The sequence below is a fragment of the Parapedobacter lycopersici genome, assembly GCF_024643285.1.
Taxonomy (GTDB): domain Bacteria; phylum Bacteroidota; class Bacteroidia; order Sphingobacteriales; family Sphingobacteriaceae; genus Parapedobacter; species Parapedobacter lycopersici.
This window is the reverse complement of sequence record NZ_JAMSLW010000006.1, coordinates 288,358-346,028: the sequence shown is the minus strand read 5'-3', so window position 1 is coordinate 346,028 and position 57,671 is coordinate 288,358. Positions and strand designations below refer to the sequence as shown.

Below are 57,671 nucleotides of genomic sequence, written 5' to 3'. Positions count from 1 at the left end.
AACTGGTCGGCCAAAACAAATCCGGATTTATACTGGAAACGCTTGACGAACAGAAAATAAAATCAGTTGTTAACCTTTCTTCGGCAAAAATGGCCACATTGGAGGACATTACCATTTACGGTGACGATGAAGAACTAAAACTGATTGATATCCTCGAACGCATCAAGGAACGTGGTGATGTCCCATCCGCCAAGGCAGACAGCAACACACTGCGCGAATTTTTCAGGGAAGTAGCGCCGGACCATGACGAGCAGCGGGTGTATACTTCCGATATTAAGAAAATCATCAACTGGTACCTTATCATCAGGGAACTACCGCTTTTCCATGAGGAAGCCGTTTCCGATGACAGCAGCCCCGAGCAGGCCGCCGAATAATAAAACCACGTCATTGCGAACTATCCGTTCGCAATGACGTTTCTTCCAATCATTAAAACGCCATCTCGCTAAAACAAGAAAATAATGGCCGCCACAATGGCCAGTCCGATGACGACCATCAGCCAAAATAGCCTACTTTCATTTGAGGTATCCGCCCCTTTATAATGATAATCTCTCTTTGGAAGCTTCATAGTTACAATACAATTAGGTTCTGATAATGTTTGGATGCTAAAGATAGGCTTTTTTCACAACCTCATGTCTTTTTCTTTCCTCCGGCATCAAATACCATCACTCATGGTGATACGGTTCTCCTTTGAGAATAGTGAAGGCCCGATACAGCTGTTCAGTAAAAAAAAGCCGCACCATCTGGTGTGAAAAAGTCATTTTTGACAGTGAAATCCGCTCGTTGGCCCGTCGGTAAACCGCTTCATCGAATCCATAAGGTCCGCCCACCAAAAATACCACGTGCTGCACACTGCCTACCATGAGTTTATTAAGGTACGCCGCGAAATCTGCCGAACGGAATTCGCGGCCTCGTTCATCCAGCAGCACAACGTGGTCTGCAGGGGAAACCTGTTTTAAGAGCAGGCCGCCTTCGGCTGATTTCTGCTGATCGGTACTCAGGTGTTTACTGTTTTTGAGATCGGGAATAAGCACCTCATTGAAGTTGACATAGTGCTTTAGCCTTAGCCGGAATTTCTCCATACCTTCACGGAGGTACGGCTCATCTGTCTTTCCAATGCAAATCAGCGTTACTTTCATCATACAAATCAACGGAAAATTATCGCCGCAGAAAAGGGGATATGCATTTTGGCACTTGTTTTGCGCGTTTCCGGTCGTTTATTTTCACAAATCTTCTAAACGCACTACCTATGAAAAAATTATTATCCTTAACCGGGCTCGGCCTTTGTCTGTCTTTTGCCGCCGTTGCGCAGGAAAGCGTACAGGATACCACGTGGCGCATCTCCGGAGAGAACACGCTGCTATTGAACCAAAGCTCGTTTTCCAACTGGGCTGCGGGCGGTATTAACTCCTTCGCCGCTAATTTGATTTTCAACTATGACTTTAACTACAAAAAGGGATTGTGGAGCTGGGATAATAAAGCCATTGCCGCGTATGGACTAACACGGCAGAAGGCGACTGGCTGGCGCAAAAACGACGACCGTATTGTGCTCAACAGTTTACTTGGCTATCAGGCCTCGGAGCACTGGCTGTATACCTTTTACATGAATTTCAATACGCAGTTTGCCGATGGATTTCAGTACGACGACAACGGTAACAGCACATTAATTTCCACCGCTTTCGCACCAGCTTACCTGAGTTTCGGTCCGGGTTTTGCCTATAAGAAATCGGACAACTTCCGATTTAACCTCTCACCTGCTGCTGCCCGGTTTATCTTTGTGACAAACGACGAGCTTTCCAACCAGGGTGCCTTTGGTGTTGATCCGGGAGCTACTTCCCGATTCGAATTCGGTGCCTCATTTGATGCCTACTACAAGGCTGAGCTGATGGAAAACATCAGCGTGGAAAATATCCTCAAACTGTATTCGAATTACCTCGAAGATCCGCAGAATGTCGATGTGGATTATACGCTTAATCTTTTCATGAAGGTAAACGACTACATTACGGTTAATGCCGGTGCGCAGTTGATCTATGATGACAACACGCTGATTCCAAGGCAGGAAAACGGAGTCATTGTACCTGATTCCGAACGTCCTACGTTACAGATCCGGCAGGTATTGGGCGCCGGTATTACCTATAAGTTTTAACCGCAGGTCCGTCCAACTAAAAAGGGGAGGCAGCGTATACGCTGCCTCCCCTTTTTAGTTGCGCCCACGCTATTCCGGATCCGGAATAGCGTGGGCGCAACTAAAAAGGGGAGGCAGCGTATACGCTGCCTCCCCTTTTTAGTTGCGCCAACGCTATTCCGGATCCGGAATAGATATGCCGTTAAAATCATAAACGACCCGGCCCTCACGTATGGTCAGCTGACACTCCAGTTTTTGGTTTCCCTTAACCTTGTAATCTTCACGGTCCCAAAAACCAAAGTCGCCTTCACGGATACTCAACAGTGTTACGTCGGCTACCGCTCCTTTGGAAAGGTGTCCGAGTTCCTCGTGGTTAATCACCTGTGCCGGTTTCCAGGTAGCACCCTCAATAACGGAGGGAAGATCCATACCCAGCGTCAAAAAGGTGGACATAACATTGAGAATGTTTTTCATCGCACCATTGAAACTGTGGTAGTTCATGTCGGTCCCCATGGTATTGGGATAAAACCCATGTTTCATCGCCTGCATAGCATAGTTGATGTCAAAACTTGCACCGCCGAAGCCTACGTCGAAAATAATACCCCGCTGTTGCGCTTTGGAAGCAAAAGATTTCACATTGCCTTCTTGATCCACCACAGCTTCCCTGCCACCCGGACTTACGGGCGAACCAACGGCCGCATTTCCGCCAAAGACGTGCGTATAAATATCGCCGGGACGGAATTTTTCCAGCAGCAGCTCTTCCAGTGAAAGTGCCGGCCGTGCTGAGCCAAAATCGACCATCACAGGCAGTCCACCTGCCAGTTCACCTGCTTCAATGGCCCCGTCAATCGGAATCCAGTCGCGGCGGATGTAATGCGCCACCTTAAACCCAACGATATTATCCTTGTGCTTCAGTGCCATATCGGCAGCTAACTTCGCGTTCATGTCCGCTGTATCCTGCTCATTCCCGCTGAAGCCATTACCTACAATATTCAGAAAAGCAAATACCCGCGTTGTCGATTCATCGATGATTTCCCGTTTAAAATCCGGGAAAGTACGCCAGCCCGAACTGCCGGCATCCACGGCCGTGGTCACTCCGCTGCGGAGGGTCAGCACATCCGGTGCGGGGTCCCCCCGTCCCGCATTCGGGAAGAAGTGGCCATGCATATCAATCAGACCGGGCGTTACGTACATGCCCCGGGCATCTATTACCTTACTGTCCGGAGCCGGTTCAATCTGCTTGGCTACGTTTTCGATCTTGCCGTCCCTGATAGCCACATCCATCACTTCATTGATGTTATTCTTCGGATCGATAACGTGTCCTCCCTTGATCAGTATACTGGATGGTTGGTTGCGGCGCTGCCCTAGCGTGAGTCCGGGTAGCAGCAGCAATACCAGCCCGAGCATTAAAAGTGTTCTTTGCATGAATTTAGTGTATTTAGCGTTAATTGGATATGTGTTTTGCATTAATCGGATCTACCAAGCCATTCAAATTGTAAACGATATGGCCACCCCGGAGTGTCATTTCAGTAAACAGCCGCTGTTTGCCCGCAATTTTCCCGTCCCTGGCCCAAAAACCAAAGTCTCCTTCCACAAGCCGGAACAGCGCAATATCCGCTACTGCGCCTACCGACAGGCTTCCAAGTTCGCTGCGGTTGATTTCCTGTGCCGGATTCCAGGTACTGGCAGCAATTACCGCCTCCAATGGCATGCCCATAGCCATAAAAAGCGACATGATGTTCGGCATGTCTTTCATGGCATTGTTCATGCTTTCAACATGGATGTCCGTACTGATGGAATTTGGGTAAAACCCACTCGCAATAGCCGGTGTACCCTGGGCGAACAGAAAACTCGCCCCGCCGAAGCCCACGTCGAATACCACTCCCCTTTTCTGCGCCTCCAATACGTATGGTTTCACCTTATTGGTGGTCACATCCACAATGGATTCCCGTCCGTCCGGACTGGCGCTGCTGTTTCCACCAAAACAGTGGGTATATATGTCGCCGGGGCGGAATTTTTCCAAAAACAGGGTCTCCAATGGCAAATATGGCTTTGCTGACCCGAAATCTACCATAATCGGAATATCCGCCAGCCTTCCCGCCGCGAGTGCCCGGTCAGTTGGTGTCCAGTCATGTCCGCTGAAATGCGCCAGCTTAATACCCACAATCAGGTCGTCATACGCCCGGGCCACCTTGGCTGTCGAGTCAGGGTCCATGTCGGCGATATTTTGTTCGTACCGGCTTCCGCGCATCCCTTCACCTACAATATTAAGCATCGCCAGCACCCGCGTCTGTGAGCGTTCGATGGTCTGCTCCCTGAACAAAGGAAACGTCCGCCAGCCTGAGCCGCCCGCATCTACCACAGTGGTTACCCCCGAGCGGAAAGTGAAGCCGTCCGGCGGAAGTCCTCTCGGCCCATTCATCTGCCGCTCCCCGTCGTGCCCCCAGAAGTTATGGGAATGGATATCCACTAAGCCGGGAACCACATACAGTCCCTTTGCATCGACAACCTGAATAGCAAGGCCCGGGTCGATGTTTTCTGCTACCAGCGCAATCCTCCCCTCCTGATCCGGCGAAAGCGCCTGACCCCACGCAAGTGGCTGCATATCATGTGCAGGCGCAATGGCGATGTCCATAACGGCATTGATCCCGTTTTTCGGATCGATCACATGGCCGCCTTTGATGACAACCTGGTAGGGCTTCACTGAAGCTGATACCTGTGCCCGGACTGCCGATGCCACCCCAGCCAATATGCTAAGCAGTATCGCTAAATACCTAACCATTTATTATTGATTAATACCATGCGCTTTCATAAACTCGTCAAGGTCTTTTTGCAGTTCCGGACTCAACCGCCCATAAATTTCGGCCGATTTATATTTGCCGGTATCAAATTGCTTTTTCGACCATGCATCACGGACACGCTTTGTTTTTACCGAAGTAATAATTTCTTCAACCAGCTGCGGGGGAATGAACAGCAGTCCATCCTGATCGCCCAGCACCACATCACCCGGCATTACCGTTGCACCGCCGATCCGGATCGGCACGTTAACACCTGTAATCATCGAGTTTCTCAATGATTCCGGGTGCGTACCCCGATAATAACCCGGCATACCCGTCTTTTCAATAGCTTCCACAAAAAACAGTCCGCCGTCAATCACAATGCCTGTACCCGTTGTTTTCTGAATATAGTAAGCCAGTTTATCACCCACAAACGTTCCCTCCTCTACCTTTCCATAAAGATCAACCACAGCCACGTCTCCGGATTCCAGCATATCGATGGTTGTCTGATTTCGCAACCGCCCCAATCCCTTAGCTGCCGCGTCCTCTTGGGTCACCTCGTTCAAATCGGCACGTGTGGGCATAAACTGCACAGTAAACGCCCGCCCAACTAACCTTTTCCCCGGCTGAAGCACCTTCCAATCACCCTCAAACTGATTGGGGAATCCCTTATCCCGCAATAACGCATATACCTCCACCACAGCGATTTCCATATTCCGGATGGTATCCAGTATGGCATCCGGCACACGTGGTCGACCATCATTAAGACGGTCAAAGGGGTTGTGGGGGGTATAGTGCGCCATTTCTTCCGGCGACAACTGATAAATCTGGGCGGTTGCCTCGACGGTTGGGGAACCTAAAGCCAATACCAGGCACAGTGTGCCTGGTACGAGCGATTTCACCCATTTCTTTTGTTGTGTATTCATGGGATTTGTATGTAGTAATGGTTAAGCTTTTTGCAGGGCGCTTTCCAGCACCTCCTTCACCCGTTGGGCGACAATGGCAACCTGATCATCGCGGAGCAGTGTCACGCCCACGCTGAGCGAGTTCCCCTGGCCACGGATAATAATCGCCGGCTTTCCGGCTTCCAGCTGTTTACTCACCTCATCGCCGGTGATCTTCACCCGTTTTTCATCCCATGTCAGCTGCAGGCCGGGCATTACGTTTGCCGGTCCCTCAGGTACGGTTGTTTCTCCTTTTACTGTCGGGATGGTTTCCAGCTGATTCTGGATGTAGGTAATCCGGTCGAGCCACAACTGCCATTCTTTCTTATGATCTCTTGCCAGGTAGGATTTCAATGCCGCATACATGCCAAAGATCTCTTCCTTGTTCACCTTCATCGGGCGTCCAATCGGACTTTCATGCGGACTGTTATTCTGTTTTGCAGCCTCTATCAGGTCTTTCCTTCCAAAAAGCAGTCCGGCACTCTGCGGCCCACGTATCATTTTGCCTCCGGAGAACGTCACCAGGTCAAATCCCATTTTCTGGTATTTAAACAGGTTTTCAACGGGCGGAACGTCTGCGGCAGCGTCAACGAAAGATGGGATGTTGTGCCGCTTACAAATGGCAATAAATTCTTCGTGTTTGATCGCGTCTTCACCGCCGTACCACGAAATTGCGCCATTAAAGAACAGTGCCATGACCGTGTTTTCGTTGATGGCCCGTTCCATCTCCTCAGCGTTCTCCACCTCAACAATCTTGGCTCCTGTCATGATCACGGTCTGGTCGAAAGCATAACGATGCTTTTTTTGCATGATGACTTCCCGTTGCGGACCTTCGAGCTGCGGAAGCATTTTTATTTTTTTGCGGTCCATGCCCGTAATACATGCGGCCGTACCCAATACCAGTGCACCCGCTGCTCCGGAGGTAACCATAGCGGCTTCACATTTCAGCATTTCCGCTATCTTCGCCCCCACTTTATCCTGCAGTTCATACATATTGGCAAAATCAGATGCCGTCGAATTAATGGCGGCCATCACCTCGGGTAGCATCAATGAGCCGGACAAAAAGGTCATTGTGGCGCTTGCATTGATGTACGGGGTAACCCCGAGTTCTTCGAACAGGTTTGGTACACCGTCCGCTTCAGCCGGTGCACTGAACGGGTTCATAATGGATTTTGCTTCAACCGTACCTACCAGGGGTAAAAGACTTAAACTTTTAAGAACATCTCTACGTTTCATTATACGAATTATTAATTATGAGTTAGTTAAATAGTTGGTATTCAATTTTAATTCCCCGGCGACCACAGCAGCTTAATCGCATCGTTGCATTACTTGGTCTTTACATCTTATTCTTTATCCCACCAAACGCTCGTAAGCATCAGATCAGGTCCCTGCGCAGCAATAGCAGCCTCGTAATTCTCGGTGTTCAAGGTTTTTTCTTCGACCAAATATACCAAACGCCGAGGAATAACGCCACCTGTTTCATTGCCCGGGTAATTCGTTGGTATCAGTTTCGGATAGTCTGTTCGCCGCCAATTGGCGTAGACTTCCAGGTTATTGGGAAAAACAGTTACCCAGAACTGCGTATGGATCTGTTCCATCTGCTCGTCAAATGTGCCGTTCTCCAGATACGGATTGGCGGCAAGGTAGCCATTTGCGGCCACTAACGCCGCGTCACGGCCCATCCCATTCGGAAACAGTTCCTGTTCCCCGAGCGAACACCGGACCGCATCTTCATAATATTCCCTGGAGCTACCGGTTGTCCATCCCCGCAACGCCGCTTCGGCAAGTAACAGTTTAACTTCCGCACAGCTCTGGAAAATATCCGGTGAAGTCAGGTCCAGAAAAGTATGAATGTTCGGTTCCGAATATTCCCGCAACATATCTGAGTCCCAGTTGGGTATAATCGTCCGGATCGAATTATTATCATACCCACCCGGCAATCCTTTTTGACGCTCCGGTTCGGTACTTTCAGGCAGGTTTGCCACGTTGACATTCCCCTCCCACAGCGTTACCAAAAAAGGCATTCTGGGGTCATCGGTTTCCTTCAAATGGTCAATAAATGTTTTATTCATCTTTAACAGGCCCCTGCCTTCGGCTGCCGGGTTCACCCCTTCCGCTCCACGGATCTGATCCGCACTCCAGTTGACCAACGACCTTGGACTGGCTTCGTGGATCATCCGGGCCAGGTCATCGTTGCTTTGCATCACGCCTCCGGCTATCGCCTTTTTCACCCAGGTTTCCGCCATAGCGGCATCCACCTTTGTTAACCGCATGCCTAAACGAAGCATCATGGAGTAAGCAAACCGCTTCCATTTCACCACATCACCATCATAGACAAAGTCAGCCGGACCATAGGATGGTTTTGACGGATCCAGCGCAACGGCTGCTTCATCCAGTTCCTTCAGCATATCAGCATAAATTTCCGATTGCCTGTCGTATTTCGGTTTATACACGCCGCTGATATACCCCAACCCAGCTTCAAAATACGGCACGTCTCCATACATATCCGTAACCCGGTGCATAATGTATACCTTCATGATCCGGACAATATTATACTGATTGACCATTTCAGGATCATCCTGCAACAGGTGCAGCAACTGTACGGTTTCTTTCATGGTTTCGGGATAAGTAACCCGCCATAAACGACCGTTATAGTTATCACTGAACAGGTACTTGTCGCCCGCCCATTGAACGGCATTAAGCGACGTGTAATATTGCATAAAACATCCGGCCTCTTTGTTGTTGTGCTGCGGTGCACTCACTCCGGCAGCCCGCAATGCCACCGATGAAAACAGGCTGTTAATCACCGGTTCGGTATATGCATTGGGGTTTTTATTCAGTTCCTCGAAATTGCTGTCGCATCCCGCAAGCAGTGCTACGGCCAAAAATGCAATTTTAATTGATATATGTTTCATTTTTCTGAGTTTCATGACTAAATGTTATCTAAAATTTTACAGACGGACAGCCAGGTTAAATCCAAAATTCCGCGTGGGCGGCACGCCGAACATCTCCAGTCCGTACGTACCTCCGGTTGTACCATAGGTGGCTTCCGGGTCTACGTTAGCTACACTGCTATAGAGTAACCACAGGTTACGCGCAACAAAAGAAATGGCAACCGACTGAAACGGGGTTTTCGTGACCAGCGATTGCGGCAGGGAGTACCCAAATACCAGCTGTCGGACCTTCACAAAGCTCGCATCCGCGATAAACTGGTCGGTCAGGGAAAAGGCAATGCCCTGAAAATAATTCTGCGCGGGAATTACCGCACTGTAGGGCTGTCCATCCTGGTCGACCCCGGCAACCGATACACCGCTTTCCCGGACACCATTGGCTACCGTTCGTTTATCAAGTCCGTAATATGTTCCATATGCGTTGGTAGAAACATACATCATGGAGCCAAACTTGCCGTCGAGCAGCACATCGAGGGAAAAGTTTTTATACGTAAGGGTATTGGACAATCCCATTGTCCAGGGCGGGACACCCCGTCCCAACGCTTCAAATTCACCCTGTAGTGGGATCCCGTTGGCACTGTTATACATGATGTTACCCTGTTCATCCCGCCTGGCCCTGAAACCGGAAACCATCCCGTAAGGACTTCCTTCATAATGATTGATCCGGGCATTGTCAGTACGGGCCGCGCCCCCGGTCAGACTGGTCAGGCCATCCGCTATTTTAATCACCGTATTTTGGTTATAAGCCATGTTGTAGCTGACATCCCATCTGAACCCGGCAGTTGACTGTACCGGTGTACCTGTTAACAGCAATTCAATTCCCTGGTTACGCATTTCACCCACATTCAGGCTCACGTTACTATATCCCGACGTGCTTGGCACCGAGGCACGTACGATATCATCCGTAGTGACCTTTCGGTACAGCGTGATATCCGCGCCAAGCCGGTTGTTCAGGGCCCGTACTTCCAGCCCCGCCTCGGTTGTTGTCGACGTGTATGGCCGCAATGCGTTCGGAATGGTATTGCCGCTGATCCGCATCAGGGGCTGTCCCGCCAGGTTTTCCTGTCCGGTAGAATAGGTCAGATCCAGTCCATAGGGGCTTGGCGCGTCCCCGCCGACCTGTGCCCATGATGCCCTGATTTTTCCATAACTCAGCCACGACGGCTTTGCGTCCCAGATATCCGAGAAGATAAAACTCAGTCCCGCGGAGGGATAGAACAGGCTGTTGCTTTCCGGAGATAACGTCGAAAACCAGTCCTGGCGACCCGTCAATGACAGGTAGAGGTAGTCTTTGAACCCGACATCCACCGAGCCGAACAATGAATTGATCGCTGAAGCGCCAAAACCGTCCGAAAACGTCTGACTGCTGCCATTGCTGATAAAATACTGGAACGGCACATTCAGGTTACCGCTTGACAGTCCGCCGAAAGCATTTTGGTTATACATTTTATTACCTCCGGCAATCGCATTGAGGGAGAAATTACCAAACGATTTATCAAACCCGAGGATGCCCTCGATATTGGTTTCATAGGTGGTATTCCGGTCGGTACTGTAATCACCGAAAAGATTTGTTAGCCGCCCCGTGGGACCAATTTCCCAGCCGGCAATATTAAAATAGTCGATTCCTACCCGTGCCCGCGCATAAAGAAATTCAGCAATGTTATAACGGACGTTAAAAGTGCCTATAAACCGGCGGCGCTCGTCTTCATTCTTCACCTTATTTATTGCGAAATAGGGGTTGGTAACAAAAATATAATCATTCCAGGGCACCTCGTATCCCCGCTCATCATATCCCGGATCCAGCGTGCGCACATCAATGCTGGTCGCCATCAATCCCACCGAAGAATTCGGGTTATTGGTAAAATCAGCAATGGAAGTCCGGTTCTTTGCCGTTTCGATATTATACTGGGCGCGCCCTTCGAATAATATCTTGTCCGATAAATTGGCATTCACACTAAGGTTGAACGCATTTCGTTCCATAGCCGACTTTGGCACAATGCCCGCATCATGCATATTTGACACAGAAAAACGGAACTGCGCGATTTCGTTACCCCCGCTCAGTGCCAGGGTATTGGAAAGATTCAGGCCATTGTTGTAAAAATTTCTGGCATTATCCCGCTGGGCTGTATACGGCCGGTTTACCCCATCGAACTGGATCACTGGTGAGCCATCCAACCGGGCACCCCAGGATGTCCGGCCGTTAGCAACAGCATCACCCTGGGTAACCGGCTTTTCCCCGCGGGTTCCGGAGCCGTATTCATACTGCCAATCCGGGATCACCAGCGGACTGGACACCGTGGTTGTTGAATTCAACTCAACGCCAATACCCTTTTGGATATTTCCGGACTTAGTGGTAATCAAAATTACCCCATTTGCCGCACGGGAACCATACAGCGCCGCTGCCGTCCCCCCCTTCAGTACCGAGATCGACTCGATGTCATCGGGGTTGATACTGACCAGCCCATCACCGCCCGTCTCTGCACCCTGATGTGAATTGTTAATCGGCACGCCGTTAACCACATACAGGGGCTGGTTATCGCCGGCGAGCGAGCCGTTTCCGCGGATAATCACCCGGCTGGCCCCGCCCGGTCCGGTGGCGGTACTCGATGCGTTGACCCCGGCAATTTTGCCCGACAGTGCATTGCCCAGGTTGTTTTCCCGTGCTTTCGTAAATCCTTCTCCTCCCACCTCAGTGATGGAATAGGCCAGCACCTTTTTATCCCTGGTTATCCCCAGCGCAGTCACCACCACTTCGCTCAGCGCATTGGCATCCTCCACCAGTTGTACGTCAATGGTACTCCGGCCATTGATGGCAATTTCCTGGGAAACGTAGCCGACGTAGCTGAATATGAGTGTACCGCTGCCGTCAGCGGCTGCCAGCGCATAACGGCCCTCCGCGTCCGTAGTTGTCCCGGTGTTTGTTCCCTCCAGTCGTACGCTGACACCCGCAAGCGGCTCACCATCAGTTCCGGTTACCCGGCCGCCGATATCAACTGCGTTATGAGCGACCACACCAATGAGGCGTGGTCCACTGCGATGTGCATAATTCGGATCGGGACTTCCGGCACTGACCGGCGTAAACGACATAATCATCCAGGCCGTCATCCCGATGGCGGCCAAATTAGGGAGTTGCTGAGGCCAGGCACGTCGCCTCAGCAAGATACAAGCATGTAACTTCATTCTTTTAATTTTACTGGTTAATAAGTAAGTTAGTTCGCAGGCGAAAGCGGTTCGCCTGCATGATGGAAACACGAATGGCATTTGGTATGATTAGCTGCTTTCCGCAGCTGGCGACCATGAACGTTAAGACGGTTAATAATCAGTCTGGGGGTATGCGGGAGGATTGGCCGGGCTAGTCGCCCCTGCCCGGCGGTGGCACGGGTAAAACAAAAAAAAGCGTGCACGGAATGATTCCGTGCACGCTTTCGCAGAAAGAAAATGTCCGGTGTTTATGCCCGTAATGCTTCCGTCAGAATCTCCTTTACCCGTTGAGCGACAATAGCCACCTGATCGGGACGGAGCAGTACAACCCCCACATTCAATGTATCACCACGACCTCCGGCAAGAATGGCAGGCGTTCCGGTTTTCAGCTTTTCGCTAACCTCCTCCGGCGTGATACCTACCCGGTTCTGGTCCCACTGCAACTGCAACCTGGGGTAGGCATTGGCGGGGCCCGGAGCGACGCTGGTTGCTCCCTTTACCGTAGGAATGGTTTCCAGCTGTTCTCGAATGGTTTCAATCCGATCCAGCCAGCTTTGCCATTCTTTTTCATGGTCGCGAGCGAGGTAAGATTTCAATGCAGCATACATCCCGAAAATCTCCTCTTTATTAACCTTCATCGGCCGGCCGATGGGGCTTTCGTAAGGACTGTGATTCAGCTTAGCGGCTTCTATTAAATCCTTTCTGCCGAAGAGGAGACCTGCGCTCTGTGGGCCACGGATCATTTTTCCTCCGGAGAAGGTGATCAGGTCAAAACCGATCTTCTGGAATTTAAAGAGATTATCCACCGGCGGCACATCCGCAGCAGCATCAATAAATGTGGGAATACCGTGTTTCTTTGCTACGGCCACAAATTCCTCATGGGTTATCGTGGTATGGTATTCCGGTGAAGGTGCATTGTTCTTATAAAAAGCCATCACCGTATGTTCATTGATAGCGGCTTCCATCTCCGCTGCTCCCTCCACCTCAACCAGCCTGGCGCCGCAGGTCCGGACAATCTGATCGAACCGGTTGCGGTGCCCTTTTTGGATAATTACCTCCCGTTTCGGTCCGGGTACATCCGGTAGCGCACTAATCAATTCCGGATCACTCCCGGTGATGCATGCCGCGGTACCCAGCAGGATTCCACCTGCCGCTCCCGACGTTACCATCGCGCCCCCGCAGCCCAGCATTTCCGCGATTTTCGCGCCCGCTTTATCCTGCAGCTCGTGCATATTAGCAAAGTCGTGTGAGGTGGAATTAATGGCTTCCATTACCTCAGGCATCATGAGCGATCCTGAAATCACCGTTATGGTACCGCCGGCATTGATGTAGCGCGTAACCCCGAGCTCGTCAAACAGGTCGGCCGACTGGGATGCCGATACATCGGCCTTCGCCGTCTTTTCGTCCTGCAGGTTAACCGGACCGCCGTTATAACTACCGATCAGGGGTAATAGACTCAGTCCTTTGATCACATCTCTGCGTTTCATAATTTATCAGGTTTTATTTATCGGGTTTATATTTCGTATATCGAAAATAAGGCCTGGCGGATAATATCACAAATAAAAGAGCCACCCAAACTGAGAATTCGGATGGCTCTTGTTATTTATATCGAAATTAATACAATTGTTTCAACTTGTCGAGGCCCTCAGAAGTTCTTCCTGAATGCGATTCCCTACAATTTTGTCCTGTCCGTCTTTCAACATAAAAACCGTCAGCTTAATGGTATGGTCACCGTCTCCCATAACTTCAATAGAAGGGGTTCCCATGCGCAGCCGTTCCTGTAACTCCTGTCTTGAAATATTGACCCGGCCAATATCCCACGAGATACTGAGCGACGGTGTATGGTTGGCTATCGGAGGAACGGTAACCGCAGTAGTTACACCATCTACCTTCTTAGCCGCATTTTCGATGACCGTCACCCGATCTTCCCACATTTTCCATTCTTTATCATGGTCCTGCCGAACATACTTGTCCAATGCCGCATACATCCCCAAAATCTCCTCTTTATTAACTTTCATTCCCCGACCGATATTACCTCCACCCGGAGGAGCGCTCAAACGGGCTGCTGCGATCAGCTCCTTTTTTCCCAAAAGTAATCCGGCACTTTGTGGACCTCTTAAGGCCTTCCCCCCGGAAATACATACCAGATCAAATCCCATGTCGTTGTATTTCCAGAGGTTTTCAACCGGCGGGATATCCGCAGCAATATCAATAATCGTTGGTATATTGTGTTTTTTGGCGACTGATAGCCATTCTTCATGCAATATCATACCATGCGGGGCGCTTTCATTTAAAAAATACATCAATGCAGTCTTACTATTTATGGCATTTTCAAGGTCCGCTCTGCGCTCGATTTCCACCGGCTTAATGCCTGTATTCGTTAATGCATGTATATACCCATGGTTGTGGCCCTTCTGGACAATTACCTCGTTTTTATCAAAGTCCTCCACCCGGGGCAACTGGGCTACTTTCTTCCTGTCCATTCCGGTTAAGACACCCGCGGTGCCCAATACCAGGGCAGACCAACACCCAGCGGTCACCATGGCCGCCTCCGAATGGCATATCTCGGCTATTCGCTCTCCAACCCGGTCCTGCACGTCATCATACATCACAAACTCCTGCGAAGAACTGTTAATTGCCTCAATCACTTCATCGTGCATAAGCGAAGCGGTCATTGTCGTATACGTGCCTGCTGCGTTGATAAATGTCCGTAAACCAAGTTCCTTTATTAGATCCCGTTTGGCAATAGTGCCGGCTGCCCCGGCGCTGCCAAGCGCGGTTTTTGGCAAAATACTGCCAGCTGCTCCCCCGATTAAGGGTGCTGCAGAAAGCAATTTGATAATCTCTCTTCGTTTCATCATTTTTTGATTTAATCTGTATTCCTTTAATCCATTACTCCGCGACGTCCCACCATACCCGGGCAGTATAGGAGTTATTCCCTCCCTGCCTTGCCTTTGCATCCAGGAAATTTTCGCCATTTAGTCGTTCTTCATCGTATGGCACAATAAAACGCCTGGGTATTGTGCCTCCTGTTAAGTTTCCGGGGTAGTTCACCGGCACAAGTTCAGGATAACCTGTCCGCCGCCAGTTGGCAAATATTTCCCATTCATCCGTAAACATCGCAGACACCCATCGTTGGGTCTGTATCTGTTCCAGTTGCGCTTCAAACGATCCGTTTTCGTTATACGGATTATATGCAAGATACGCAGCAATTCTTTCATCGGATATTACGCCATAATTACCCCATAGCGCCCACTGTTTCATGCCGGCCCTAACCGCGTCTTCGTATGCCGTTTTAGCGTCGCCCGGATACCAACCTCGGAGGGCAGCCTCTGCAAGGTTAAGATTCATATCACAGTTGGTTAACACCAGCATCGGCGACTCGTACTTTAAGACCGTGTTCGGATTGGGTTCGCTATACGTTACAAAATCATCGGGTACCGTACTGTGTGCGCCATTTAAGAGGCCCTTTTGTAATGCCGCGGTTGTATCGGCAAAATAACCGCCGGTTGGCTGCTCCACCATAACCACGGCAAGAATATTCAATCGTGGGTCTTTTGTTACTTGTAAATGGTTGATGATTTTATGCGCAATTTTACCTCCTTCGCGATTATAAGGATCCTGCTGGTTCGAGTAATTACCGGCCAGTAACTGAAACGCGACCGGGTTTCGGCTGGTAATCTGGGAACCATCCAAGTATTGGACAAATGCAACATCTTCATCGTTTACGATTACGCCACCGGCTATCGCTTTCTGCACCCACAATTTAGCCGCTGCATTGTCCACCTTTGTTAACCGCATGCCCAAACGCAGCATCATGGAATAGGCAAATTTTTTCCATTTGCTTATTTCCCCACCGTATATCAAATCCGCTTGGTCAAAACTTGGTAACGAAAGATCGAAGGCATTGGCGGCCTCGTCCAATTCCTTTAGCATATCCATATAAATAAATGACTGTTCGTCGTATTTCGGCGTGTACAATTTATCCGTTGCCCCTTTGGTCGCCTCAGAATAAGGTATATCACCGAACAAGTCGGTAATCCGGTGATACACCCATACCCGCCATATACGCGCGATGGACAGTTTATTTATTTCTTCCGGATCAGAAAGCTCCCGGATCAATGTCTCAATATCATTCACTGGGCCCGGATAAGCTGCCGAAAAATTATTGAATCCGTTTTCCTCCGTATATTTATCACCTCCCCCGCTTACCACAATGCAATTGGCATACTGCTGCATCCATCCGGACATCACCTGATTGGCGTTACGATAGCCTTCGCCTTTATAATCCAACCCAATAGCTGACAATTGTGCCTGGGTAAAAAGGTATTCCGGGATTAGCTCGGTTGTTTTATTCGGATCTTTATTTAGATTCTCAAATCCTTTATCGCATGACAATAAAAGAAACACTGTCGTAATAAGAACACATTTATATACGACATTTATATTTTTGATCGTTAGTATACTTTTCATCGTATAAAGCATTAATAGTTAAAATTTCACCATCAAATTAACTCCTATCGTTCTGGTCCGGGGCACACCAAATGATTCATAACCCTGGTCATTCGTCACGAGGTTATTTGATTCAGGATCAAACCCATCAGTTTTCGAGTAGAGCGTGAGCAGGTTCCGGGCAACGAGTGAAACCGAAGCGGATGTCAATTTGGAGAGGCCGAGTTTATCAACCGGTAGGTGGTATCCTAAAATTACCTGGCGCAGTTTCACAAAACTGCCGTCATACACAAATAATCTATCGTAATTTTTATCATAGTCATAATAGCTGTCCAATTCCGCTACTGTCCACGTTTTAGTGAAGGGGTTCCCTTCCCTGTCCACACCACTTAATGTCAGGCCGTTTTCCCTTCCCGGCAATGTGCGTTTTTGCAGGCCAAACCGATGCGTATATTGGGAAAACCTGGACCATATTGTATTTCCGAATTTCCCATCGAAAAGAATATTCAGGGAGAAGTTTTTATATGCAAAATCCGTTGTGAACCCCATCGTCAGCGGGGGTACACCGACGCCCAGATCCAGCAGATCCGTCTTCGCTGCATACCCTGACTTCGCATCATAAACGGATTCGCCGTTTTCGTTGACAAGTTTATCGTAACCCCAGATGGTGTTATAAGGTTTTCCGATTTCCCTGTCGTTTAATCCCGGCGCCAATTTGACGATTTCGCTTTTGTTATAAGCCGCATTATAGCTTACGTTCCAATTAAAATTAGCTGTCGAAACAGGTGTAGCTGTTATGAGTAACTCAATGCCTTTGTTGCTTAATTCACCGATATTCAACAACGTGGAAGTCATCCCCGAAGTGCTGCTCACCTGAGTCTCCACAATGTCATCGGTGGTTTTACGGTCATAATAGGTAAAATCCACACCCAGTCTATTGTTTAGCAGCTGAGTTTCAAACCCAACCTCATACGTCGTTGAAACCAAAGGTCGTAAATCGGGGTTTGGGATCAGGCCCAATGTCTGGACCGGCCGGCCGTTATGCCCGCCCTGCAGCAAGCCATATGTTTGGTTAATCCGATAAGGATCGACCGTTGCGCCACCAACCTGTGCCCAGGAACCGCGGAGCTTCAGCAGATTAAAGACGGCGGGTAGTTCCATTGCCTGGGACAAAAGAAAACTTCCTCCGATTGACGGATAAAATATGCTGTTATTCGCTGCACTCAGCGTGGAAAACCAATCCTGTCTGCCGGTTAATGTTAAGTAAGCGATTCCCTTATAATCGAAATCCAGCGAACCGAATACCGAGCTTATGCTGCTTTGATTATCGGTTGGAATTGTATTTAAGATATTTAGATTCGTGTAGCTGTAAAAATATGGAATAATAAAATCCTGTCCCTTAATCCGGGTTTCCACGTAGCTGCTACGCTGTTTATTGGCGCCTAACATCCCGATGATTCCCAATGCGTCATTAAACACCCTTGAATTATAGTTTAATGTCAGCATACCATTTGTCTCGGAAACCGCCGATTCAATCGACTCATAATCGCCCAGCGGCCGGAAGGCAAGATTTGTCGGTGAAATGGCCACGTAATTAAAATTATAATAATCCTGGCCGACAGTCCCTTTAATGTAAAGGTTATCCGTTAGGTCGTATTGAATATTCGCCTGTCCAATGAATCGATTTTTATTATCGTGGTTTATGAATTTATTCAGGGTAAAGTAGACATTCGTTGATTCCGCCCAGGGACCCCACTGGATCTCCTTGCCCTCCTCGTCATAACCGGGTGCAAGATTCCGTATATCCACAGTATTGGCAATTACCTGCGTAACCCAACTTGCATTTACATCCTCATAACCGATTTTCGGTCTATTCTTGGCTTTTTCAATATTATATTGGGCTACTGCCTGAACGGTCAACCGCTTTCCCAGTGTGGAGTTTACATTGAGGTTTCCGGTTTTCCTGTTAAACGATGAATTAGGCTGTATATTAAAAGCATCGGTATTGGACAATGAAAACCGATAATTCAACGATTCATTACCTCCGGTAAAAGCAACCGTATTTGCATAATTTGATCCGGTTCTATAAACCGCCTTCAGGTTATCCTTTACATACACCGGAGCATACGGCCGTTCCACTCCATCAAACTGTACATACGGCTCACCGTCCATTTTAGCACCGAATGAGGTATGTCCTGAATTGAGCGCCTCAGCCTGGGTCATTGGCTTCTTGCCATCTACACCCTGGCCATATTCATATTGAAAATCCGGAAATACATTAATGCTTTCAAAGGTAGATGAAGAGTTAAATTCCACACCTATCCCTTTTCTGGCTACCCCTTTTTTCGTTGTGATAAGAATAACACCGTTCGACGCCCTGGAACCGTAAAGCGCGGATGCCGCTCCACCCTTCAGTACACTGATCGTTTCAATATCGTCCGGGTTAATGCCCGCTATGCCGTCGCCGCGATCCACATTAATTTTGGCGCCGCTCCTGGTTGCGGCTCCCCCGGGAATGGAATTATCTATTGGCATCCCATTAACAATATACAAAGGCATGTTATTGCCATTCAATGAGCCGTTCCCCCGGATGATGATCCTGCTTGACCCTCCTGCACCCGTAGCCATCCCGGTCGCATTTACACCGGCAATCTTTCCGGTCAACGCATTTGCGATATTCATTTCTCGCGCTTGTGTAAACTCTTCTCCCTTTACCTCCGTCACGGAATAAGCAAGGGCCTTCTTCTCCCTGGATATCCCCAGCGCGGTAACCACCACTTCGCTTAATGCATTCGCATCCTCAGCCAGTTGTATGCTGATGATATTCCGGCCGGCAATAGCTGTTTCCTGTGACACATAACCGATGTAACTAAATGCGAGGATACCATCGCCATTTGGAACGGTAAGCACGTATTTCCCGTCTTCTCCCGTGGTCGTCCCGGCTGACGTGCCTTTTAGCTTTACACTGACACCTACCAACGGTTCACCTTTGGAATTCGTTACCTGGCCACGGATGTCGATGGCTTCAGCAGCCGGGGTATACCGGTTTTCCAACCGCCGTTCCGCCCGACGGATCACCACCGTTTTATCGATTACCTTATACGTGAGCGGTAAATTTTTAAAGCATGCATCGAGCGTTGTTTCCAGTGAAGCATCGGTAATATCAATATCGATGCCTCTTCTGGAAAGGTCATAGTCTTTGGAAAGGAATACATAATTCGTCTGCGCTTCGATACTTTCAATGATATCGCCCAATGAGGCATCTTTTTTATGTATACTAATTTGACTGAACCCCTTTGCACTGACCTGTACAAGCGTACAGATCATTAATACCGTGGCCAAATTAACTATCATGATTATTTTTCGAATTTGAGGAGGCTGCACATGCAGCCTCAATAGGATAAAATCATTAAATTTCATACTTTTGATTCTTCTGGTTAATACTGTGTGAATTAGTTCGCCGATTAATTTGCATCCTCGTACCGAGGAGTTTAACTCAGATTATCCCGCAGGAGTGCGTCAACACTTCTGCGGTTTTTTTGAGTAGTACCAAGGGTCATGTTAATCTTTCATACGCCTCTTTTTTATTAGTTAGGGTAAAATGGTTATTGTTTTGCCTGCTATTTTAAACTTCACCTCGGCATAGGTCAAAATATCAAGTACTTTAGACAAGCTCATGTTCCGGTAGACTTTCCCCGTGTATGTTCCCTTCGGTATATTACCTTCGTATACGACGTCTACATCATACCACCGGGATAGCTGCCGCATCACGGCTTCCAGGCTTGCATCTTTAAAATTGAAGTAACCCTCTTTCCAGGCTATACTTTCAGCAGCATCCACGTCAACCACATTCAAATTCCCTTTTGTTAAAATAGATTGCTGATTAGGCCGTAGGATCATGCTGTGATGTGACGCTTCCTCATTAGCGGGATTTACAGAAATGCGGACTGACCCTTCCAGCAGCGTGGTCTTTGTAGATCGTTCGTCTGTGTAAGAACTAACATTAAAATGGGTTCCCAACACCTCAATAACCTGAGTGTCCGTTTCAACAAAAAAAGGAACCAATTTGCCGGCAGCGGTATTTTGTCTGCTGACCTCGAAATAAGCCTCTCCCGTAAGCACGACCCGCCGCTCACTGGCCGTAAACTGGATGGGATACTTGAGTGAAGAGGCCGAGTTCAGCCATACTTTTGTCTGATCGGGTAAAATGATCTGATATTGTCCTCCGCGTGGTGTGACAATACGGTTATACCGCGGCGAGCCATCGGAGGAAAAGGGTGACGCATCCGTGGCATCCATTTCATATACAAGCTGTCCTTCGGCTGTCTTTCTGATGACCATACCGGCAACTTCGGTTATTTCCCCTTTTGCCATCTCATCCAGCGTAACAGTTCTCCCATCTGCCAGCGTAAGCAATGCCTTATTTCCTCCGGGTTGTATATCTCGCACCCCGTGCCCGTCCGTTCCGGCATACAGCTGCCTTTCAGCTGTTGTCGTTTCCTTGCTGAAAAACAGTAACGCACCCAGTGTCAACAGTACGAAAGCTACCGAAGCGATGGCTGCCAAATACGGCAAGCGAAATAAATATGTCCGCTTCGTGTTGCGGGATTTAGTGATTTGCTGCCAGATTTCCGCTTTTGCCAATGCACGCTCCTCCTGACTCAAATTCAATCCGTCTCCCCGCCATTGCACGTACCAGCTCTCCACAAAAGCTTTTTCCTCTTCTGAACAGGTGCCCGCATTGTATTTTTTTAATAGCTTTTTTGCGTCCTTTTCCATAACTTGGTGTTGTTCTTTATAGACAGGTTAACCGATCCCAGGGATTAGAAAATGGCCACAGTAAGCATATATTGAATCGGGAGCACCAGGAACAGTAGTATTCCCAATTTAGCTCTCAGTATCCGCAAGGCATTATTTATCTGCTTTTTAACCGTATGTTCAGATAAATTTAGTTCCGAGGCAATCTCCTTATGACTCAAGTATTTGGTTCTGCTTAGTTCAAAAATCTCCTGCATTTTATCCGGGAGGGCTGCAATCTCTTCATCGATGATAGCCCGGAGTTCCTTCTCACGGACCAAATGGTCTGTCTGGCATTCACCCCGGTTGATAAATGCTTGCAATGATTGCAGGTGCGTACTTGCTACCTGTTTATGTGCAATAATGTTGAATATTCTATTTCGGACGGCAGTATATAAATAGCCAGACAGGTTTCCCCGCGGCACGATCTGCCCACGTTTATCCCAAAGCACGGTGAATATTTCCTGTATGACATCACGGGATTCCTCACTGTCCTTCAGTCTTTTATAAGCATGGACATACAGTGCATCAAAGTACCGATCATAAATTGCCTTAAAAGCAGTTTCATCCTCTAATCGCATCAGATCGAAAAGAAGCCGATCGGGCAAAGCAGCGTACGAAAGCATAAACTAGGTTATTTTAGCTACAGTTAGTACGGGGTATCAGTTCATGAAAAACGGACACCTCGTTTAAGGATATGACAGTTTATGTGGACTAAGGGAGTAGATAAAGGAATAGAAAAAAGAAAAATAATCAAAAGTGTACGCCAAGGTCTTCCAACGGTCATGCCGTTTGTTCCACCTTGGCGTAATGCGTTAGGGCCGTTAGGTTGTTTTCACAGCACTTCCGTTTGCTTTACGTGTTGGTTGCGTGCTCATTGACAAAGCCCGGAATATTGGATGGATCGGGGCCAATGTAATGAAACTGCTCTGCCCACTCCAAGCCATACTTTTTCCCGATCTCCCTGTCGGAAGGTACGCCCCGCGTATACTGTGAGTCCTGGTCCAGCACAAAGTGCTTGATGTAATTCCGGTCGGCTGCATGGTCATCGCTTCCGAGGATGTCCAGTTTTTTCCCGTTTTTCGCAAGCGAGTTCCGCAATGCCGAACCGGCATGGCCACCCGGACCCTGACTGGTAATCACGGCATTACTTTCGACCTTGGTATCAATGAAGTTGCTGATATCCACCACGCGGTTTACCCGTTGTGGCCCCCGGGCGAAATAATACCGTTCCAGCACACTGTGGCGCTCCACAATGTCAAAATGTTCCGGATAATCATAACTTCCGGCCATCCAGCGGGCTGCCTCTACCGCCTTGGCCGTGACGTAATGATCCGGGTTTTCCTCGTAATGTCCCCAGGGGTCATAACAGACAACCGTATCAACCTTCAAAAGCCTGAAAAGAAAGATCAGCCTTCCCTTTATCTCCTGGATATTATATTCATCCATCCGGTGATTGCGATACCCCAGGTTATATACTTTCTTCAATCCCAATGCCTTAGCAGCAGCATTGGTGGAAATTTCATTATTCAGGATCTGTTCGGCAACTGTATTGCCTACACCGGTGGCGTCGTCATTTGACGTCTGGATCATGTAACCCGTGTATCCCTCGCTGATCAGCTTGGCAACAGTGCCTGCCGCAAAGAGTGCAATATCATCGCAATGGGGTTGGATTACCGCCAGCACTTTCCCCTCATGCGGCCTGCCGGCAACCGGACGTTCAATTACCACATCGCCCTGCTGTGTGCTGCCCGGTGATGATCCTGATTTCGCCCCATCCGCCGCAACGGATGCGCCTGTCAATGAACCGTAGACAGTTGGCAGCATCGCGCCGGTAAGCATGCTCTTGCTGATAAATTTTCTTCTTTCCATAATTAAATCAGTCGTTAGGTGTTTTTATATTGGTACGTTATAATTGGTTAGGGGTAAAACCCAAGGAAGGCAAGGTAACCATTATCCGGTTTATTTCCAGTGACGATTGCGATTTTTTAGGGTCACAGACTGCACCCGCCGTCCAAAAACAGCAATGCCTCATTTCATTCGTAACCGGATATTATTGTGGGGATTCCTGCCGCTCGATGATGACAAAAACGTCTTCGTTTTCCTTCTTCATCTTGTATTTTTCGCGGGCCATGCGCTGTAGCGCGTCGGGGTCAGTGTTCAACGCTTCGATCGTTTGGTTCACACGCTCAATCTCAGTAGTGTAAAACGCTTTCTCCGCTTTCAGGCTTTTCAGCTGTGAATAATAGCTGTATTGCGTAGTAATATCGTGGCGGTCAAAAAACAGCATCCATACCGCAAATGCGACCGAGGCGATCACATACTTATTCCGGATAATGGAGAACAGCCGTTCCATACCAACAAATGTAAGGCAAAATTTTAATAAAATAAAAATCCCTACTTTAAAATGTTGCCTTCTCCATAACAACCTGAATAAATGTTTATTAAAATTACAAAACACGAAACAATGTTTTGTTCAATCACTTAATTACCGCACCTTTGAGCAGTATCATAAAGTAAAAAATAATGGAAACCTGTATGAGCTCCTGCAAATAAACAGGAGTTATCCATACATGCTTCACAAACAATTACGCTAATGAAAAAATTATTTTTGATCCTGCTGATTGTGGCAGTAAAATGGAATGTGCAGGCAGACGAAGGCATGTGGTTTTTGATGCATATTGAGCGCCTCAATGAACGGGACATGCAGAAAATGGGACTCCAGCTCACCGCAGAGGAGATCTACAGTATTAATCACTCCAGCCTAAAGGATGCCATTGTCCAGTTTGATGGCGGATGCACCGCCGAAATCGTATCCGGCCAGGGGCTGGTGCTCACCAACCACCATTGCGGCTACGGTGCCATCGCCGAGCTGTCTACGCCGGAAAACGATTACCTGACCAACGGATTCTGGGCGAGCACCCAACAGGACGAACTAAAACCGGAAGAGTTGTCTGTCCGTTTTTTTGTGCGCATGGATGATGTAACCGACCGGATTCTCCGTTTGGTAAACGACGAGATGGATGAAATCGAGCGCGAGCGGGTCATCAACCGCGAAATTGCCAAAATCGAACAGGAAAACAACGAAGGCGGCAAATACACCGTTTCGGTAAGACCTTTTTATAACGGCAACGAATACTATTACTTCGTTTACCAGGATTATCCCGATGTGCGGCTGGTTGGCACCCCGCCGGCCAGCATCGGCAAATTCGGCGGCGACACCGACAACTGGGAATGGCCCCGCCACACCGGTGACTTTTCATTGTTCCGTGTGTATGCCGACGCCGATGGAGACCCCGCGCCCTATTCCCCCGACAATGTGCCGCTGCAACCCGATTATCACCTTACCATCAGTCTAAACGGATTTGATGCAGGTGATTTTGCCATGATCCTAGGCTACCCCGGACGCACCAACCGGTGGATGCCCTCCGGCGGCATCAACCAGAACGTCCACTACGCCTACCCCGCTTGGGTAGAAGCATCCAAAGTAGGCATGGACCAGATGAAAAAACACATGGATGGCAACCAGGAAGTAAAGCTCAATTACGCATCTACCTACTCCCAGGTGGCCAATTACTGGAAAAACCGCCAGGGCATGATCGACGCGCTGACCCAGCACCAAACCGCCGCCACGAAAGCCGCGCAGGAAGCTGACTTCCAGCGGTGGGCCAACAAGCGCAAAAACCGGGCACGTTACGGTAACGTCATCCCGACCATCAATAATTATTACGAGCAGACCAACCTGCAAAGCCGGCACGACAATTACCTCATCGGCCTGCTGCGTTCCAGTACGTTTGCCGCCCTTCCCTACTCACTTGGCAATGCGCTGCTGTATTACAGCCGGCAGAACGAGGCCAAGCGCCGGGAAGTGTATCCCCAGATCGACGGGAACCTCAGCGGAATTTACGACAACCTGTACCTTCCACTGGAAAAGGGCGTACTCGGCGCGCTGGTCAACCTCTATGCGGCGAAAGCCTCGGAAGCCGGTATTCCGGCATACATTGAAACACTGTATGAAGCCAACAACAGCGATCTCCGCGGGTATATAAACACCGCGTTTGACCAAAGCCTGTTCTCCGATAAAGCAAAAATAACCGCCTTTCTGGCGAACCCGGACAGTACCCTGATCCAGCAGGATCCGCTGTTCCAATTGTCCACGGTGCTGCTTAACCGTTACCGGGAAACGACGCCCGAACAGGCTGAAGCTGAAGCCGGCTTCCAGCGGGCTTTCCGTCTTTTCGTTGAAGGCACACGGAAAATGAACCCCCGGAAAAAATATTATCCCGATGCCAACAGTACACTGCGGCTTACCTATGGCAAGATTAACCCATTGCCTCCCGATCCGGCCAATGATGCCAGTGAAAATTACTTTACCACGTTGAAAGGTACCATTGCCAAATACCAGCCCGGTGACGAAGAGTTCGATCTACCCAAGCGGTTAATCGACCTGTATGAGGCAAAAGATTTCGGGCGCTATGCCGATAAAGCCGGCCACCTTCCGGTCAATTTTCTGACAGACAACGACATTACCGGCGGAAATTCAGGATCACCGGTATTGAATGGAAAGGGCGAACTGATCGGTATTGCTTTCGACGGCAATATCGAAGCCATGGCGGGCGACGTCATTTTCGACCCGGAATTACAGCGGACCATCTCCGTGGATATCCGGTATGTGTTGTTCCTTATTGATAAATTTGCCGGTGCCCCTCATTTGGTTGAGGAGATGACAATTGCGGAATAGCAAGTCGCCGTTGCCCATAAAAAAAGAGGCCGCTCAGCAGCGGCCTCTTTTTTTATGGTGGGTTTAGCTATTTAGCAAACTTAAAGCTTTTACCCAGGAATTTTGCATTGCTGCCCAGCTCCTCTTCGATGCGAAGCAGCTGGTTATATTTTGCAATCCGGTCAGAACGGGACGCCGAACCCGTTTTAATCTGTCCGGTGTTCAGCGCCACGGCCAGGTCAGCAATGGTATAATCTTCCGTTTCACCGCTGCGGTGGCTCATGACAGAAGTGTAGCCATTGGTCTGCGCCAGAGAAACCGCGTCGATGGTTTCCGTAAGGGAGCCGATCTGGTTTACCTTCACCAGGATAGAATTAGCCACCCCTTTATCGATGCCTTCCTGTAACCGCTTCACATTGGTTACGAACAGGTCGTCACCCACCAGTTGTACCTTATCGCCAATGGCCTGGGTCAGTGCAGACCATGCCGCCCAGTCATCTTCATCAAGGCCATCCTCAATGGAAATGATCGGGTATTTCTTAGTCCAGTCCACCCAGTAGTTAACCAGTTCCTCGGAGGTAAACTGGCGGCCATCGGATTTCTTGAATATATAGCGCTTTTTCTCGGCGTCATAAAACTCCGAAGCGGCGGCATCCATGGCAATATAAACATCTTCACCAGGCCGGAAACCAGCCACTTCAATGGCTTGCAATACCGTTTCAATCGCTTCTTCGTTCGAGCCGATATTAGGCGCAAATCCACCCTCATCACCTACGTTGGTTGAATAACCTTTTTTCTTCAGCACGGTTTTCAGGTGGTGGAAGATTTCCACTCCCCAGCGCAACGATTCCGAAAACGTCTCGGCACCGATCGGCATCACCATAAATTCCTGAAAATCGATCTTATTATCGGCATGCGCACCTCCGTTGAGGATATTCATCATCGGAATAGGCAATGTATTGGCATTAACTCCGCCAATGTAGCGGTAAACCGGCTGGCGACTTTCCTGCGCAGCCGCTTTGGCCACGGCGAGGGAAACGCCCAAAATGGCGTTAGCACCAATTTTAGCTTTATTAGGTGTGCCGTCAATTTCCAGCATCAGCTTGTCGATCGCATTCTGCTCAAATACGTCGATCCCCTGCAATTCCTTCGCCAAGGCTTCGTTTACATTTCTGACTGCCTTTTGCACCCCCTTACCCAGGTACACATCCGCGCCGTCGCGCAGCTCCACAGCTTCATATTTGCCCGTAGATGCGCCGGACGGTACCGCAGCGCGACCCACAAAGCCATTTTCAGTAGTTACATCTACCTCTACGGTAGGGTTACCGCGCGAATCCAGCACTTGCCGCGCATGAACGTCGATGATCAAACTCATGTACTTTTTCTTTTTATGGTTATGTTATTATGATAGCGCTTATTGTCTTTCCTGCTTTCGGCCCCGTGCGCAACAGGCCCGAAATGTACCTTTCAAACTTACCTAAATTTGCGTTGATATGCAATTACTGCCTCCATCGGAGCCCGGTTATCGCAGCATGTCCACAAATTGATCGAATAAATAACGTGAATCGTGCGGACCGGGCGACGATTCCGGGTGATACTGCACGGAGAACGCCTTTTTACCTTTCACACGGATACCTTCAATGGAATCATCGTTGAGGTTCACGTGTGTGATTTCCACTTTATCCGACTTCTTAATGTCGTCTGCCACTACGCCGAAGCCATGGTTCTGGCTGGTAATTTCACAGCTATCAGCAATGATATTCTTTACCGGGTGGTTTATTCCGCGGTGTCCGTTAAACATCTTCTCCGTACGTACCCCGTTGGCCAGCGCCAGCAGCTGGTGGCCGAGGCAGATGCCGAACATCGGCTTGTTGGACTCCTGTATTTCCTTTACGGTTTGCACAGCATAATCCATCGCGGCCGGGTCGCCCGGACCATTAGATACAAAATAACCGTCGGGTGCCCAGCTTTCCATCTCGGCAAAAGATGTTTTTGCCGGAAAGACCTTCGTGTATACATTGCGGTCGCTGAAATTGCGGAGGATATTCTTTTTAATACCCAGGTCGAGCACAGCCACCCGGAGCGGTGCAGATTCATTGCCGTGGTGATAAGGCTTTTCGGTAGAAACTACCGACGAAAGTTCCAGGCCGGCCATGGAGGGCACCTTGGCCAGTTGCTGTTGCAACGCATCCACATCCAATGTTTCGGATGAAATAATGGCGTTCATTGCCCCCTTGTTGCGAATGTGGCGTACCAACGCACGGGTATCGATATCGGAGATTCCCACCAGATTACCCCGCTCAAAATAATTCTGTATCGAACTGTCTGCCATTTTCCGGCTGTAGTTCATGTTATAATTTTTACACACCAGGCCTGCAATCTGGATGTCGCCCGATTCTGCTTCCTCGTCCCTGATGCCATAATTGCCGATATGGGCATTGGTAGTCACCATGATCTGGCCATAATACGAAGGATCGGTAAAGATTTCCTGGTATCCGGTTGTTCCGGTGTTGAAACAAATCTCGCCTGTGGTTGTGCCGATTTTTCCCGCGGCTTTTCCGTGGTAAACCGTACCGTCTTCCAATACTAAAATTGCCGGCAGTTTGCTGTAGTTGGTCATTCGCTATCTTATATGGTTATAATGTTTTCCTGTGTAAGCCGCTTGCTTCGTGTGAAAATCCAAAAAAAAAGCCCTCGACGGGCCAAAATATGTATTGAAAATGCAGGATGAGCCGGAAAAGTTTCCGGGCTTGGGTGATTCTTTCTTGAAGCAAGGTACTCCGATTTTCACGAGGGACAAAGGTACAGTTTTGTTCCAAAATTTTAAAATATTTTTTTGACGGCGTGTGCCGTTCATTCCGGTCGACCCTAAATCGAATATGAACAAAATGAACGCAACCTACTGTGGATTCCCCGGTTATTTTTGCGGGAACGAATACAACACAACTAAACTTTGAATAAGGGCATCCGAATCTGTGCACCTTATTTGTTTCCCAGCAATTTTTAAACCTATGGCATAGACATGTACGCACACATCCTGTCTTATATTTTTCCCGCCGCACGTATGGCATTTTTGGTTACGCTCCTTTGTTTGGGGGTAGTACGGGAGGGGTATGGGCAACGGGTGTATGCGGATGCGCATTCTGAAGCTAACGGTCTATTAGGGGGGTCCGTTTCCGATGAGGGTAGGGCAGTTGATAATGACTATAATAATTTTTCGACATTGAATGTAGGTGTTGGTTTATTAAATTTAATGTATACCACCCAAAATCTAAATTTTTCAGGAACCACCAATCCAAAACCTCAAAACACATCACCGATTATTCTAAAATTTTCAAGCACTGGGTCGATTGCAAATTTAATCGGCGGAATCAGCATCCAAAGAACAAATAATGGCCTCACTAATACAGTTGGAACTGAATATACTTCGTCAGCGCTATTAACTTTATTGAACGGAAGTGTCGCCAGCGAGGTTATTATTCCTATCCCTGGAGTTTCTACTTCAAGTGATGGGGTCAGACTGCGTATCTCAACCGTATTAGGTCTTGGGCTTCAGGCCCATCTTTATTATGCCTTTTACATTACACCACCGCAGGTCCCCTCGTCACTTACAATTTGTGCGAATGCTCCTGAATCCGTTACAATAACCAACTTTCAAACCGGGTATACCTATCGTTTATATAATCAACAGATTGGAGGTGCTGAAGTTGGTGTTACTACCACTTCCAACATTTTAAACATACCCGGTTCGCTAGCCGCCGGCACTTATTATCTGGAGGCCCGAGAAGGAGATTTATATCCATCGGCAAGAACACCAATTACATTAGCGCGCAATGAGGTATCGAGTGGACTGATTACGGCCAATCAAATACTCTGTTCGAACGTAACTCCCGCGCAATTAACGCCAACGACTCCTGCTAGTGGGAGCGGAACGTTAACTTATCAATGGCAGAGCAGAACTTCTTCCGGAAGCTTCCAAGATATTTCCGGCGCGACGGGTCTAACGTACTCCCCTCCTTCACTTACCGAAACTATGATATACCGCAGGGTAGCCACCTCAACATTGAATGGCATAGCATGTCAGGCAAATAGTAATGATATAACGATTACGGTTTACCCTGTGCCCGGTATCTCGTTGGCGTCTTCCACGATAGAGGCCTGTCAAGGGGATGATGTTAACCTAACTTACATTACTACGATGAATGGTCCCATCTCCTATAGTATAGACTGGAATGCGCAAGCTGAAGGAGCAGGATTTGTAGACATATTCAATGAAACGTATAGCTTTTTGACAACCGAGGATACCATTCCCATAACGGTGCTTCCCGGAATTGCAACAGGTAATTACCAAGGAATACTAACAGTCCGGAATTCAAACGGCTGTACAAGTAACGGACAAATTATTATGATAAACATACTACCCAAACCGCCTGCACCTGAAATTACAGTCCAGTGAAACTAAAACAAAATAATATGAACCTTCAAAACTCAAACATCATGAAAACTATTTCAAAATCTTTAAAAATAGGCACTTCAATAGGCCTGTTTTTCACATGCTTTACACAACCAATTATTGCAGCGGATATTTTCGTCTGCGGAGACGGCGAAGTAACGTTAGGATACGCTCCCACAAGTGAATATAACCTACAAGTTGGAGATGAAGTAATGTGGCAAGAGTGGGATGTAGTAAACGGTGTGAATATTGGAGCTCCGCAAGTATTGACATATGATGGCACGCCTGCCTCTGTCAACCTCACATTACAAGGTCCCAATCTTGATGATGGCAGCCATAATTACATTGTATTTGTCCTCTCAACCGGGGATGAATGTACCGGTGATAATTCCGATCCTGTAGAAATATTCAAACTGCCTGAGCTATCAATATTGCTTGGTACTCCCTCCTTTGCTCAGTATTGCGAAGATGGCTCAGGTCCCGATGGCCAAACGTCTTCCGAAATTGTCGCAACTACCACTCCCGGAATTGCGCTGCCGAGCGAAGTATTATTGGTATACACGTGGACAGCCGATGGCATAACTGACGTCAGCTCAATTGGCAGCTCTACACCGAACAGCACTACCGTAACGGAGTTAACCAATACTTTCACCTTAACTACGAATACAGTTGGTGTGTATACGTTTAATACATCGGTGGCCTATGCAGCCGCAGCAGCTGACGGTACAATTATAAAAGGAGGAGGCTGCTTAACTACATCTACGAATTCGCAAACTGTTGAAGTAACTGCAAAACCTGGTAAACCAGTCATTACTGTAGGTTAAAATAACGTATTTAAATATCGTTAGTGAATATACTTAAAATAGGCATTGTGGGATGGTTGTTTTTGTCGCTGGCACTACGCTGCTTGGCGCAGGAACAGACCGTGCATATTGCTAAAGGTAGTTCTATAACGTTAACCGCCGCTTCCACAGGTGCAATCAGTTACTTATGGTTTTTGAATGATGAGCCGATAAACGGCCACCACGATGCGGTTATCATCGCTTCCCAAGCTGGTGTTTACACGGTAATCGGCTTAGGCCGGAATTGCAACTCCGACCTCTCCGATCCCGTGCAGGTGATTGTGGATCAAACGGGACCTCCGGTTACTGTAGACATGCAGATCCGCAATGTGCCGGACCGGCCGATGGTACTGGTCGACGGGGTGTTTACGCATCAGCTGTTCATTGTAAACAATGGCACGGGTATCGCAACCGACGTACAGGTTACCGCGACGTTTGCGCCAAATGTCCGCTATGAAAATGTGGTGGATATGCACGCGGGTACCGTGGTTTACAACGCGGCAATGCGTGAACTCACCTGGTCGCCCGGAAATATTGCGCCCGGGCAGTCGGAATCGCTGATTATCGGTGTCCGTGCCGAAAGCGAGGGACTGGCCTCACAGCTGGCTGTTGTGGCCAGCAGCGAGGAAGACAGCCGTCCGTCGGACAATCAGTCCATCGGAAGCGTCGAGGTTGTTGCGCTGAAAATACCGAATACCTTTACGCCTAATGGCGACGGGGTAAACGATTATTTTGAGATACGTGGACTGGAGTTGTTCCCTGCTCATCAGCTGATGATATTCAACCGATGGGGGAATGAAATTTACCGTTCAAATAATTATCGGAACGACTGGAATGGTGCGGGCTTAGGTGAAGGCACGTATTACTACGCATTTGAACTGCGGCTCCATACCGGCCACGTGCAAACATTTAAAGGTTTTATTACCCTGATTCGGAATACCAATAACTAAGAACGTTGCCGTTTTCATTTTGTATCGCTTACACGGGCATCCGTGTAGGCGATATTTTTTATCCGAAGATCTCCGCCACGCGGCCTACCTGTCCGTCTTCAAGCCGTACCTTGATGCCCCTCGAATGAAACGCGGCCGATGTGAGGATATCCTTCACCACGCCTTCCGTGTGCCTTCCGGTCCGTTGGTCCTTCTTCAGGATGATCGCTACCTCAAGGCCAGGATAAATATCTTTTCTGTTTTTTCCATCCATATCACTATAGCCTGCAGCCGGCTGTTTTAGTCGCCTGTGTTACGTTAGCTATTCGCTTTTTTCAGCACCGAGTCATGTACCACCACCCGGTTCCAGTATTTGGAATATTTTTCGATTGCAGCCAGGTGGATGGGATGCGTTTCGTACACATTGATTTCATCCATTGAATCGAAGTGAACCAACAGGTTATAGGTAAATGTGTTGTCCACCACATCCCTCGGGTTCGTGGGTGCGGGCCGTCCATAATGCAGGGATTTGATGCCGGGAATTGCTTTCAGCTCCTCAAAGAAATTCGCAAAGTCGCTGATCTCGGTTTCGGATAATCCGTCGTTCAGCCAAAAAAGGACGTAATGTGCAATTTGCTCCTGCGAATCCATTGTCGTATCGTTCGGTTGTGGTGACGCACAGGCCTGTACCAGGGCGCCGGCACTTCCCGCCACCACCATTGAAGCACCAGCTTGCTTAATAAACAGCCTTCTTTTCATAGTCATCAGGTTTTTTTAGTTCCCCGCTATTTTTAGGATATCGTTCCCAAACACAAAAATCATCAACGCCAGCAGAATGAAGAAACCTACCATCTGTGCCTTTTCCAGGAATTTCTCGCTCAGTGGCTTACCCTGGATCATCTCAACCAGCAAAAACAGCACGTGGCCGCCGTCAAGTGCAGGGATAGGCAGGAAATTCATCAGCGCAAGCGCCATGGACAGCACGCCCACCAGACTCCAGAACCGCTCCCAGTTTACTTCCGCACCGAACATGGTAGCAATCCGCACCGGGCCTGATAATGCTTTGTCGGCGCGCAATTCGCCCTTCGCTATTTTTCCAAGCCCTTTGGCATTGTCAATCAGTGTTCCCCATGCCTTGCCCGCTCCGATAGGCAGCGATTCAAAAAACCCGTAATAAACGGTTTCATAAGGAATCGAAGGGTCCCGGTTAACGGAGAAACCGAGCATGCCGGTTTCCGGAATTGTCGCATTTACCGTGGCGCTATCACCATTCCGGTACACGAGCAGGCTAACTTCTTTTCCCACATTGGCATCTATGGCACCACGCACCTGGTCCCAGAACGGCACCGGCTGGTCATTGATCCGCAGGATACTGTCGCCCGCTTCGAGTCCCGCTGCTTCCGCCACACTGCCCTGCTGAACAGCCAGGATGGCCATGGTATGCTCGCGCGCCTGTACAAATTCGTTCCGGTCATAATCGGCAACCGAATTAAGGATATCGCCGGGTACGTGGACATCAATGGTCTCGCCTCCCCGTTCCACCGTCAGTGTGGTGTTACCCATCAATACTTTGGAGCTGATGATATCGGTAAACCGGATGACCGGTTGACCGTCAATTTCCGTAATACGGTCGCCCGCCTGAAGGCCGATCTGCTTTCCGATAATGCCGGGTGTCACCCCGTTTACCAAACGGGTATTATCCACATATGTTTCGCCGTATTTAAAGGTGAGCATCCAGAAAATGAACATGCCCAGCAACACATTGACGATGATACCACCCATCATGACGATCAGCCGCTGCCATGCCGGTTTCGACCGGAATTCCCACGGCTGCGGCTCGCCCTTGAGCTGCTCGGTATCCATCGACTCATCGATCATTCCCGCGATTTTCACATAGCCACCCAGCGGCAGCCAGCCAATACCGTATTCACACCCCTTAAAGTTGAACTTGAATAGCTTAACGCCCCATGCGTCAAAGAACAGGTAGAACTTCTCTACCTTGATACCAAATGCACGGGCCGCTATAAAATGCCCGAACTCATGTAACACTATCAATATGGACAGGCCCAATAAAACCTGCCCGATCATTACCAGTACACCCATTTAATCTTATTTTTCTATATGATATATTTTTCTGCTTTTTGTTACCAGCTCCCGCGCAATAATCCGGCTTTGCTGGTCGGTCGACTCGTAATCGGCCAACGTGGGTTGCTGCATAAATGTCACCGCGGCCAATGTTTCCTCAATCACATCACTCATTGCTAAAAAGCCCGTTTCCCCTTTTAAAAATGCGGCAACCACTACTTCGTTCGCGGCATTCAGAATGCAGGGCATGTTCCCTGCCGTCGCCAGCGCACGGTATGCCAGCTCCAGGTTGCGGAACGTGACCCGGTCGACCGGCTCAAATGTGAGCGTCGAAAAGTCGGTAAAGTCAAACCGCGGAAACGCGTTCTCCACCCGGTCCGGGTACGTCAGCGCATATTGTATCGGCAACTTCATGTCCGGAAGACCGAGCTGCGCCTTGATACTTCCGTCTTTGAACTGCACCAGCGAATGTACGATCGATTGCGGATGCACGACCACATCAATTTGACTCACATCAAGGTTAAACAGCCATTTGGCTTCAATAACCTCCAGCCCTTTATTCATCAACGATGCCGAATCGATGGTGATCTTAGCGCCCATCACCCAGTTCGGGTGCCGCAATGCCTGCTCCGCGGTTACCGCGTTCAGGTCCGCCCGGCGCTTGCCACGGAACGGGCCGCCGGACGCGGTAAGGTAAATTTTATCGACCTGTTGGGCCTGTTCTCCTGCCAGGCACTGGAAAATCGCCGAGTGTTCCGAATCTACCGGCAATATCCGCGCGCCCTTACGGGCGGCCAGATCCATCACCAGCGCACCGGCTACCACCAGTGTTTCTTTATTAGCCAAGGCAATTGTTTTTCCAGCCTCAATAGCGGCAAGGGTAGAACGCAATCCAACTGATCCAACCAGTGCACAGAGCACCGTATCAACCCCCGTGTGCTGAACCACTTCTTCAAGCGCCTCGTTGCCGGCAAGCACGTTAATCGCAGTACCTGCCAGGGCTGTTTGCACCTGCTTATATTTGTCGGGATCGGCAATGACAACCACACTGGGCCGGAATTCCAGCGCCTGCGCAATCAGTAAATCGGCATTTGAGCCTGCCGTCAATGCATAAACCGTAAACCGGTCCGGATGGGCGCGGATAACTTCCAGCGCTTGTGTACCGATACTTCCCGTGGCGCCCAGGACCGCTATACTCTTCTTCTCCAAAATGCCTGCTTCGTAAATGTCTTAAATAATATTTTCCGTCACCTTGGGATCCTCGCCGCCTTGGTAATGCATCATCATATCCCGGTAGGCCATGGCCACTACCACACTGGAAAGCGGACCAACCAAAAAGGAATTGATTACGCTCAAAGCAGTAGATACTATCGGGTATCCACTGTAATTGAAATAAATATATAACAGGTGCAAAATGGCAAAAAATACCAAGATGAGCAATAATTTGGTGATATTTCCCTTCGTAAGCGCAAAACTCAGCTTAACGGCGCGCCAGGGTCCCGCGTGCCGGTCGATGATAAAAAAAGGGTAAAAGGCCACGCGCAGCAGGAAAAGGAAAATCAACACGGCCGCGATTACGCGGGTAATGTCGACCAGCACCGTGATGTCTACACCGGCGTAAACCAATGGGAAACCAAGCAGCGAGATGATGAAATAAAAAACCAGCGCAATAGCGGCGATACAGCACATTGCCGCGAAGAAATATACCAGTTCGCGGGTGGTGGGGATGGTTTCCTGTAAACGGACATGGTCCTTTCCATCAATCAGCTGGAAGATGTACTTAAACAGCGCCAGCTGAATACCGAAATACAAAATCACGAAAAGAAAGGCCATAAATGCACTGAGGAACGGGCTCACCTCATTGAGATAAAAAGCCAGGATACCGGAGGTATTGGACGTCAGAAACAGCAGGAAACAGAGCCCTGCCACGGAAAAATAATGCTGCCGCAGCAAATCCCATGATTTGTTAATGACTTCATTGACGGCAAACGTACTATCTTTTAAAAACTGAATCATTCAGCAGCTGGAAATTATCCTGCAAAGATGAGATAATCTTTTCGGAAATCAATCTTCTTGTATCAATTACACCACAATTGCACCTGTTCAATTACCGTTACAGCGCTACCCGGATATACGTTTCAACGATTTCCCGGTTCACCCCTGCACTTTCCACCTGCTCCAGTCCGCGCTGGGTCAGTGTGTCATTCGATATATTCACATGGAAATCAAACGTATTTCCTTCCCAGTCCCGGCCATCGGAATACTCCAGGTGCTCCGTATACATACTGTCTTTCAACACATAATCACCCCCTCCGGCGGAGAAAAACGCCAGTGAGTCTTTTCCCTTATTGAGGTCGTGATGCAGAAAAGCAAAATGAGTATCGTTGATAATCTTAATGAACGACCTATCCTTTGTATAATCGGTGGTGGTCGTGTCGCCATTTTCAATCGTCTTCGCCGTGATAAGCTTCCAGGTGCCCACAATGGGAAGCTTCGTGGTTTCAGCGGGCGTGCCTTCCATGTTTCCGGTACACGACACTGCCGATATGCCGGCGATTATCATCAATGCGTTCGTAATTTTCATATTTTTTAAGTTTATGATTCGGTCCTGCCTTGTGGCTTTCAGCGTGTGGCGTATCATTTTCATGAACACCGGCGCTGTTGTTGATACCCGGCGCATAAAGATGCCCATAAAAATACCGTTCAACGAATAATGGAATAAAAAAGTTGAATTTCTTTCGCGACGTACAGGTAATACAGGTTTAGGTTAGGTTTAAAAAAAGAATACCTGCCAATGGCAGGTATTCTGTGGAGAATATCGGAGTCGAACCGATGACCTTTTGCATGCCATGCAAACGCTCTAGCCAGCTGAGCTAATCCCCCATTATCTTACTTCGTTCTGTGATTGAACCGGTGACCTCCCCGAATACTTTCCGGACGCACTAACCAGCCAAATCAATCTCCCCTTCAATCGGACTGCAAATATAGTGATTGAAATGAATCCTCCAATTAAAAATTTTAGAAAAAACCCCCGGCAGCATGCGCCACGGCACTATTCATTCATTTTGTCAATGAATTCTCGTCTTTCCGCGATTAATAAGTTGACCATGCGGCGAAAATGCGGTTTAAAATCTTCCGGTTCCGCAATAAAAATATTAACGTCCATGGAAACATTATCCTCGCTTGAGTTCAGGTAAGCCTTGGCAATTTTCGTTGTCCTGTTAATGTAGTTAACCACATTATACACCTGCGCCTTTTCAGACAATGACTCGATTTCCCAAAAACTCGGGTATAAAATCCGGAACGACTCCAGATCATCTTCGTCTACAATAATGTAAAAGGTATTTCCCTCAGCTTTGAATTCAATGTCGCCGTCTGAATCAATTTCCGGCTGATAGCCCTGCTTCTGAAGGTGAGAAACATACATTTTCTGTAGATCTGATCGCGACGACTGCGCATTCACCGCGCCGACCCCAATTAAAAACACGGCACATAAGGCCATAATTACCTGCGTTGTCTTCATTTTGATTGTTTTAGTCGTGAAAATTCTGTTATGGTTGTTAATGTTAATGGTAGCTGTTCCTTTGCAGGCTAATCATACGATGATACTCACCGTGTTTCTGGCCTACATGCTAACGGATACCGCGCATGCAAAAGTAACATGTTAATGACTGACAAAAAATACCTGACATAAGGTATTTTTACTGTTTTTTGATTTTCTGCTGTTTTTCCCTTGTTACGGCACCCGATCCGGCCGGGGTGTTGGCCCAGGCACCTATTTTTTTGTATATTGCAGCACCTTAACGCAACCAACCAACCTATCAATGGAAAAACTCATCTTAGACCAAGCGAGGAAAATATGGACGGAAATTGCCCAGCATAAGACGCCGGGTGAGCTAACATTGGAAATTGAACTCTATAAAAAGCTGCTTCATGTCTTTCAGGTAGGCGACTATTATTACATGGTGTTCAATCCCCCGGAAATGAAAATTGAATACGCCAGCAGCAACGTCATTGATGTCATCGGCTATAAACCGGAAGCGCTTACGCTGGATTTATTAATGGATAAGATCCACCCGGAGGACCTCCCCTATTTTCTTGATTTCGAAGCGACGGTTACCCGGTTCTGGTCGCAGCTGCCCCCTGATAAAGTAACCCGGTACAAAAGCCGTTATGATTACCGGATACGCAGAAGCGACGGCAGCTACATCCGCGTGCTCCAGCAGGTGGTTACCATCCAGACGGATGATGAGGGTGCCGTGCTGCGCACGTTTGTGGTGCATACCGACATCAGCCACCTAAAGAAAGATAACCGGATGGTGCTGTCCTTTATTGGATTGGAGGGTGAACCTTCGTATATTGATGTCGATCCCGTCCGGCGGCTCACGCCTTCCGTAAATATCCTTACCCGCCGCGAAAAACAGATTCTGGAACTGCTGGCCCGGAACCAGACCACCAAACAAATTGCGGATGACCTGCACATCAGCACCACCACTGTCGCTACGCATCGCAAAAACATCTACCGCAAAACCAATACCTCATCGGTCCTCGAACTGGTACAGCTGGCCCTTAATAAGGGGTGGCTTTAAATCGCGCTCCCCTTTGTCGGCCTCATCTGAGTGCTTCCGGAACCGGCTTCTCCAACAGGTACCGATAGTAAAACCGGATACGCTCCATCCGGTCGTGCACCACTTTGGGGCCCGTCCAGCCGTGTCTCCCCCCGGGATAGATCATCAGTTCAAAATGCTTTCCGGCGTTCTGCAGTTCGTCAATCAGCTGAATCGTGTTCTGCATATGCACATTGTCGTCCATATCGCCGTGCATAATGCGTAATACGCCTTTATACTGATCAATGTAGGTCAATACTGAGCCGTTCTTATAGCCTTCGGGGTTATCCTGCGGGGTATCCATGAACCGTTCGGTGTAATGCGTATCGTAGAGCTCCCAGCTGGTCACCGGCGCGCCGGCGATGCCGTAATCAAAGTAATCCGCCCCTTTGGTTAACGCCAGGCAGGTAATGTACCCACCGTAACTGTGTCCGGTAATCAACAGCTTATCTTTGGCCACCCAGGGTTTGCTCTTTAGCCATTTGGCTGCCGTGATGTAATCTTCCATTTCCCATTTACCCAGGTTGCGGTGCATGAGTGCAACGCCCTGCTTCCCGAAATGACCGGACGCCCGGTGATCCACGGCGATCTGGACAATACCCTCGTTGGCCCAGTGCTGGTTGGCGGTTCCTTTCCAGGTGTTTTTTACCGTTCCCGCGTCTGGACCGCCATAGATGCTGAAGATAACCGGATGGGGTTTGGTTTCGTCAAAGTCCGTCGGCCATGTAATGGTAGCCGGCAACGCATAGCCATCCGGCGTAGGGATGGTAATCATTTCAGTCCGGCCATAGCGGTAATCTGAAAAATCATCCGCCCGGCTGTCGGCCAGTTCGCGGATCAGTTTGCCGCGGTTATCAAGCAGGGCAATTTTCGTCGGCGTTTCCACATTGGAATAGGTGGTAATAAAATGTGCGCCGTCGGGTGCCACATGCACTTCATGGGTGTAATTGCCGAATGTCAGCCGCCGCAGACCGCTGCCATCGTAATTAACGCGGTACAGGTCTTCCGTTGTCGAATGTTCTTTCCGGGCAGTAAAGTAGATCACCCGGTTCTGCTCATCCACCAGCTGCAATGCGGATACCTGCCACGGGCCCGCAGTAATCGGATTAACCAACGTACCATCCAGCGTGTACAGGTAATAATGGGCCCAGCCGGTCTTATCGCTTTTTAAGATATAATGTTTGTTGTCTTTGAGGTAGGTAATGCGTTCGGCGTGGCTCAGGTCAATCCAGGCTTCCTGTTTCTCGTCATATATCTCCTTTTTGCTGCCCGATACGGGATCTATCGCATAAAATTTAAGGTTTGTCTGGTCGCGGTTCATCCATTGCACCATCAGTGAGTTGCTGTCGTAGCTCCAGTACGGCTGGCCGAAATACTGGTCGTCGTTCTCGTTGAACGCGGCCCACACGGTTTCCCCGCCCTCCACCGGCACAAACCCGACCCGTACCTTTGGGTTGGGATCACCTGCCTTGGGGTAGCGTGTCTGTTCCACATAACCATGTTGGCCCTTTGAGCCAAAGATCGGGAACATGGGCACCTCGGTATCATCGAAACGCATAAAGGCTAACGATTTGCTGTCTGGCGACCACCAAAAGGCCTTATAATGCGTCGGACGGCCCAGGATCTCTTCATAATATACCCACGATGCCCATCCGTTGTAGATGACGTCCGTGGCATCGCTGGTGTAGCGGATTTCGCGGCCATCCGGCACGCTGATGGCATAAAGGTCATTATTCCGGGTAAATGCCACATACCGGTTGTCCGGCGAGAGCGTGGGATTTTTTTCTTCTTCAGCGGGCGACTGTGTCAGCCTCCGGGGAGCTTGGCCGCCCTCCCGGATATAGATATCCTTATCCTGGATATAGACTTCTGTATCGCTGCTGGGCGGCGGCGTGTAAGTCCGGCGTTGCCCGGTCTTGCTGTCTACCGCATACAGCTGTCGCGCCTGTGTATCGTATTCGATGTAATGCCGGGCATCCGCCCACCCTTCAATGGTGTTGATCGGTTTAGTCAGCGAACGTTTGATGCCCCAGGCCTGGTCCAGGTCGAGCCGTTTGGTTTGGGCGGCTGCCGGGACTGCAAGAAATAAGGATAGGCAAATGCCCAACGAAAACATGTTTTTCATCATTATCGTATTGTTTTTATTGGCTATTCCGCTTCCGGGTGTGCTTCGGCGCCGCACCGGAGTTTTATCCAGTCTGCTTCGACAATCGTTCGGGATTCCGTCGGCGTGGTTTCGGGAATCCTTCGAAGGCCTTCGGAGCGCAACGCATTGCGTGCCGAGCAGCCCCGAAGCGCACTCGAAGCGGAGTCGAAGCCGCCCCGAACAAGGGTCGAAGAAGTCCCGAAGCGGACTCGAACAGCCCTCGAAGAGCAGTCGAACACGCCTCGAAGAACTATCGGACAATTCCCTGTACGCCTGGCCCGTGCCTACACCACCACATTCACAATCCGGCCTTTCACCACGATCACTTTGCGTACGGGTTTTCCGTCCAGATAGCGCTGCACATCCGGATTTGCCAGTACCGCCTGCTCAATTTCCCCCGTTTCCAAACTCAGTGGCAGGGAAAGGTTCATCCGCATCTTTCCGTTTACGGAAATGGGATAGGAAAATTCACTTTCCACCAGGTAATCCGGATTAAATTCCGGATATGCCGCTTCAGACAATGTCCCCGGCGTGTTACCCAGCAACGCCCACAATTCTTCGGTGATGTGGGGTGCGTAAGGCGACAGCACAATGCATAGTTCCTGCAATATCGCCGCCTTATTACATTTCAGGTCAGTCAGTTCGTTTACGCAGATCATGAAAGATGAAACAGACGTATTGAACGAAAACCGCTCGATATCTTCCGCTACCTTTTTGATGATTTTGTGCAGGGCCTTCAACTCGGCCCGGTCCGGCTCCCCGTGGCTGACCGAAAAATTGCCCTCCGCGTCGTGGAACAGCTTCCATAGCTTGCGCAGGAACTTATATACTCCTTCGATGCCGTTGGTGTTCCAGGGCTTGCTCTGCTCCAGCGGGCCCAGGAACATTTCATACATCCGCAGTGTATCGGCACCGTATTGTTCGATAATATCGTCCGGGTTCACCACATTGTATTTGGATTTCGACATCTTCTCTACTTCATGCCCGCAATTATATTTTCCGTTTTCGAGGATAAATTCCGCATTGGCAAAATCCGGCCGGAACTGCCGGAACTTTTCGATATCGAGTACATCGTTGCTTACGATATTGACATCAACGTGCAACGGCACGGTGGTGTACTGTTCTTTCAATCCGTAGGATACAAACGTATTGGTGCCCCTTCCCTCCGTATCGAGCACGCGGTAAACAAAACTGCTCCGCCCCTGGATCATGCCCTGGTTGATGAGTTTTTTAAACGGCTCCTCTTCAGGTACGTACCCGAGGTCTTTTAAGAATTTATTCCAGAAACGGCTGTACAGCAGGTGACCGGTTGCGTGTTCGGAACCACCGATATACAGGTCGACTGCCTGCCAGTAGTTCACCGCTTCGGGTGAAACAAGCGCATTGCTGTTGTGCGCATCCATATACCGGTACCAATACCAGCTTGAGCCGGCCCAGCCCGGCATGGTGCTCAGTTCGTAATCGAACTGTCCCCGGTATTTCCAGTCGCCCGCCCGGCCGAGCGGCGGCTCGCCGCTTTCCGTGGGCAGATATTTGTCAATCTCGGGTAGCACCAGCGGCAGCTCGCTTGCTTCGATCAGTTGCGGAAATCCGTCTTTAAAGTATACCGGCACGGGCTCCCCCCAATACCGCTGCCGACCGAAAATCGCGTCACGCATCCGGTAGTTGATGGTCGCTTCCCCGGCACCCGTGGCTTCCAGTTGTTTGATCAATACGTCAACCGCCTCGTGATAGGTAAGGCCGTTAATGATGTCGGAATTAATATACCGGCCGGCTTTTGTGGGGTCGGCCTGCCCGTCGAGCTGCTGGGCATCCGAAATGGGGATGATCGACAGGCCGAAGTGCATGGAAAACAGGTAGTCGCGCTGGTCGCCCGAAGGTACCGCCATCACGGCTCCCGTACCGTAGCCGGCCAGCACGTAATCGGCAATCCAGATGGGGATCTCTTTTCCAGTTAACGGATGCTCGGCATAGCTTCCGGTGAATGCACCCGAAACGGTCTTCACGTCCGCCATCCGGTCGCGTTCCGATTTCTTGCCTGTATGGGCAATGTAGGCTTCTACCTCAGCCTGCTGTTCTGCGGTCGTCAGCTGCGACACCAGGTCGTGCTCCGGGGCCAGCACCAGGCAATTTACCCCGTAGATGGTATCCACCCGGGTAGTAAATACTTCGATCGCCACGTCCGGCGCAAGCGACGGAACGGCAAACCTGACACTGGCGCCAATGCTTTTCCCGATCCAGTTCCGCTGCATCTCCACCAGCGGCTCCGGCCAGTCGACTGTTTCCAGTCCGGTAAGCAAGCGCTCGGCATAGGCCGTGATGCGCATGCTCCACTGCATCATTTTCTTCTGTTCCACGGGATAGCCCCCCCGTTCGGATACCCCGTTGATCACCTCGTCATTGGCCAGCACGGTACCTAACGCCGCACACCAGTTCACGGTGCTTTCACGCAGGTAGGCCAGGCGGTATTTGAGCAGCTCCCGCTGTTTTTCGGCATCACTGAAACCTGCCCATTCCGCCGCCGTAAATGCGGCGGTATCCTCATCCGATACGGCAAGCACGCCCGAACTCCCCCGGGTTTCAAAATGGGTGATCAGGCTGCGGATGGGTTCTGCCCTGTCCGATGCCTTGTTATACCAGGCGTCAAACAGCTGCATAAAGATCCATTGTGTCCACCGGTAATATTCCGGGTCGCTCGTACGCACCTCACGGCTCCAGTCGAACGAAAGGCCGATGTTATCAAGCTGCTCGCGATACCGGCTGATATTCGCTGCCGTGGTAATGGCGGGGTGCTGCCCGGTCTGGATAGCATACTGTTCGGCTGGCAATCCAAAGGAATCGTACCCCATGGGATGCAGCACGTTGAAGCCCTTGACCCGCTTATACCGGGCAAATATATCCGAGGCAATATATCCCAGGGGATGGCCCACATGCAAGCCTGCCCCTGATGGATAGGGAAACATGTCCAGCACGTAGTATTTTGGTTTCGTGGAAGTATTGCTTGCTTTGAATGTCTGGTTATCGGCCCAAAATTTTTGCCACTTCTGCTCTATTGCCCGGTGATTATAGTCCATTTATGTACAGATTGAATACGAACGGCGAAAATACGATTTTTTTAAGAAACTCCCGACCGGCAGGAAGCTGCCGGTACGGGGGCCAATTACCGGTTTACGGAGCGGGCAAACGACCGTCCTGCCGGATCGGTAACAAAAAAGTGATCTGTGTACATGGTAGCCGTAAATCTGCTATCTTCGCGGGCAAATATGCGGACGAGACTGCTTTACCTTCTTGTTTTACTTGCCTATGTGAACACGGTTTTCTATCAGGGAAACCCTGTCCGTGGGACCAACAGTGCCGGCATTATTGACGGCGCGCCGCTGGTAGAGATCATTTTGGCGGATGTGCTCAACATCATTCCGGACGGCGGCGATACCAAGCCCGATGATGTCCAATACGATGACTACCGCCCATCAACGGCAAAATGCATATCCACACCGCTTCCCAAAAAGAATACAAGCATCGATTTTGCCCCGATTTTAGCATTCTGTAAGCCGCTTACGTATTGGGATTTCGATACCAGGATCTCTTGCCTGTTAGGTTATTACCTCTTCCTGTTCCGGCTGAAGCCGTTCTAATACCATCTTTTCATTCCACACCCGGGGTTGCGTGTCATCCCCGTAGCTATCCGCGTCATGGCGGGGCAGCTCATCATTTCCCATTTTTAAAATCTATTTATTCCCTGAAGGGATAGGTACGTCCAGCTTTTATGCTGGATGCAACATCAGCTATGTTGCAGCGAACATCATTGACAACAATTTACCATAACGAATACGAATAAAGACCATGAATACGACAATCACCTCACGGCGCATAATCATTGCTTCCGGTTTATTTATCACTGCATTTATTGGCTGTAGCGGAAATGCAGAACAGGCAAACGACAACGTGCAGCACCATTCGGCACCTGTGGCCGAAGTTTCGCTGCTTGACACCACGGTATATCACGAGTATGTTGCCAGTATACAGGCAATCAAGAACGTGGAAATCCGCACCCGGCTAAAGGGATTCCTTGAAAAAATATACATTGACGAAGGTGCTGAAGTAGCGGCCGGGCAGCCCCTGTTTAAGCTGAATGACACGGAACACCTGACAGCGGTTGCCCGCGCGGAAGCGGTACTGGAAAATGCCATTGCCGATGGGCAGACCACGATGCTCGAAGTGGAGCGCACGAAACTGCTTGTCGCGAAGAACATTGTATCGGAAACCGACCTCAAAGTAGCCGAAGCGCAGCGCAGCGCTGCCGAATCCAGGATTAAGGAGGCCCGTTCGCTGCTCGATTTTGCAAAAACGGAGCTTACCTATACGACGATACGCGCCCCTTTTTCAGGGCGGATCGACCGCATCCCGCTGAAAGAAGGCAGTTTACTGGATGAAGGCATGTTGCTGACCTCCATCTCTGACCTGGACCAGGTATACGCTTATTTTGACATTTCGGAACAGGAATACCTGGGCATTGTCACCAACGATAGTCTGCGTACCGTTGACTTTACCCTGCCGGTGAGACTGACGCTTGCCAATGGTGCACCCTACCCGCACGAAGGTACTGCGGAATTTGCGGAAAACGAGTTTGAGGAAACCACGGGAACCATATCGCTGCGCGCCTTGTTTCCGAACCCCGGCGGACTGATCAAGCATGCGGCCTCCGGAAAGGTCAGTGTACCGATGCAAAACGGTCAAAACCTGGCCGTCCATCAGAAATCCGTTTTCGAAATACAGGACCGCACCTACGTTTATAAAGTCATGGACGACCATACGGTAGTGATGACGCCATTCCAGGCGGGACAGCGCGTAGGCCATTACTACATGGTGGAAAGCGGTCTGCAGCTGCGTGATAAAATCGTATTTGAAGGGACGCAGAACCTAAGGGACGGAATGACGATCAATCCGGTAATGGTCGGGCCGGGTGAAAACCGGCTTATCGCCGATGGCCGCTAACTAAGATTTCAACGCATTATTCATTAAACCATGTTAGAGACATTCATTAAACGACCGGTGCTGTCGCTGGTCATCTCTTTGCTTATTACCTTACTGGGCGTGCTTGCCCTGTTTACGCTGCCCGTCACCCAGTTTCCGGACATCGTGCCACCGTCGGTCGTGGTAACGGCCAACTACACAGGCGCCAATGCCGAAGTGGGCACCGATGCGGTAGCCATCCCGCTTGAGCGGGCCATCAACGGCGTTGCGGGGATGACTTACATGACCTCCGTTGCAACGAATAACGGCACCATCCTGATACAGGTTTTCTTTAAGGTGGGCACAGACCCCGATATTGCGGCGGTAAACGTGCAGAACCGGGTGACCACGGTGTTGGACGAATTGCCGGAAGAGGTCATCAAAGCCGGTGTAACCACGGAAAAAGAGGTAAACAGCATGCTCATGTACCTCAACATCTACAGCGATGACGCCACCGCCGATGAGCGATTCATTTACAACTTTACCGACATCAACATTCTGAAGGAGCTGAAGCGGATCGAGGGTGTTGGTTTTGCCCAGATTATGGGTGCGCGTGACTACGCGATGCGGGTTTGGCTTAAACCCGACCGGATGGCCGCATATGACGTTTCCAGCGAAGAGGTCATTTCGGCGCTCCGCGCACAGAACATTGAGGCTGCTCCGGGACAGACGGGCATTGGATCGGACCAGCGGGTCAACATGCAGCAGTATGTACTGCGTTATCCGGGTAAATTTTCCGAGCCTGAACAATACCGCAACATCCCCATCCGGGCGAATGCCGACGGGTCGATCCTCCGGGTACGCGACATTGCCGATGTGGAATTCGGGTCGCTCGACTATGAAATGGAATCCAAAACCGACGGCCGTCCTTCGGCGTCGATTATGATGAAGCAGCTGCCGGGGTCTAACGCCCAGGAAGTTATTGAAAACGTGAAACAGCGCATGGGCGAATTGCAGGAATCCACGTTCCCGCCGGGCATGAAATATACGGTCAGTTACGACGTTTCCCGTTTTTTGGACGCATCAATCAGTGAAGTAATCCGTACGCTCGTGGAAGCGTTTCTCCTCGTATTCCTGGTGGTGTTTATCTTCCTGCAGGACTTCCGCTCTACGCTGATACCGGCACTGGCCGTACCGGTGTGCCTGGTTGGCGCCCTCTTTTTCATGCAGCTACTGGGGTTCTCCATCAATTTGCTTACGCTCTTTGCGCTCGTGCTGGCCATCGGAATTGTGGTGGATAATGCGATCGTGGTGGTGGAAGCCGTGCACGTGAAGATGGAGGAGGACCGGCTGCCCCCGCTGGAGGCTACCCTGGCCGCAATGAAGGAAATCGGCGGGGCTGTAGTGGCCATTACACTGGTAATGTCTGCCGTATTCGTTCCTGTGGCCTTTCTTTCCGGACCGGTCGGTGTTTTTTACAGGCAGTTTTCACTGACACTCGCCGCGTCGATCGTTATCTCCGGCATTAACGCCTTAACGCTGACACCTGCACTTTGTGCACTCTTCCTCAAGTCGCCGCACGACAAGCCGGCGTCCAAGGGCTGGCTGGCTTCGTTTTTCAACGGATTTAACAACTGGTACAACCGGATATCCACCCGTTATGCCGGGCTGATCGGAAAAATAGCGGGCCGACGGGTGATTACCCTGGGGCTTCTGGCTGCATTTTTTGTGGCAACCTGGGGAACCAGCAGTGTGCTGCCCTCCGGATTTATACCCACAGAAGATCAGGGCATGATCTACGTGAACGTAACCACGCCGCCGGGCGCAACGGTAGACCGGACCATCGCGGTACTTAACCAGGTCGACTCCATCAGCCGCGGCCACGGGGCGGTAGAGACCGTGTCTACGCTGGCCGGGTACAGCATCATTACGGAAGTGTCCGGGGCATCGTATGGCATGGGCATGATCAACCTGAAAGCCTGGGACGACCGGAAAGAATCTGTTTCGGATGTCATTGCCTGGCTGGAGGAAAATACCGCTCACCTCGCAGATGCCGATATCGAGTATTTTCCGCCACCGACGGTACCCGGATTCGGCAATTCCAGCGGATTTGAACTCCGGCTGCTCGACCGCACCGGCACCGACGACCTCGACCGGACGGCCGATGTGCTGGCTGATTTCATGACCAAGCTCGAAGAATCACCCGAAGTAGGCAATGCCTTTTCCTCCTTTGACCCCCGGTTCCCGCAGTACCTGCTCCAGGTCGACCATGACATGGCCGCCAAGCGGGGCATCAGTGTGGAAAATGCGATGACCACACTCCAGACCCTGATGGGCAGCTTTTATGCAACCAATTTTATCCGTTTCGGCCAGATGTACAAAGTGATGGTACAGGCTGGCCCGGGTGCGCGCGAAAAGCCGGAAGACGTGCTTAAGCTTTACGTAAAGAACAATACCGGGGAAATGGTCCCTTATTCTGCATTCATTACCATGGAGCGTGTTTACGGACCGGAACAGGTAACGCGGTATAACATGTTTACCGCGGCACTCGTCAGCGGTGACGCGGCGGCGGGGTATAGCAGCGGCGAGGTGATTGAAGCGGTGGAGCGCGTGGCTGCGGCAACGCTTCCGCAGGGTTATGGTATTGAATGGTCGGGCATGACGCGTGAGCAGATTCTATCCGGCAACCAGGCCATATACGTCTTCGCGCTTTGCCTGCTTTTTGTGTACCTCATCCTCGCCGGGCAATACGAAAGTTTCCTGCTGCCATTACCGGTTATCCTATCACTGCCGGCAGGCATATTCGGTGCGTTTCTCTTCCTCAAACTGCTGGGACTTGAAAACAACATCTATGCACAGGTAGCGCTGGTGATGCTGATCGGATTATTGGGTAAAAACGCCATTCTGATTATCGAATATGCCCAATTGCGGTACAGGCAGGGCGCGACACGGCTGCAGGCCGCAATCGATGGTGCCGTGGCACGCCTACGCCCTATCTTAATGACATCTTTCGCGTTCATTGCCGGCTTAATCCCGTTAGCTGCCGCTTCCGGAGCGGGTGCCCTGGGCAACCGTTCCATCGGCACCACAGCCGTGGGCGGCATGGTGGTCGGCACCATTGTCGGGGTCATTGTTATCCCCGGACTTTATGTATTATTCACTTCGCGCAGGAACAGGAAAAAGAAAATCAAAACTGGCGCTGCTGGCATGGCAGGCATCATCGGACTGGTATTGGTGACCGGATGTACGGGGCCCAGGGAGTTTTCCGGAATGACGCACCGGACCCTTCCGGAAAGCTACGGAACGGCGACGGATACAACTAACACCGCAACGCTCAGCTGGCGTCGGTTTTTCCACGACGCCCACCTGGTCGGCCTCATCGACACGGCACTTTCCAACAACCCGGATATGGAGCGGACCCTCCATCAGCTGGAAATCGCCCGGGCAAATTTTGCATGGAGGAGGGCCGGGTTACTTCCTTCCGTCGATGCGATGGCGGAAGCCGGGCTACGGAAATACGGGTTTTACACGATGGACGGGATCGGCAACTACGATACGAATTTCTCAGACAACCTGAAGGAGGATGAAAAACTGCCAACGCCGCTGCCTGACTATTTTATCGGGTTACGTGCCTCCTGGGAAATCGACCTGTGGGGAAAGTTAAAAAACAAAAAAGAGGCCGCCTATCAGCAGTTCCTGGCGAGTTATGAGGGGCAGCGGCTGATCAAGACCACACTCATTGAAGATGTTGCCACGGCCTATTATGGCCTGCTGGCGCTGGATAACGAGCTGACGATATTACGCCGGAATATTCGGCTGCAGGAAGACGCGCTGGCGATTGTCGAAACCCAGAAAGAGGCGGGGCGTGCGGATGAGCTGGGTGTCCAGCAGTTCAACGCGATGCTGCATCACTCCAAGGGTATTGAACAAGAGGTGCTGCAACAGATTACGGCGACGGAAAATCAGCTGAACTACCTGCTGGGCCGTTTTGACGGGCGTATTTACCGGGACACCTCGGCCTGGATGACCTCGCCGTTTACCGATTCGGTTCTGGCAGGTATACCGCCGCAGTTGCTGGAACTGCGGCCGGACGTAAGAATGGCCAAACTGGAGCTGCTGGCTTCGGGTGCGGAAATTGATGCGGCTAAAGCAGCTTTTTTGCCTAGTTTGGTGTTATCGCCATACATCGGCCTGCAGGCATTCGACCCGACCAAGCTATGGATGGCCCCTACCTCCGTTACTTATGGGCTATTGGGTGGGATTACCGCTCCGGTATTTAATCAGCGAACAATCCATTCGGCCTATGAAACGGCCAAGGCGACGTATGGTATCGCGTTTCACGACTATGAAAAGACGGTATTGAATGCCTGGAAGGAAGTGCAGACCCATTTAAAGGCACAGCAATACCTGGATCAGCGGCAAATCCACAACACCGGGGAGGTAACCGCCCTGCGGAAAGCCGTGGATGCCGCCAACGAGCTGTTTAAGGCCGGGCGCGCATCTTACCTCGATATCATAACCGCACAGCGCACGGTGCTGGATGCCGAGATTAACCTGGTGAAAACCCGGCACGAAAAGGCGATTACAAAACTCGCGCTCTACAAAACGCTGGGTGGCGGGTGGCAATAAAGACAACCGCTGCAGGGAGCTTGTTACGAAAGGAATTTATGCCCCCAGTAGCGCTGGGTAGCGGGGCATATTTCATTTTGTTGCCGGCTGAATTGGATATTTATCAATCCAAATCATTACTTTCGCATCATAATAACTGATGGCGCATGGAATCGTACGAAGTAAGCACATCCTCCAAAAAGACCAAGTCTGTATACATATCGACGGTCATCAGCATCGCTTTGGTGCTGCTGATGACGGGATTATTGGGTTTGATCCTGGTGCATGCCAAGAACCTCTCCGATTACGTAAAGGAAAACATCGTACTTAATGTCATCATGAATGACGGTGCCAGCGAAGGGGATGTGCTGGCGTATCAGAAGCAGCTGGAGGCAGATCCCTATGTCCTGCGGTCGGAGTACATCAGTAAGGAACTTGCCGCAAAAAACCTATCGGAAGAACTGGGGGAAGACTTTGTCGAGTTTCTGGGCCATAATCCACTGCTCTCATCAATTGATGTTTATCTGAAAGCGCAATATGCAAATACGGACAGCATCCAGCCCTTCATCAAAAAGATTTCAGCCAATAAGATGATTAAAGAGGTGGTTTATCAGGAATCACTCATCGATATGGTCAACAAAAATATCCGTACCATCGGTATCGTAATCCTGGCGTTTACCGCATTGCTGCTGGTTATCGCGGTAGCACTGATTAACAATACAATCCGGCTGGCCATTTATTCACAGCGTTTCCTGATCAAAAGCATGCAGATGGTAGGGGCTACGAAAGGGTTTATCCGGCGGCCGTTCCTCGGCTACGGTATCCTGCACGGGCTGCTGGGTGCGCTGATCGCCATCCTGCTGCTATTGCTTACCCTGCACCTGGGCCAGCGGGAAATTCCCGAGCTGGTTTTCCTGCGTAATTGGTTCGAATTTATCATTATCTTCATCATTGTAGCCGCTTTGGGTATCCTCATTTCAGGGCTGAGCACCTATTTTGCCGTTGGCAAATACCTGCGGCTGAAATCCAATGAATTGTACCGGTAAAACTGATCGTTTACTATGTCAAAACAACAAAAAACAGCAAGTTCCCCAAAAGGGCTTGTATTCGCCAAGCGAAATTACCAGCTGTTCCTTTTGAGCATCGCCGTAGTGGCTGTTGGCTTTATGCTGATGACAGGCACATCGGATATTTACAGCTTTACGAAAATCACATTGGCACCGCTCGTCGTGGTTGCAGGTTTTGCATTGGGCGTGGTAGCCATATTGGCCAAACCAAAAAAATCCGGGGATAGTTAATGTCGCTATTTGAAGTGATCGTGCTGGCCATCATTGAGGGCCTCACGGAGTTTTTGCCGGTATCGTCGACGGGCCATATGATCATCGCCTCGGCGCTGATGGGCGTGGCCCCTACCCCCTTTGTTAAACTATTTACCATTGCTATCCAACTGGGCACCATTCTTTCGGTACTGGTTTTATATTACAAGCGCTTTTTCCGCTCGCTCTCCTTTTATTATAAACTCGTTGTTGCTGCAATTCCGGCATCGATACTGGGATTCCTGCTCAGCGATTTTATCGACGGGCTGCTGGAAAGCCCGCTCACGGTGGGCGTGATGCTGGTACTGGGTGGTGTTGTCCTCCTGTTTGTCGACCGGTGGTTTAACCGTCCGACCGTTGGCGATTCCGATGATATTACCTACGGGCAAGCGTTCAAAATAGGATTATACCAATGCCTGGCGCTTATTCCCGGCACGTCGCGGTCGGCCAGTACCATTGTCGGCGGGATGGCCCAGCAGCTGACCCGCAAGGCTGCCGCAGAGTTTTCTTTTTTCCTGGCCCTGCCCATGATGTTCGGCGCAACGCTGCTGAAGCTCAAGGACCATTTTGACGGCGGCCATCAATTGAGCGGTGCAGAGATCAATCAGCTGGTGATCGGCAATTTTATCGGGTTCGTCGTCGCCATCATCGCGATCAAATCCTTTATCGGCGTGGTCACCAAATATGGGTTCAAAGCATTTGGCTGGTACCGGATCATTGTCGGCGGGGTGATCATCGCCCTGCTGCTGAGCGGCCATAGCCTGCAAATTCTATAATGGAACAAGCCAACAGGCCATTCGATTTTGCCTCGGGAGAGGTACTTCTCGTTGATAAGCCATACCAGTGGACGAGCTTTGACGTGGTACGCAAGGTGGTTAACGCCATTAAGCCCCAGAAGGTCAAGGTAGGGCACGCCGGTACGCTGGACCCGCTGGCCACGGGCCTACTGGTGCTATGCACCGGCAAATTCACAAAACGCATCGCCGAGTTTCAGTCGCAGGAAAAGGAGTACACCGGCACCATTACGCTGGGTGCCACGACGCCGTCGTACGACCTGGAACAGGAGATAGACCAGCGGTTCGACCTGGCGGGTATTACCGAAGACCGGATCCGGCATACGGCGTCAACCTTTGTCGGTGAAATTGAGCAGGTACCCCCGGCCCATTCGGCCATTAAAATAGACGGTGAACGGGTATATGCGAAAGCCCGGCGCGGGGAACAGGTATTGGTAAAACCCCGCTCGGTGTTCATCCGCGAGTTTGAGATCACGGGCATCAACATACCGCAGGTTGATTTCCGCGTGGTGTGCAGCAAAGGCACTTATATCCGGTCGCTGGCATACGATTTTGGCAAAGCCATGGACAACGGTGCACACCTCAGTCAGCTGCGGCGGACCAAAAGCGGCAGCTTCCACGTGGCAGACGCCTGGCAGCTGGAAGACCTGATTGCGCACATCCGGGCAGCGGGACAATAAAAAAACTGTTACTTTTGTACAAACCCTTTCCTGATGAAGATTTACAGAGACCTCGAAGATTTCATCCCACTGGACAACGCGGTGGTAACGATCGGTACATTCGACGGGGTGCACGTGGGGCATCAGAAGATACTGAGCACGTTGAAGGAGTGCGCCAGCCACATCAATGGCGAAACCGTGCTTCTCACCTTTTTCCCGCATCCGCGGATGATTCTTCATCCGGAAGATGATAGCCTCAAGCTGATCAGCGATATTGAGGAAAAAGTGGAATTGCTGGCGAAAGCGGGTATTGACCACCTTATTATCACACCGTTCACCCGTGATTTTTCCAATCAGTCGCCAGAGGAGTACATCCGTGAGGTACTGGTGGGCAAGATCGGCACCAAAAAAATTGTGATCGGGTATGACCACCGCTTCGGCAAGGACCGCTCGGGCACGTTTCAGGACCTGCTGAGCCATGCGGATATTTACGGTTATTCCGTGGAGCAGATTCCCGAACAGGACATCAATGATGTGGCGGTATCTTCTACGAAGATACGCGAGGCACTGATCAAGGGCGATATTAATAGTGCCAACAGTTACCTGGGGTATCCTTTTCAGTTAACAGGTAAAGTGGTGCGGGGAAATCAGCTGGGTCGCAGTATCGGTTATCCGACAGCCAACCTGCAGGTACGGGAACCGCAAAAGCTTATTCCGGCTTACGGCATTTATGCGGTGGAAGCGGCGATAATTGACCCTCGGGAAATCACAACCGGCGTCTATGAACATCACGAACCCAAACGTGTGATCAAAGGAATGGGCTACATCGGTACCCGCCCGACGATAGACGGTGTGGGACGGAGCATTGAAATACACTTATTTGATTTCGACGGCGATATTTACGGCGAGCAGCTCCGGGTGGAGTTCCTCCATTTTATCCGGCACGACCAATGGTTTGAATCCATGGAGGACATGATCAAACAGATGGCAGCAGACGAACGGCGGGTAAAAGAGCTACTGGGTGTATAAGCCGTTACGTTAGCTAACGCCATTTGTGAATGGCTGGTTAAGCTACGCACTGAAATACGCCCGTACGTTTTTCCCCTCTACCCAGTTCATATACGCCCGGTTAACGACCTTATTTCCTCCCGGAGTCGGATAATCACCTGAAAAATACCAGTCGCCTTTATGATCGGGACAGGCAATATGCAGGTTCTCCAGCTTCTGGTAAATCACCTCTACCTCCGCCTTGATACGGGATCCGCGGATCAGAATGGCGATTTCACTGGAAATCTCCTCGTCCGTAAAAGGTGCATAGATGGCCTTTACGTAATTTTCAACTTCGTTTTTCGGTAGGTCAAGCGACGCAACGCATTTGCGGTAAACTTCATCAACCACATTGCCCATGCCTTTCTTATAGAGCAGTGACACGGCGGCCTCAAAAGCCACAAATTCACCCATGCGCGACATATCAATGCCGTAACAATCGGGATAACGGATTTGCGGGGCAGAAGAAACGATGATGATCTTCTTCGGGTTTAACCGGTCGAGGATGGTCAGGATACTCTGCTTAAGTGTGGTACCCCGCACAATGGAATCATCCACCGCCACAATGGTATCCTCATGATCCTTGACAATGCCATATGTGGTATCGTATACGTGCTGCACCATATCGCGCCGGTCCGCATCCTGCGTGATAAACGTCCGCAGTTTGGCGTCTTTAATATTCAGCTTTTCGAACCGGGGGGAAATGCTGAGCATCTCATCCAGTTCTTCGTCTGCAATCTTATCGGTCCGGTTAAGCAGCGTATCTTTCTGCAATTTGCGCACATACTCGCCGATGCCTTCTTCCAGACCATAGAAAGCAACTTCCGCGGTGTTTGGAATATAGGAAAATACCGTATTCTTAATATCGTAATCGATGGCCTTCAGAATCTGCGGACACAGCAGCCGACCTAAGTGCTTGCGTTCCTGATAAATGGCCGCATCGCTCCCCCGTGAGAAATAAATACGCTCAAATGAGCACGACTTTTTCTCGGCCGGCTCCCGGAACTGTTCTTCGGTTATGGTTCCGTCTTTTTTGATGATGAGTGCATAACCCGGCTTAATTTCACTGATTTCCTCAAATTTTACATTGAACGCCGTCTGGATTGCGGGCCTTTCGGACGTAACCACAACCACCTCATCATTGATATAGTAATAGGCGGGCCGGATACCGGCGGGATCGCGCATCACAAATGCATCACCATGGCCGAATATGCCTTCAATGGTATATCCGCCATCCCATGTCTTTGCCGACTTACGCAAAATCCGGGCTACGTCAATGTGTTCGGCAATCAGGGCACTGATGGTCTCGTTGCTGTGGCCCTCGTGCTTGAATTTATCGAACAGTTCCTGGTTTTCGGCGTCCAGGAAGTGGCCGATTTTTTCCAGTACCGTTACCGTATCGGCCTTTTCCTTCGGGTGCTGGCCCAGCTCGTACAGTTGTTCAAGCAGCTCATCCACGTTGGTCATGTTGAAGTTGCCTGCGATGACCAGGTTACGTGACATCCAGTTATTCTGGCGCAAAAACGGATGGCAGCTTTCCACGCTGTTCCGGCCATGTGTGCCGTACCGCAAATGCCCCATCAGCACCTCTCCGGTAAAACTTACGTTATCCTTCAGCCACTGGCTGTCTTCGAAACGGTCGGGATACGTCCGCTGGACGGCAGCAAACTTTTTCTGCACGTATTCAAAGATGTCTGCCACGGCATTGGATGCCATGGACCGGTACCGGCTGATGTAGCGGTTACCGGGCTTCACATCCAGTTTAATGGTCGCAATCCCCGCCCCATCCTGGCCGCGGTTATGCTGTTTTTCCATTAATAAGTACAGTTTGTTGATGCCGTACAGGGTTGTGCCGTATTTTTCCTGATAATATGAGAGGGGTTTTAACAGGCGAATCAGTGCGATACCGCACTCGTGTTTGATAGCTTCACTCATGTTCTGATTTGAGTATGCAAAGATACACAATTTTGTTATTACAGAACAAAAAGCGAAAGCCAAAAAAACGATGGCCGGTGCTTTTGCCGTCCCTGCGCCTGCCGGGCGTACGGTTACACGGCAAAAGCACCGGCCTCAGTGAAGGCTAGGTGCAGGAAACAAGGGCTGTGCAGCCATGGACAGGGCTACAATTTTTCGCCGTGCTGACTGATGTCGAGCCCCACCTCCTCTTCTTCGGGGGTAACCCGGAGCTTGCTGATCAGGTCAGTTACTTTCAGCAGGACAAATGCCATGATAAGCGTGAAAGCGACCGAACCGACCAAGCCGACCACATGCGCCACAAAGAGTCCGGTTTCACCGAAAAACAATCCGTCCGTTGTTACGGCGCCATTAATGGCTTTGGTAGCAAATACCCCGGTAAACAGCATGCCGACCATGCCACCTACCCCATGGCTCGGAAACACGTCAAGTGTATCGTCTACGCGCGAGTGGGTACGCCATTCGACCACAAGCCGGCTGATTACCGCTGCCACTGCACCCATGACCAGCGAGTGGGGCACCGTGACGAACCCTGCTGCCGGGGTTATGGCCACCAATCCCACTACGATGCCGATGCAGGTTCCCATGGCTGTCGGTTTTTTGCCGCGTGCGGCATCAAAGAATATCCAGGCAAGCGCTGCAGCACCCGAAGCGGCCGTGGTGGTAGCCAATGCAGATGCCGCCAGTGCCGTGGCACCGAACGCGGAACCCGCGTTGAACCCGAACCAGCCAAACCACAGCAATCCGGTACCCAACAATACGTAGGTAACCCGCGCAGGCTCATGTCCGCCGTTTCCGTTGCCCTGTTTAAGGTATAAGGCCGAGGCAAGCGCCGTGATACCGGCAGACATGTGGACCACCGTGCCCCCGGCGAAATCAAGGACGCCCATCCGCGCCAGAATACCATCGGGGTGCCACGTGGCATGTGCCAGTGGTGCATAAATGAACACAAAGAATAAACAGATAAAGAGAATATAGGACGTGAAGCGGATCCGTTCGGCAAATGCACCGGTGATCAGCGCCGGTGTAATAATGGCAAATTTCAATTGGTACATCGCAAAGAGCGCAAACGGAATGGTCGGTGCACCGGGCCAGTTCGGGCCGTCCAACACCCCTGTAAACATAAAGTAAGTCGCTGGATTGCCGATTACACCGCCAACGGAGTCGCCGAATACCAGACTAAACCCGAAGACTACCCATATTACGGCTACCACCGCCATGCAGATAAAACTCTGAAGCATCGTCGATATCACGTTTTTCTTTTTCACCATGCCCCCATAAAAGAAGGCCAACC

At 50.1% G+C, this 57,671-nt stretch carries 44 protein-coding genes and 1 tRNA gene (2 of these 45 only partly in view); 15 read left to right on the top strand and 30 right to left on the bottom strand.

The features are described from left to right. A protein-coding gene (locus NEV57_RS14220) for a DUF5606 family protein (protein WP_257658998.1) crosses the window boundary here: on the top strand, nucleotides 1–374 show its 3' portion. 49 nt of this gene lie to the left of the window's left edge; 374 of the gene's 423 nt are visible here — the last part of the coding sequence; its start codon lies beyond the left edge, outside the window; its stop codon occupies nucleotides 372–374. Nucleotides 375–442: 68 nt separating this feature from the next. Here NEV57_RS14220 and NEV57_RS14215 read toward each other — a convergent pair whose 3' ends face one another. Next, nucleotides 443–565: a hypothetical protein gene (locus NEV57_RS14215; RefSeq protein ID WP_257658997.1), complete on the bottom strand. Its 123-nt coding sequence runs from the start codon at nucleotides 563–565 to the stop codon at nucleotides 443–445. 97 nt (nucleotides 566–662) lie between these two features. Continuing rightward, entirely contained in the window at nucleotides 663–1,136 is a 474-nt protein-coding gene (rlmH, locus tag NEV57_RS14210) for a 23S rRNA (pseudouridine(1915)-N(3))-methyltransferase RlmH (RefSeq protein WP_257659015.1), read from the bottom strand. Nucleotides 1,137–1,246: 110 nt separating this feature from the next. On the opposite strand from rlmH, the gene NEV57_RS14205 reads away from it, so the two are divergent. Beyond that, a complete protein-coding gene (locus NEV57_RS14205; protein WP_257658996.1) occupies nucleotides 1,247–2,143 on the top strand; it encodes a DUF3078 domain-containing protein in 897 nt (298 codons plus the stop codon). A 153-nt stretch (nucleotides 2,144–2,296) separates the two neighbouring features. Here the strand turns inward: NEV57_RS14205 and NEV57_RS14200 are convergent, their stop codons facing one another. The 14 genes from NEV57_RS14200 to NEV57_RS14135 all read right to left on the bottom strand — a co-directional run bounded on the left by NEV57_RS14200 (nucleotide 2,297) and on the right by NEV57_RS14135 (nucleotide 23,600). Beyond that, nucleotides 2,297–3,547 (bottom strand): amidohydrolase/deacetylase family metallohydrolase, encoded by a 1,251-nt coding sequence (locus tag NEV57_RS14200; protein ID WP_257658995.1) that lies wholly within the window; start codon nucleotides 3,545–3,547, stop codon nucleotides 2,297–2,299. 19 nt (nucleotides 3,548–3,566) lie between these two features. Further along, nucleotides 3,567–4,904 (bottom strand): amidohydrolase/deacetylase family metallohydrolase, encoded by a 1,338-nt coding sequence (locus NEV57_RS14195; protein WP_257658994.1) that lies wholly within the window; start codon nucleotides 4,902–4,904, stop codon nucleotides 3,567–3,569. 3 nt (nucleotides 4,905–4,907) lie between these two features. Beyond that, nucleotides 4,908–5,825: an RraA family protein gene (locus NEV57_RS14190; protein WP_257658993.1), complete on the bottom strand. Its 918-nt coding sequence runs from the start codon at nucleotides 5,823–5,825 to the stop codon at nucleotides 4,908–4,910. A gap of 21 nt (nucleotides 5,826–5,846) precedes the next feature. Further along, nucleotides 5,847–7,079, bottom strand: a complete 1,233-nt coding sequence (locus NEV57_RS14185) for an aminotransferase class V-fold PLP-dependent enzyme (RefSeq protein ID WP_257658992.1) — start codon at nucleotides 7,077–7,079, stop codon at nucleotides 5,847–5,849. A 107-nt stretch (nucleotides 7,080–7,186) separates the two neighbouring features. Beyond that, entirely contained in the window at nucleotides 7,187–8,758 is a 1,572-nt protein-coding gene (locus NEV57_RS14180) for a SusD/RagB family nutrient-binding outer membrane lipoprotein (RefSeq protein ID WP_257658991.1), read from the bottom strand. Nucleotides 8,759–8,794: 36 nt separating this feature from the next. Beyond that, nucleotides 8,795–11,974 carry a SusC/RagA family TonB-linked outer membrane protein gene (locus NEV57_RS14175; protein ID WP_257658990.1) on the bottom strand — a complete coding sequence of 1,060 codons (3,180 nt, stop codon included), beginning with the start codon at nucleotides 11,972–11,974 and terminating at the stop codon, nucleotides 8,795–8,797. 269 nt (nucleotides 11,975–12,243) lie between these two features. Continuing rightward, a complete protein-coding gene (locus tag NEV57_RS14170) occupies nucleotides 12,244–13,482 on the bottom strand; it encodes an aminotransferase class V-fold PLP-dependent enzyme (protein ID WP_257658989.1) in 1,239 nt (412 codons plus the stop codon). Between the two features lie 141 nt (nucleotides 13,483–13,623). Then, complete coding sequence (locus NEV57_RS14165) at nucleotides 13,624–14,856, bottom strand: selenocysteine synthase (protein ID WP_257658988.1); 1,233 nt, start codon at nucleotides 14,854–14,856, stop codon at nucleotides 13,624–13,626. Nucleotides 14,857–14,887: 31 nt separating this feature from the next. Continuing rightward, nucleotides 14,888–16,468, bottom strand: coding sequence for a SusD/RagB family nutrient-binding outer membrane lipoprotein (locus NEV57_RS14160; RefSeq protein ID WP_257658987.1), 1,581 nt, complete (start codon nucleotides 16,466–16,468; stop codon nucleotides 14,888–14,890). An 18-nt stretch (nucleotides 16,469–16,486) separates the two neighbouring features. Continuing rightward, nucleotides 16,487–19,801, bottom strand: coding sequence for a SusC/RagA family TonB-linked outer membrane protein (locus NEV57_RS14155; RefSeq protein WP_257658986.1), 3,315 nt, complete (start codon nucleotides 19,799–19,801; stop codon nucleotides 16,487–16,489). Nucleotides 19,802–20,038: 237 nt separating this feature from the next. Continuing rightward, entirely contained in the window at nucleotides 20,039–21,226 is a 1,188-nt protein-coding gene (locus NEV57_RS14150; RefSeq protein ID WP_257658985.1) for a FecR family protein, read from the bottom strand. Between the two features lie 44 nt (nucleotides 21,227–21,270). Further along, entirely contained in the window at nucleotides 21,271–21,870 is a 600-nt protein-coding gene (locus tag NEV57_RS14145) for an RNA polymerase sigma-70 factor (RefSeq protein ID WP_257658984.1), read from the bottom strand. 229 nt (nucleotides 21,871–22,099) lie between these two features. Further along, nucleotides 22,100–23,116, bottom strand: coding sequence for a PIG-L deacetylase family protein (locus NEV57_RS14140; protein ID WP_257658983.1), 1,017 nt, complete (start codon nucleotides 23,114–23,116; stop codon nucleotides 22,100–22,102). A gap of 181 nt (nucleotides 23,117–23,297) precedes the next feature. Further along, the gene (locus NEV57_RS14135) at nucleotides 23,298–23,600 is read right to left on the bottom strand and encodes an FtsB family cell division protein (RefSeq protein ID WP_257658982.1); all 303 of its coding nucleotides are present in this window, start codon (nucleotides 23,598–23,600) and stop codon (nucleotides 23,298–23,300) included. Between the two features lie 240 nt (nucleotides 23,601–23,840). Here NEV57_RS14135 and NEV57_RS14130 point away from each other — a divergent pair, with 240 nt between their 5' ends. Beyond that, nucleotides 23,841–25,985 carry a S46 family peptidase gene (locus NEV57_RS14130; protein ID WP_257658981.1) on the top strand — a complete coding sequence of 715 codons (2,145 nt, stop codon included), beginning with the start codon at nucleotides 23,841–23,843 and terminating at the stop codon, nucleotides 25,983–25,985. Nucleotides 25,986–26,052: 67 nt separating this feature from the next. Here NEV57_RS14130 and eno read toward each other — a convergent pair whose 3' ends face one another. After that, complete coding sequence (gene eno, locus NEV57_RS14125) at nucleotides 26,053–27,339, bottom strand: phosphopyruvate hydratase (RefSeq protein WP_257658980.1); 1,287 nt, start codon at nucleotides 27,337–27,339, stop codon at nucleotides 26,053–26,055. A 147-nt stretch (nucleotides 27,340–27,486) separates the two neighbouring features. Beyond that, the gene (gene carA, locus NEV57_RS14120; RefSeq protein WP_257658979.1) at nucleotides 27,487–28,584 is read right to left on the bottom strand and encodes a glutamine-hydrolyzing carbamoyl-phosphate synthase small subunit; all 1,098 of its coding nucleotides are present in this window, start codon (nucleotides 28,582–28,584) and stop codon (nucleotides 27,487–27,489) included. A gap of 402 nt (nucleotides 28,585–28,986) precedes the next feature. Here carA and NEV57_RS14115 point away from each other — a divergent pair, with 402 nt between their 5' ends. The 3 genes from NEV57_RS14115 to NEV57_RS14105 are packed head-to-tail and all read left to right on the top strand — an operon-like array spanning nucleotide 28,987 to nucleotide 32,209. Next, the gene (locus NEV57_RS14115) at nucleotides 28,987–30,420 is read left to right on the top strand and encodes a DUF8696 domain-containing protein (protein WP_257658978.1); all 1,434 of its coding nucleotides are present in this window, start codon (nucleotides 28,987–28,989) and stop codon (nucleotides 30,418–30,420) included. A 41-nt stretch (nucleotides 30,421–30,461) separates the two neighbouring features. After that, a complete protein-coding gene (locus NEV57_RS14110) occupies nucleotides 30,462–31,241 on the top strand; it encodes a hypothetical protein (protein ID WP_257658977.1) in 780 nt (259 codons plus the stop codon). Nucleotides 31,242–31,264: 23 nt separating this feature from the next. Beyond that, nucleotides 31,265–32,209, top strand: a complete 945-nt coding sequence (locus tag NEV57_RS14105) for a T9SS type B sorting domain-containing protein (RefSeq protein WP_257658976.1) — start codon at nucleotides 31,265–31,267, stop codon at nucleotides 32,207–32,209. A gap of 58 nt (nucleotides 32,210–32,267) precedes the next feature. Here the strand turns inward: NEV57_RS14105 and NEV57_RS14100 are convergent, their stop codons facing one another. The 8 genes from NEV57_RS14100 to NEV57_RS14065 all read right to left on the bottom strand — a co-directional run bounded on the left by NEV57_RS14100 (nucleotide 32,268) and on the right by NEV57_RS14065 (nucleotide 37,796). Continuing rightward, nucleotides 32,268–32,462, bottom strand: a complete 195-nt coding sequence (locus tag NEV57_RS14100) for a YwbE family protein (protein WP_257658975.1) — start codon at nucleotides 32,460–32,462, stop codon at nucleotides 32,268–32,270. A 44-nt stretch (nucleotides 32,463–32,506) separates the two neighbouring features. Beyond that, nucleotides 32,507–32,947, bottom strand: coding sequence for a Dabb family protein (locus NEV57_RS14095; protein WP_257658974.1), 441 nt, complete (start codon nucleotides 32,945–32,947; stop codon nucleotides 32,507–32,509). A gap of 15 nt (nucleotides 32,948–32,962) precedes the next feature. After that, entirely contained in the window at nucleotides 32,963–34,291 is a 1,329-nt protein-coding gene (gene rseP, locus NEV57_RS14090) for an RIP metalloprotease RseP (protein WP_257658973.1), read from the bottom strand. A 6-nt stretch (nucleotides 34,292–34,297) separates the two neighbouring features. Next, complete coding sequence (locus NEV57_RS14085; RefSeq protein ID WP_257658972.1) at nucleotides 34,298–35,482, bottom strand: 1-deoxy-D-xylulose-5-phosphate reductoisomerase; 1,185 nt, start codon at nucleotides 35,480–35,482, stop codon at nucleotides 34,298–34,300. Between the two features lie 21 nt (nucleotides 35,483–35,503). Beyond that, nucleotides 35,504–36,289: a beta-carotene 15,15'-monooxygenase gene (locus tag NEV57_RS14080; RefSeq protein ID WP_257658971.1), complete on the bottom strand. Its 786-nt coding sequence runs from the start codon at nucleotides 36,287–36,289 to the stop codon at nucleotides 35,504–35,506. A 97-nt stretch (nucleotides 36,290–36,386) separates the two neighbouring features. After that, nucleotides 36,387–36,857, bottom strand: coding sequence for a DUF4488 domain-containing protein (locus NEV57_RS14075; RefSeq protein WP_257658970.1), 471 nt, complete (start codon nucleotides 36,855–36,857; stop codon nucleotides 36,387–36,389). A 225-nt stretch (nucleotides 36,858–37,082) separates the two neighbouring features. Further along, nucleotides 37,083–37,156, bottom strand: a tRNA-Ala gene (locus NEV57_RS14070). A 169-nt stretch (nucleotides 37,157–37,325) separates the two neighbouring features. Continuing rightward, entirely contained in the window at nucleotides 37,326–37,796 is a 471-nt protein-coding gene (locus tag NEV57_RS14065) for a YbjN domain-containing protein (protein ID WP_257658969.1), read from the bottom strand. A 301-nt stretch (nucleotides 37,797–38,097) separates the two neighbouring features. On the opposite strand from NEV57_RS14065, the gene NEV57_RS14060 reads away from it, so the two are divergent. Beyond that, nucleotides 38,098–38,862 carry a helix-turn-helix transcriptional regulator gene (locus tag NEV57_RS14060; RefSeq protein ID WP_257658968.1) on the top strand — a complete coding sequence of 255 codons (765 nt, stop codon included), beginning with the start codon at nucleotides 38,098–38,100 and terminating at the stop codon, nucleotides 38,860–38,862. A 22-nt stretch (nucleotides 38,863–38,884) separates the two neighbouring features. Here NEV57_RS14060 and NEV57_RS14055 read toward each other — a convergent pair whose 3' ends face one another. Both NEV57_RS14055 and leuS read right to left on the bottom strand, forming a co-directional pair. Next, nucleotides 38,885–41,008 (bottom strand): S9 family peptidase, encoded by a 2,124-nt coding sequence (locus NEV57_RS14055; RefSeq protein WP_257658967.1) that lies wholly within the window; start codon nucleotides 41,006–41,008, stop codon nucleotides 38,885–38,887. A gap of 302 nt (nucleotides 41,009–41,310) precedes the next feature. Then, complete coding sequence (gene leuS / locus NEV57_RS14050; RefSeq protein WP_257658966.1) at nucleotides 41,311–44,100, bottom strand: leucine--tRNA ligase; 2,790 nt, start codon at nucleotides 44,098–44,100, stop codon at nucleotides 41,311–41,313. Between the two features lie 153 nt (nucleotides 44,101–44,253). Between leuS and NEV57_RS14045 the strand changes: the two genes are divergently transcribed. From NEV57_RS14045 to NEV57_RS14010, 8 genes are all read left to right on the top strand, one after another. Next, nucleotides 44,254–44,661, top strand: a complete 408-nt coding sequence (locus NEV57_RS14045; RefSeq protein ID WP_257658965.1) for a hypothetical protein — start codon at nucleotides 44,254–44,256, stop codon at nucleotides 44,659–44,661. Between the two features lie 208 nt (nucleotides 44,662–44,869). Then, nucleotides 44,870–46,021 (top strand): efflux RND transporter periplasmic adaptor subunit, encoded by a 1,152-nt coding sequence (locus tag NEV57_RS14040; RefSeq protein ID WP_257658964.1) that lies wholly within the window; start codon nucleotides 44,870–44,872, stop codon nucleotides 46,019–46,021. Between the two features lie 30 nt (nucleotides 46,022–46,051). Then, nucleotides 46,052–50,608 (top strand): efflux RND transporter permease subunit, encoded by a 4,557-nt coding sequence (locus tag NEV57_RS14035; protein ID WP_257658963.1) that lies wholly within the window; start codon nucleotides 46,052–46,054, stop codon nucleotides 50,606–50,608. A gap of 146 nt (nucleotides 50,609–50,754) precedes the next feature. Then, nucleotides 50,755–51,633, top strand: coding sequence for a cell division protein FtsX (locus tag NEV57_RS14030; protein ID WP_257658962.1), 879 nt, complete (start codon nucleotides 50,755–50,757; stop codon nucleotides 51,631–51,633). Between the two features lie 15 nt (nucleotides 51,634–51,648). Then, complete coding sequence (locus NEV57_RS14025) at nucleotides 51,649–51,885, top strand: DUF3098 domain-containing protein (RefSeq protein WP_257658961.1); 237 nt, start codon at nucleotides 51,649–51,651, stop codon at nucleotides 51,883–51,885. Beyond that, nucleotides 51,885–52,679, top strand: coding sequence for an undecaprenyl-diphosphatase UppP (uppP, locus tag NEV57_RS14020; protein WP_257658960.1), 795 nt, complete (start codon nucleotides 51,885–51,887; stop codon nucleotides 52,677–52,679). Before NEV57_RS14025 ends, uppP begins: the two co-directional genes overlap by 1 nt. After that, nucleotides 52,679–53,377: a tRNA pseudouridine(55) synthase TruB gene (gene truB / locus NEV57_RS14015; RefSeq protein ID WP_257658959.1), complete on the top strand. Its 699-nt coding sequence runs from the start codon at nucleotides 52,679–52,681 to the stop codon at nucleotides 53,375–53,377. The genes uppP and truB overlap by 1 nt, the downstream gene beginning before the upstream one ends. Nucleotides 53,378–53,410: 33 nt before the next feature. Continuing rightward, nucleotides 53,411–54,385 (top strand): bifunctional riboflavin kinase/FAD synthetase, encoded by a 975-nt coding sequence (locus tag NEV57_RS14010; RefSeq protein ID WP_257658958.1) that lies wholly within the window; start codon nucleotides 53,411–53,413, stop codon nucleotides 54,383–54,385. A 42-nt stretch (nucleotides 54,386–54,427) separates the two neighbouring features. On the opposite strand, the gene NEV57_RS14005 is transcribed toward NEV57_RS14010, so the two are convergent. Both NEV57_RS14005 and NEV57_RS14000 read right to left on the bottom strand, forming a co-directional pair. Next, nucleotides 54,428–56,338, bottom strand: coding sequence for an amidophosphoribosyltransferase (locus NEV57_RS14005; RefSeq protein WP_257658957.1), 1,911 nt, complete (start codon nucleotides 56,336–56,338; stop codon nucleotides 54,428–54,430). Nucleotides 56,339–56,523: 185 nt separating this feature from the next. Next, a protein-coding gene (locus tag NEV57_RS14000; protein WP_257658956.1) for an ammonium transporter crosses the window boundary here: on the bottom strand, nucleotides 56,524–57,671 show its 3' portion. 163 nt of this gene lie beyond the right edge of the window; only the last 1,148 of its 1,311 coding nucleotides appear in the window; its start codon lies beyond the right edge, outside the window; the stop codon is at nucleotides 56,524–56,526.

Bases quoted from the DNA above. Each gene is read 5' to 3' on its own strand.
- NEV57_RS14060 (WP_257658968.1), top strand. From the start codon at position 38,098: ATGGAAAAACTCATCTTAGACCAAGCGAGGAAAATATGGACGGAAATT.
- NEV57_RS14160 (WP_257658987.1), bottom strand. From the start codon at position 16,468: ATGAAAAGTATACTAACGATCAAAAATATAAATGTCGTATATAAATGT.
- NEV57_RS14075 (WP_257658970.1), bottom strand. From the start codon at position 36,857: ATGAAAATTACGAACGCATTGATGATAATCGCCGGCATATCGGCAGTG.
- NEV57_RS14155 (WP_257658986.1), bottom strand. From the start codon at position 19,801: ATGATAGTTAATTTGGCCACGGTATTAATGATCTGTACGCTTGTACAG.
- NEV57_RS14180 (WP_257658991.1), bottom strand. From the start codon at position 8,758: ATGAAACATATATCAATTAAAATTGCATTTTTGGCCGTAGCACTGCTT.
- NEV57_RS14025 (WP_257658961.1), top strand. From the start codon at position 51,649: ATGTCAAAACAACAAAAAACAGCAAGTTCCCCAAAAGGGCTTGTATTC.
- rseP (WP_257658973.1), bottom strand. From the start codon at position 34,291: ATGGGTGTACTGGTAATGATCGGGCAGGTTTTATTGGGCCTGTCCATA.
- NEV57_RS14030 (WP_257658962.1), top strand. From the start codon at position 50,755: ATGGAATCGTACGAAGTAAGCACATCCTCCAAAAAGACCAAGTCTGTA.
- NEV57_RS14095 (WP_257658974.1), bottom strand. From the start codon at position 32,947: ATGAAAAGAAGGCTGTTTATTAAGCAAGCTGGTGCTTCAATGGTGGTG.
- NEV57_RS14185 (WP_257658992.1), bottom strand. From the start codon at position 7,079: ATGAAACGTAGAGATGTTCTTAAAAGTTTAAGTCTTTTACCCCTGGTA.
- eno (WP_257658980.1), bottom strand. From the start codon at position 27,339: ATGAGTTTGATCATCGACGTTCATGCGCGGCAAGTGCTGGATTCGCGC.
- rlmH (WP_257659015.1), bottom strand. From the start codon at position 1,136: ATGAAAGTAACGCTGATTTGCATTGGAAAGACAGATGAGCCGTACCTC.
- NEV57_RS14055 (WP_257658967.1), bottom strand. From the start codon at position 41,008: ATGATGAAAAACATGTTTTCGTTGGGCATTTGCCTATCCTTATTTCTT.
- NEV57_RS14115 (WP_257658978.1), top strand. From the start codon at position 28,987: ATGTACGCACACATCCTGTCTTATATTTTTCCCGCCGCACGTATGGCA.
- NEV57_RS14005 (WP_257658957.1), bottom strand. From the start codon at position 56,338: ATGAGTGAAGCTATCAAACACGAGTGCGGTATCGCACTGATTCGCCTG.
- carA (WP_257658979.1), bottom strand. From the start codon at position 28,584: ATGACCAACTACAGCAAACTGCCGGCAATTTTAGTATTGGAAGACGGT.
- NEV57_RS14065 (WP_257658969.1), bottom strand. From the start codon at position 37,796: ATGAAGACAACGCAGGTAATTATGGCCTTATGTGCCGTGTTTTTAATT.
- NEV57_RS14100 (WP_257658975.1), bottom strand. From the start codon at position 32,462: ATGGATGGAAAAAACAGAAAAGATATTTATCCTGGCCTTGAGGTAGCG.
- NEV57_RS14035 (WP_257658963.1), top strand. From the start codon at position 46,052: ATGTTAGAGACATTCATTAAACGACCGGTGCTGTCGCTGGTCATCTCT.
- NEV57_RS14215 (WP_257658997.1), bottom strand. From the start codon at position 565: ATGAAGCTTCCAAAGAGAGATTATCATTATAAAGGGGCGGATACCTCA.
- NEV57_RS14135 (WP_257658982.1), bottom strand. From the start codon at position 23,600: ATGGAACGGCTGTTCTCCATTATCCGGAATAAGTATGTGATCGCCTCG.
- NEV57_RS14205 (WP_257658996.1), top strand. From the start codon at position 1,247: ATGAAAAAATTATTATCCTTAACCGGGCTCGGCCTTTGTCTGTCTTTT.
- NEV57_RS14145 (WP_257658984.1), bottom strand. From the start codon at position 21,870: ATGCTTTCGTACGCTGCTTTGCCCGATCGGCTTCTTTTCGATCTGATG.
- NEV57_RS14130 (WP_257658981.1), top strand. From the start codon at position 23,841: ATGAAAAAATTATTTTTGATCCTGCTGATTGTGGCAGTAAAATGGAAT.
- leuS (WP_257658966.1), bottom strand. From the start codon at position 44,100: ATGGACTATAATCACCGGGCAATAGAGCAGAAGTGGCAAAAATTTTGG.
- NEV57_RS14010 (WP_257658958.1), top strand. From the start codon at position 53,411: ATGAAGATTTACAGAGACCTCGAAGATTTCATCCCACTGGACAACGCG.
- NEV57_RS14040 (WP_257658964.1), top strand. From the start codon at position 44,870: ATGAATACGACAATCACCTCACGGCGCATAATCATTGCTTCCGGTTTA.
- NEV57_RS14080 (WP_257658971.1), bottom strand. From the start codon at position 36,289: ATGATTCAGTTTTTAAAAGATAGTACGTTTGCCGTCAATGAAGTCATT.
- NEV57_RS14150 (WP_257658985.1), bottom strand. From the start codon at position 21,226: ATGGAAAAGGACGCAAAAAAGCTATTAAAAAAATACAATGCGGGCACC.
- NEV57_RS14140 (WP_257658983.1), bottom strand. From the start codon at position 23,116: ATGGAAAGAAGAAAATTTATCAGCAAGAGCATGCTTACCGGCGCGATG.
- NEV57_RS14175 (WP_257658990.1), bottom strand. From the start codon at position 11,974: ATGAAGTTACATGCTTGTATCTTGCTGAGGCGACGTGCCTGGCCTCAG.
- NEV57_RS14165 (WP_257658988.1), bottom strand. From the start codon at position 14,856: ATGATGAAACGAAGAGAGATTATCAAATTGCTTTCTGCAGCACCCTTA.
- NEV57_RS14195 (WP_257658994.1), bottom strand. From the start codon at position 4,904: ATGGTTAGGTATTTAGCGATACTGCTTAGCATATTGGCTGGGGTGGCA.
- NEV57_RS14200 (WP_257658995.1), bottom strand. From the start codon at position 3,547: ATGCAAAGAACACTTTTAATGCTCGGGCTGGTATTGCTGCTGCTACCC.
- NEV57_RS14110 (WP_257658977.1), top strand. From the start codon at position 30,462: ATGAAAACTATTTCAAAATCTTTAAAAATAGGCACTTCAATAGGCCTG.
- uppP (WP_257658960.1), top strand. From the start codon at position 51,885: ATGTCGCTATTTGAAGTGATCGTGCTGGCCATCATTGAGGGCCTCACG.
- NEV57_RS14170 (WP_257658989.1), bottom strand. From the start codon at position 13,482: ATGAAACGCAGAGATGTGATCAAAGGACTGAGTCTATTACCCCTGATC.
- NEV57_RS14045 (WP_257658965.1), top strand. From the start codon at position 44,254: ATGGTAGCCGTAAATCTGCTATCTTCGCGGGCAAATATGCGGACGAGA.
- NEV57_RS14190 (WP_257658993.1), bottom strand. From the start codon at position 5,825: ATGAATACACAACAAAAGAAATGGGTGAAATCGCTCGTACCAGGCACA.
- truB (WP_257658959.1), top strand. From the start codon at position 52,679: ATGGAACAAGCCAACAGGCCATTCGATTTTGCCTCGGGAGAGGTACTT.